Annotated in this window: 51 protein-coding genes and 1 riboswitch (1 of these 52 running past the window's edge); of the genes, 41 read left to right on the forward strand and 10 right to left on the reverse strand. The window is 54.5% G+C overall.

From position 1 onward, the window contains the following. Positions 1-26: 26 nt before the first annotated feature. Both M4I36_RS00660 and M4I36_RS00665 read right to left on the reverse strand, forming a co-directional pair. The gene (locus tag M4I36_RS00660; RefSeq protein WP_258109680.1) at positions 27-170 is read right to left on the reverse strand and encodes a helix-turn-helix domain-containing protein; all 144 of its coding nucleotides are present in this window, start codon (positions 168-170) and stop codon (positions 27-29) included. 155 nt (positions 171-325) lie between these two features. Next, positions 326-958 carry a GNAT family N-acetyltransferase gene (locus M4I36_RS00665; RefSeq protein WP_258109682.1) on the reverse strand — a complete coding sequence of 211 codons (633 nt, stop codon included), beginning with the start codon at positions 956-958 and terminating at the stop codon, positions 326-328. 211 nt (positions 959-1,169) lie between these two features. Between M4I36_RS00665 and M4I36_RS00670 the strand changes: the two genes are divergently transcribed. From M4I36_RS00670 to codY, 6 genes are all read left to right on the forward strand, one after another. After that, positions 1,170-1,376 (forward strand): helix-turn-helix domain-containing protein, encoded by a 207-nt coding sequence (locus M4I36_RS00670; protein WP_258109683.1) that lies wholly within the window; start codon positions 1,170-1,172, stop codon positions 1,374-1,376. Continuing rightward, positions 1,373-2,074, forward strand: a complete 702-nt coding sequence (locus M4I36_RS00675) for a helix-turn-helix transcriptional regulator (protein WP_258109685.1) — start codon at positions 1,373-1,375, stop codon at positions 2,072-2,074. The genes M4I36_RS00670 and M4I36_RS00675 overlap by 4 nt, the downstream gene beginning before the upstream one ends. Continuing rightward, entirely contained in the window at positions 2,046-2,228 is a 183-nt protein-coding gene (locus M4I36_RS00680; RefSeq protein WP_258109686.1) for a hypothetical protein, read from the forward strand. The genes M4I36_RS00675 and M4I36_RS00680 overlap by 29 nt, the downstream gene beginning before the upstream one ends. Positions 2,229-2,431: 203 nt before the next feature. Continuing rightward, positions 2,432-2,728 (forward strand): YerC/YecD family TrpR-related protein, encoded by a 297-nt coding sequence (locus tag M4I36_RS00685; RefSeq protein WP_258109687.1) that lies wholly within the window; start codon positions 2,432-2,434, stop codon positions 2,726-2,728. 58 nt (positions 2,729-2,786) lie between these two features. Continuing rightward, positions 2,787-3,467 carry a class I SAM-dependent methyltransferase gene (locus M4I36_RS00690; protein WP_258109688.1) on the forward strand — a complete coding sequence of 227 codons (681 nt, stop codon included), beginning with the start codon at positions 2,787-2,789 and terminating at the stop codon, positions 3,465-3,467. A gap of 247 nt (positions 3,468-3,714) precedes the next feature. Then, positions 3,715-4,497 carry a GTP-sensing pleiotropic transcriptional regulator CodY gene (gene codY, locus M4I36_RS00695; RefSeq protein ID WP_258109690.1) on the forward strand — a complete coding sequence of 261 codons (783 nt, stop codon included), beginning with the start codon at positions 3,715-3,717 and terminating at the stop codon, positions 4,495-4,497. Between the two features lie 241 nt (positions 4,498-4,738). Here the strand turns inward: codY and M4I36_RS00700 are convergent, their stop codons facing one another. After that, positions 4,739-6,112, reverse strand: a complete 1,374-nt coding sequence (locus M4I36_RS00700; RefSeq protein ID WP_258109691.1) for a dipeptidase — start codon at positions 6,110-6,112, stop codon at positions 4,739-4,741. A 155-nt stretch (positions 6,113-6,267) separates the two neighbouring features. On the opposite strand from M4I36_RS00700, the gene M4I36_RS00705 reads away from it, so the two are divergent. The 9 genes from M4I36_RS00705 (at position 6,268) to M4I36_RS00745 (ending at position 17,222) form a co-directional block, all read left to right on the forward strand. Then, positions 6,268-7,164, forward strand: a complete 897-nt coding sequence (locus tag M4I36_RS00705) for a serine O-acetyltransferase (RefSeq protein WP_258109692.1) — start codon at positions 6,268-6,270, stop codon at positions 7,162-7,164. A gap of 861 nt (positions 7,165-8,025) precedes the next feature. Continuing rightward, positions 8,026-9,201: a bifunctional diaminohydroxyphosphoribosylaminopyrimidine deaminase/5-amino-6-(5-phosphoribosylamino)uracil reductase RibD gene (gene ribD, locus M4I36_RS00710; protein ID WP_258109773.1), complete on the forward strand. Its 1,176-nt coding sequence runs from the start codon at positions 8,026-8,028 to the stop codon at positions 9,199-9,201. Then, a complete protein-coding gene (locus tag M4I36_RS00715; protein ID WP_258109693.1) occupies positions 9,202-9,864 on the forward strand; it encodes a riboflavin synthase in 663 nt (220 codons plus the stop codon). It abuts the gene before it with no gap. A gap of 15 nt (positions 9,865-9,879) precedes the next feature. Next, on the forward strand, positions 9,880-11,070 hold the full coding sequence (locus tag M4I36_RS00720) for a bifunctional 3,4-dihydroxy-2-butanone-4-phosphate synthase/GTP cyclohydrolase II (RefSeq protein ID WP_258109694.1): 1,191 nt from the start codon (positions 9,880-9,882) through the stop codon (positions 11,068-11,070). Positions 11,071-11,088: 18 nt separating this feature from the next. After that, entirely contained in the window at positions 11,089-11,565 is a 477-nt protein-coding gene (ribH, locus tag M4I36_RS00725) for a 6,7-dimethyl-8-ribityllumazine synthase (RefSeq protein ID WP_258109695.1), read from the forward strand. A 234-nt stretch (positions 11,566-11,799) separates the two neighbouring features. After that, positions 11,800-12,249 (forward strand): DUF2231 domain-containing protein, encoded by a 450-nt coding sequence (locus tag M4I36_RS00730; RefSeq protein WP_258109696.1) that lies wholly within the window; start codon positions 11,800-11,802, stop codon positions 12,247-12,249. An 89-nt stretch (positions 12,250-12,338) separates the two neighbouring features. Continuing rightward, complete coding sequence (locus M4I36_RS00735; RefSeq protein ID WP_258109697.1) at positions 12,339-14,537, forward strand: penicillin-binding transpeptidase domain-containing protein; 2,199 nt, start codon at positions 12,339-12,341, stop codon at positions 14,535-14,537. An 88-nt stretch (positions 14,538-14,625) separates the two neighbouring features. After that, on the forward strand, positions 14,626-15,831 hold the full coding sequence (locus tag M4I36_RS00740; protein ID WP_258109698.1) for an MFS transporter: 1,206 nt from the start codon (positions 14,626-14,628) through the stop codon (positions 15,829-15,831). Between the two features lie 131 nt (positions 15,832-15,962). Next, a complete protein-coding gene (locus tag M4I36_RS00745) occupies positions 15,963-17,222 on the forward strand; it encodes an aminopeptidase (protein WP_258109774.1) in 1,260 nt (419 codons plus the stop codon). A 132-nt stretch (positions 17,223-17,354) separates the two neighbouring features. Here the strand turns inward: M4I36_RS00745 and ileS are convergent, their stop codons facing one another. Next, on the reverse strand, positions 17,355-20,543 hold the full coding sequence (gene ileS / locus M4I36_RS00750) for an isoleucine--tRNA ligase (RefSeq protein WP_258109699.1): 3,189 nt from the start codon (positions 20,541-20,543) through the stop codon (positions 17,355-17,357). Between the two features lie 498 nt (positions 20,544-21,041). Between ileS and M4I36_RS00755 the strand changes: the two genes are divergently transcribed. From M4I36_RS00755 to queC, 3 genes are read left to right on the forward strand one after another with little or no spacing between them, the layout of a single operon-like run. Beyond that, on the forward strand, positions 21,042-22,343 hold the full coding sequence (locus M4I36_RS00755) for a nucleotide sugar dehydrogenase (protein ID WP_258109700.1): 1,302 nt from the start codon (positions 21,042-21,044) through the stop codon (positions 22,341-22,343). Between the two features lie 14 nt (positions 22,344-22,357). Next, the gene (locus M4I36_RS00760) at positions 22,358-23,806 is read left to right on the forward strand and encodes a glycosyltransferase family 4 protein (RefSeq protein ID WP_258109701.1); all 1,449 of its coding nucleotides are present in this window, start codon (positions 22,358-22,360) and stop codon (positions 23,804-23,806) included. After that, positions 23,803-24,507: a 7-cyano-7-deazaguanine synthase QueC gene (queC, locus tag M4I36_RS00765; protein WP_258109702.1), complete on the forward strand. Its 705-nt coding sequence runs from the start codon at positions 23,803-23,805 to the stop codon at positions 24,505-24,507. Before M4I36_RS00760 ends, queC begins: the two co-directional genes overlap by 4 nt. 89 nt (positions 24,508-24,596) lie before the next feature. On the opposite strand, the gene M4I36_RS00770 is transcribed toward queC, so the two are convergent. Continuing rightward, positions 24,597-25,235 carry a helix-turn-helix domain-containing protein gene (locus M4I36_RS00770; protein WP_258109703.1) on the reverse strand — a complete coding sequence of 213 codons (639 nt, stop codon included), beginning with the start codon at positions 25,233-25,235 and terminating at the stop codon, positions 24,597-24,599. Positions 25,236-25,436: 201 nt separating this feature from the next. On the opposite strand from M4I36_RS00770, the gene M4I36_RS00775 reads away from it, so the two are divergent. Further along, the gene (locus tag M4I36_RS00775; protein WP_258109704.1) at positions 25,437-26,120 is read left to right on the forward strand and encodes a metal-dependent hydrolase; all 684 of its coding nucleotides are present in this window, start codon (positions 25,437-25,439) and stop codon (positions 26,118-26,120) included. Between the two features lie 202 nt (positions 26,121-26,322). On the opposite strand, the gene M4I36_RS00780 is transcribed toward M4I36_RS00775, so the two are convergent. Then, entirely contained in the window at positions 26,323-26,577 is a 255-nt protein-coding gene (locus M4I36_RS00780) for a DUF3243 domain-containing protein (protein ID WP_258109705.1), read from the reverse strand. A gap of 185 nt (positions 26,578-26,762) precedes the next feature. Here M4I36_RS00780 and M4I36_RS00785 point away from each other — a divergent pair, with 185 nt between their 5' ends. Further along, entirely contained in the window at positions 26,763-27,065 is a 303-nt protein-coding gene (locus M4I36_RS00785; RefSeq protein ID WP_258109706.1) for a hypothetical protein, read from the forward strand. A gap of 286 nt (positions 27,066-27,351) precedes the next feature. Here M4I36_RS00785 and M4I36_RS00790 read toward each other — a convergent pair whose 3' ends face one another. Beyond that, entirely contained in the window at positions 27,352-28,641 is a 1,290-nt protein-coding gene (locus M4I36_RS00790; protein WP_258109707.1) for a DNA polymerase IV, read from the reverse strand. Between the two features lie 160 nt (positions 28,642-28,801). Between M4I36_RS00790 and lepB the strand changes: the two genes are divergently transcribed. The 6 genes from lepB to M4I36_RS00820 all read left to right on the forward strand — a co-directional run bounded on the left by lepB (position 28,802) and on the right by M4I36_RS00820 (position 34,205). After that, positions 28,802-29,338 (forward strand): signal peptidase I, encoded by a 537-nt coding sequence (gene lepB, locus M4I36_RS00795; RefSeq protein WP_258109709.1) that lies wholly within the window; start codon positions 28,802-28,804, stop codon positions 29,336-29,338. A gap of 66 nt (positions 29,339-29,404) precedes the next feature. Beyond that, entirely contained in the window at positions 29,405-29,860 is a 456-nt protein-coding gene (gene argR / locus M4I36_RS00800; RefSeq protein ID WP_258109711.1) for an arginine repressor, read from the forward strand. A 60-nt stretch (positions 29,861-29,920) separates the two neighbouring features. Beyond that, positions 29,921-31,111 carry a M20 metallopeptidase family protein gene (locus M4I36_RS00805; protein ID WP_258109712.1) on the forward strand — a complete coding sequence of 397 codons (1,191 nt, stop codon included), beginning with the start codon at positions 29,921-29,923 and terminating at the stop codon, positions 31,109-31,111. Positions 31,112-31,238: 127 nt separating this feature from the next. After that, entirely contained in the window at positions 31,239-32,135 is an 897-nt protein-coding gene (gene cysK, locus M4I36_RS00810) for a cysteine synthase A (RefSeq protein WP_374985083.1), read from the forward strand. Positions 32,136-32,199: 64 nt separating this feature from the next. Further along, on the forward strand, positions 32,200-33,729 hold the full coding sequence (locus M4I36_RS00815; RefSeq protein WP_258109713.1) for a serine hydrolase domain-containing protein: 1,530 nt from the start codon (positions 32,200-32,202) through the stop codon (positions 33,727-33,729). A 161-nt stretch (positions 33,730-33,890) separates the two neighbouring features. Continuing rightward, positions 33,891-34,205 carry a hypothetical protein gene (locus tag M4I36_RS00820; protein WP_258109714.1) on the forward strand — a complete coding sequence of 105 codons (315 nt, stop codon included), beginning with the start codon at positions 33,891-33,893 and terminating at the stop codon, positions 34,203-34,205. 104 nt (positions 34,206-34,309) lie between these two features. On the opposite strand, the gene M4I36_RS00825 is transcribed toward M4I36_RS00820, so the two are convergent. After that, entirely contained in the window at positions 34,310-35,203 is an 894-nt protein-coding gene (locus M4I36_RS00825; RefSeq protein WP_258109715.1) for a YitT family protein, read from the reverse strand. 123 nt (positions 35,204-35,326) lie between these two features. On the opposite strand from M4I36_RS00825, the gene M4I36_RS00830 reads away from it, so the two are divergent. The 7 genes from M4I36_RS00830 to pyk all read left to right on the forward strand — a co-directional run bounded on the left by M4I36_RS00830 (position 35,327) and on the right by pyk (position 44,281). Beyond that, positions 35,327-36,634, forward strand: a complete 1,308-nt coding sequence (locus M4I36_RS00830; protein ID WP_258109716.1) for a DRTGG domain-containing protein — start codon at positions 35,327-35,329, stop codon at positions 36,632-36,634. A 9-nt stretch (positions 36,635-36,643) separates the two neighbouring features. Next, positions 36,644-39,640 (forward strand): DNA polymerase III subunit alpha, encoded by a 2,997-nt coding sequence (gene dnaE / locus M4I36_RS00835; protein WP_258109717.1) that lies wholly within the window; start codon positions 36,644-36,646, stop codon positions 39,638-39,640. A 52-nt stretch (positions 39,641-39,692) separates the two neighbouring features. Further along, positions 39,693-40,175, forward strand: coding sequence for a phosphatidylglycerophosphatase A family protein (locus M4I36_RS00840; protein ID WP_258109718.1), 483 nt, complete (start codon positions 39,693-39,695; stop codon positions 40,173-40,175). Between the two features lie 144 nt (positions 40,176-40,319). Further along, positions 40,320-40,514 (forward strand): glutamate decarboxylase, encoded by a 195-nt coding sequence (locus M4I36_RS00845; protein ID WP_258109719.1) that lies wholly within the window; start codon positions 40,320-40,322, stop codon positions 40,512-40,514. 15 nt (positions 40,515-40,529) lie between these two features. Further along, the gene (gene accD / locus M4I36_RS00850) at positions 40,530-41,438 is read left to right on the forward strand and encodes an acetyl-CoA carboxylase, carboxyltransferase subunit beta (protein WP_258109720.1); all 909 of its coding nucleotides are present in this window, start codon (positions 40,530-40,532) and stop codon (positions 41,436-41,438) included. Further along, positions 41,416-42,402 carry an acetyl-CoA carboxylase carboxyltransferase subunit alpha gene (locus M4I36_RS00855; RefSeq protein WP_258109721.1) on the forward strand — a complete coding sequence of 329 codons (987 nt, stop codon included), beginning with the start codon at positions 41,416-41,418 and terminating at the stop codon, positions 42,400-42,402. The genes accD and M4I36_RS00855 overlap by 23 nt, the downstream gene beginning before the upstream one ends. A 124-nt stretch (positions 42,403-42,526) precedes the next feature. After that, entirely contained in the window at positions 42,527-44,281 is a 1,755-nt protein-coding gene (gene pyk, locus M4I36_RS00860; RefSeq protein WP_258109722.1) for a pyruvate kinase, read from the forward strand. A 133-nt stretch (positions 44,282-44,414) separates the two neighbouring features. Here pyk and M4I36_RS00865 read toward each other — a convergent pair whose 3' ends face one another. Next, positions 44,415-45,296 carry a bifunctional 5,10-methylenetetrahydrofolate dehydrogenase/5,10-methenyltetrahydrofolate cyclohydrolase gene (locus M4I36_RS00865; RefSeq protein ID WP_258109723.1) on the reverse strand — a complete coding sequence of 294 codons (882 nt, stop codon included), beginning with the start codon at positions 45,294-45,296 and terminating at the stop codon, positions 44,415-44,417. Positions 45,297-45,424: 128 nt separating this feature from the next. Next, positions 45,425-45,505: riboswitch (ZMP/ZTP riboswitch) on the reverse strand. A gap of 199 nt (positions 45,506-45,704) precedes the next feature. On the opposite strand from M4I36_RS00865, the gene M4I36_RS00870 reads away from it, so the two are divergent. Next, positions 45,705-46,958 carry an MFS transporter gene (locus M4I36_RS00870; RefSeq protein ID WP_258109724.1) on the forward strand — a complete coding sequence of 418 codons (1,254 nt, stop codon included), beginning with the start codon at positions 45,705-45,707 and terminating at the stop codon, positions 46,956-46,958. A 95-nt stretch (positions 46,959-47,053) separates the two neighbouring features. On the opposite strand, the gene M4I36_RS00875 is transcribed toward M4I36_RS00870, so the two are convergent. Next, the gene (locus M4I36_RS00875; RefSeq protein ID WP_258109725.1) at positions 47,054-48,709 is read right to left on the reverse strand and encodes a hypothetical protein; all 1,656 of its coding nucleotides are present in this window, start codon (positions 48,707-48,709) and stop codon (positions 47,054-47,056) included. 228 nt (positions 48,710-48,937) lie between these two features. Here M4I36_RS00875 and M4I36_RS00880 point away from each other — a divergent pair, with 228 nt between their 5' ends. From M4I36_RS00880 to M4I36_RS00910, 7 genes are all read left to right on the forward strand, one after another. Further along, on the forward strand, positions 48,938-49,756 hold the full coding sequence (locus M4I36_RS00880; RefSeq protein ID WP_258109727.1) for a GNAT family N-acetyltransferase: 819 nt from the start codon (positions 48,938-48,940) through the stop codon (positions 49,754-49,756). Continuing rightward, positions 49,753-50,895 (forward strand): o-succinylbenzoate synthase, encoded by a 1,143-nt coding sequence (gene menC, locus M4I36_RS00885; RefSeq protein WP_258109728.1) that lies wholly within the window; start codon positions 49,753-49,755, stop codon positions 50,893-50,895. Before M4I36_RS00880 ends, menC begins: the two co-directional genes overlap by 4 nt. Next, entirely contained in the window at positions 50,892-52,055 is a 1,164-nt protein-coding gene (locus M4I36_RS00890; protein ID WP_258109729.1) for a M20 peptidase aminoacylase family protein, read from the forward strand. The genes menC and M4I36_RS00890 overlap by 4 nt, the downstream gene beginning before the upstream one ends. 378 nt (positions 52,056-52,433) lie before the next feature. Next, on the forward strand, positions 52,434-54,509 hold the full coding sequence (locus tag M4I36_RS00895; RefSeq protein ID WP_258109730.1) for a peptidoglycan D,D-transpeptidase FtsI family protein: 2,076 nt from the start codon (positions 52,434-52,436) through the stop codon (positions 54,507-54,509). Between the two features lie 42 nt (positions 54,510-54,551). Then, complete coding sequence (locus tag M4I36_RS00900; protein WP_258109731.1) at positions 54,552-55,040, forward strand: SPFH domain-containing protein; 489 nt, start codon at positions 54,552-54,554, stop codon at positions 55,038-55,040. Continuing rightward, positions 55,037-57,274, forward strand: coding sequence for a glycosyltransferase family 2 protein (locus M4I36_RS00905; protein ID WP_258109732.1), 2,238 nt, complete (start codon positions 55,037-55,039; stop codon positions 57,272-57,274). The genes M4I36_RS00900 and M4I36_RS00905 overlap by 4 nt, the downstream gene beginning before the upstream one ends. Positions 57,275-57,297: 23 nt before the next feature. Next, positions 57,298-57,671 carry the beginning of a glycosyltransferase family 39 protein gene (locus tag M4I36_RS00910; RefSeq protein ID WP_258109776.1) on the forward strand. Its footprint extends 1,276 nt past the window's final position, so the window shows 374 of its 1,650 coding nt (coding positions 1-374); the start codon lies at positions 57,298-57,300; its stop codon lies beyond the right edge, outside the window.

Genomic DNA, 57,671 nt, shown 5'->3' on the forward strand with positions numbered 1-57,671 from the left:
ACAACCGAATCCCGCCTCCAATCGTATCATGTTTTTCGGGCTACGTCCAGCGGAAATTTACTGCGTTGTAGTGTTAAATGGCTCATCGAAATTCCGGTTTGTGCAGACAATTGAGAGAGCGTCCAATGATGCTCCTCACGCAAGCGTTTGGCCTTTTCTGCCAGACTCAATCCCATCATCTCCTGCAGACAACGTCCGTTTCATGCCGTATCATGAGTGTACACAAATGTGTACAGATGGAGCAAGCTCCAATTGTCGCGGCATGCGAAAGCAGAGGGTATTGCTGTAGATGGGGTCTTACGGTGCGTGATTGTCGCGAGAGACACTACCGCCATGCCTGTTGAAATTGATGACGGTTGACGGTATACAGTGCGAAGCTTTCGCCTGTCTCGAATTGCCGACGACGCAGATAGCGCAGGAATAAATCCTCGGGAAAGCGGGGTGGGGAGGTGTGGTCTCGACGTTGTGCTTCGAGCAGACAACCGTGCTCAGGCAGTTTGTCCCATGCCTTTCGAGCTTGTGTGTGATGGATTGGCACGAAGAACAGTGTTGCGTCAGCGGCCATGTCTTGAAATGCGATGCGGAGCAGACGGTGCTTGAGCATTGGGTTCCACCCGTTGCCACGGGCCTCTGGCAGAAGATATGTGCCGCCTTCTATGCAGGCCATTGACCCATCCCGTGTATTTGGGGCGGGTGGCATTAAGTGTATGTGGGCTAAACCGAGCAGTTTACCGCCCGTGAATATCGCAAAGGCATCGGCGGTAGCGGCAGTTCTGTCGAACTCGAGACCAAGAAACCACTCACTGATGTGTTCAAGTGTCACCCATTGTTTCGGCCAAGTGGGGTCTTCACAGTAGGTTGTGTGCATCTGCAAAAGGAGCGAAAACGAGAGCGGGTAAAACTCCAGTGGGTTGTCCCGTAGAGTGGTGCTCACGCTGAATTTGTCGTTATGGTGCATGGAATTCCCCACTTTCCCGTATGGTTCTCGTGAACGGACGTGACGAAGTTATTGTAGTGGATTTGCCACGGATGGTGCACATGAAGTCGCCGGAAACGGGTGCGGGCCAATGTACCGTCAAATATTTTTACAATTGAGCAAAAACAAGCGACATCGGGGCACCATGTCTGCTAATATTTATTCAATTGTAGAATTTGATGGAGTGGTTGAAATGTCCAATTTGGCAGAGAATGTGCGGAGGTACCGGCAGGAGAGAGCATGGAGCGTTCGTCAGTTAGCAGCGAAAGCAGGCGTCAGTGTGTCTTATATTTATGCCATTGAATCAGGAGTGCGTGGAAGTAACTTGGTGAAGTTAGCGAAAGTGGCGCAGGCCTTGGAAGTTTCGCTCAGCGCACTGTGGGACGAGGGTTCGTCATGAGAAGAAAAGAGTTTTTGTCTGAATTACAGCGCAGGCGCAAGGAGCGGGGGCTGACCCAGAGTGAGTTGGCAGACGGCATTGCCACGCAAAGTCTTGTATCTTTAATTGAAAAAGGGCGCATCATTCCCACCGAAGAGATGGCAAATGCTTTTGCCGCCCGTCTGCATTGTCATGTGGATGAATTGTTTCCGAAGTTGCAAATTCATCACGATGATCAAGGCGCAGAACGGAGAGCGTGGAAATTGTTTGTAAGGTGGGAGCTGGGAATTAAAGATAGAGCGCTAGCAAAGGAAGTTCAGTCCATGGAGCAGTCTCCAGCAGCGCGGGTCTATTCCGACTATCTTTTCCTCAGGCAGGAAAATGCAGTACCGCATGCGAAACTTTATGAAATCGAGGATTCGATGGATGCATCGCGACTCGAACGGCAGCCGCAATGTTTGGTGTCCCTCGATGCCAATATCATTGTTCCGGCTAGTTTGCGGTTGTGGATTGTTGATGCTGCCAGTCGTGTCTACCTCTATGAGAGGCTGGAGCGCAAGACTGCGGCCGCTTGCTGGCGTCAACAGGAGGTTCAGTACCTTACCGTCCTGGAGGGTCTCCACGCCCAAGTCGAACTTCTTGGTCTTCTCAAGGAGACGCTGATAAACTCTTTACAAGGAGGAGAAACCTTTGTCAACGGAAGCGGAGATGGGCTATGAAGATGCGATTCGCCAAGTGACCAAAAGTCTACAGAGGCGTCGCAATGCCTTGATGGAAACTGCAGAAAAAGACCCAACGCGCGCCGCTTTCATCGCCGAGCGTGTGGAAGAGATTGACCATCTTCTTCAAATTGTTGAGTCGTTGCACCGGTGACTCATTCGACCGCGAAAGGATGCAGTGGACCGGTGAGGAATTTTCTCACATTCCGCCACGGATTCCATACTCAATGTGCTGGGCTTGTGATACGATGACGGTAGAACTGGTGCAGACATTCACAGGATACTTTCGGACGATTGGTACATGGTTCGCTGGGATGAATTAGGACGTGCCATCTTTCCTTGAGGGATTGACGCAAAATGGCTTTTGAAAAGTTGCAAGATATTCATGTGGACCGTTTGTTTCAGGCGATTCTCAAATTGGAGTCCGTGGAGGAGTGCTATCGCTTTTTTGATGATCTCTGTACAATTGGAGAAATCAAGTCTTTGGCGCAGCGCTTGGAAGTGGCACGCATGCTAGACAAGGGTTTTACGTATCATCAGATTGAAGAAGAGACTGGCGCGAGTACAGCCACTATCAGTCGCGTCAAGCGATGCCTTCATTACGGTTCCGATGGCTATATGGACATGTTGAGAAAGTTAGCCGAAGAAGAGTGAGAAACAGTCAACGAAAATATGACGTCCGCAGAGAGGCGGATGGTATGGGGATAGAGCGATGATTGATAGATGGGGTCGTGAACGCATTGAATTCATTGCAGACCCAGTTGATTTTTTTGATGTTTTGGAACAGGCAGACTGGCACCGTGAATTACAGATGACATCGCTCCATATGGCGAGCCTGCGAGATGGAGATGAGGCACTCGATATTGGATGTGGCGCGGGATGGCTAGGGCTATATCTCGCTCATCGGTCAGACATCACCTATCTAGCAGACAAGTCCCCGCGCATGGTCGAACGGGCTCGTTACAACGCACAGACTTGCAAAATTGACAACGTGCGCTGTTTGGTCGCAGATGTGTTTGACCTTCCTTTTGTCGACAATAAATTTACAGCCATTTTTTGTGTGAATCTATTATTTACATTGCCGGAACCTGAAAAGGCGATCACCGAAATGATGCGCGTACTCAAACCAGGAGGTCGCCTTATTCTCATCAACCCGTCGCAAAAGATGAATGCATGGACGGCGATGCAATACTGTCATGACCAGGGTATCACGAGACTGCAAAGAGACACATTTGTCTCGTTAGGAGCTGCGGCAGCCCGTAGCAATCCCATGATGATTCGGGCCTTGGAGAATCCACAGGTGCAAGACGCGGAGATTCGTCAGCACTTTATGCTGAGTGGGTTGATTAACTTTGTTCGCATTGTCAAGTTTGATCCGGAGGCTGTGGAGTGATTCATGGACTCGGGTAAGCGGGCTGAGCGGTGTTATAAGGTCTGGCATTTTCAATGAGTCGAGCCTATTCGACAAATTTGAAGCGTTTCTTCATATTATGTGGTAAGCTATTCGGGTGGATTCAACATTTTCTGAGATTTTGAGGTATCCATGGACGGTTTACGGGGAGACGAGCTGTTGCAAGACATTTTTCTACAGTCGATTCCTTGTGGCGGTCAATCACTCACATTAAGGTAGGAGACGAAGAATGAGCCTTCTGGATAAGGTGCAGGAACTGGGCAAGCTGTTGCGGTCGTCCAACGACCAAGTGGATTTTCACGAAGTCGCAGAGTTTTTGAGCAAGGTTATGGTGAGCAATGTGTACATTGTTGGCCGCAAAGGGAAAATATTGGGATACGGCGTGGCAGAGCATGCTCTGACCGAAGAATGGCTGGACATCATGACACGGGAGCAAAGGTTTCCCGGAGACTTCAATAAACATCTTCTGAGAATTGAGCAGACGATTGCCAACTTAGAAGACAAAGAGCCGTTTTATGTCTTTTCCCCTGAAGAGAATGAAAGCTTTCGGTCGAAATATATCGCTGTTGCTCCAGTCAGTGGAGCGCGAGAGCGTCAAGGAACGCTCGTTTTCGCTCGAGCATCGCAACCGTTCAATGAAGATGATATGGTGCTTGCCGAATACAGCGCTTCCATTGTCGCTCTAGAAGTCGTGCATTCCCGTCAACAGCGAAAAGAGGAAGAAAGTCGTCAGAGAGCGCTCGCGCATTTGGCGGTGGAGTCTCTCTCGTTCTCGGAGTTGCAGGCTGCGAAATACTTGTTGGATGCGGTACGCGAGTCTTCGGATGGTATCGTCGTCAGCAGTCAGATTGCTGATGAGCATGGCGTGACCCGTTCGGTGATTGTCAACAGCATTCGCAAATTGGAAAGTGCAGGAACGATGGAAAGTCGTTCACTGGGAATGAAGGGGACTCATTTGCGGGTGCTGAATCCGTACGTGGAGGACGAGATTATCCGACAATTTGAGCGCTGACATCCAGTGCGCGCGAGAGAGCAAAAGGACGTGCTTTGAGGGCTTTGCAGGAGCGAGGAGCGCGTGTTCTGCTTTGTGCAGGGTGGGTAGTATAGGATTAAGAAAGCAAAGATAAAAGGCAGGTCACCGCAGATATTGGCTGCGAGACCTGTCTTATTCGGTGTTGCGGCGTGTGCGAAGACACCTTGAGGCGAGGCGCTTACGAAAGGACCTCGCCTACATCGGCAGGCTCTAGACAAGATTAGTCTGCCAATGCGTTAGGAAGACCGAGGTAATAGTGGCAGAGGGTTCGCATCCCCAAGCGGAAATTTTCGATTGAAAAGTGCTCATTCGGCGCATGAAAGTTTTCGTCGGGTAAGGCAAACCCCATCAGTACGACCGGAATGTGCAACAGGCGGTCAAAGACTTCCACGATTGGAATGGAGCCACCGCCTCGCGTGAAGCTTGCAGTCACGCCGTATGCTTGTTCATATGCTTTAGCCGCCAATTGAATGGCTGGATGAGTGAATGGCGTGACATATGGGTGCCCAGAGTCGTGACGTGTTATCGATATTTTCGCGCCAGTTGGTGCATGCTGCTTCACATGGTCCTCGAGGCGGCGGAGTATGTCTTCCGGATTTTGATTGGGTACCAGTCGGCAGGTGATTTTTGCGTGAGCTTCCCGAGGAATAACCGTCTTGGTCCCTTCACCTTGAAACCCACCATAGATACCGTTGATTTCTAATGTGGGGCGGACCCACAGTCGTTCCAAAGTACTGTATCCAGGTTCGCCGTGCAGTGCGGACAATCCGAGTGCGTTGCGATAGGTTTCATCATTGTGGTCTAGGGCGTGAAACTCCGCGCGTTCTTCCGGTGATACGTCAGCCACTTGGTCATAAAATCCATCCACAAGAACGCGCCCGTCGGTGTCATGCAGGGTACCGAGCAACTCGACAAGAGCATGTACCGCATTGGGCACAGCACCGCCAAACAGTCCACTGTGTAAATCGCTGTTCGCTGTGGTCACGTCGATTTGTACTGCTGCTAAGCCGCGCAGGCCATAACAGATGGTGGGCTGGTTTGGCCCGAGCATCCCGGTGTCCGAGATGAGCAAAACATCCGCCGCAAAGCGTTCGGCGTTTTGCTCAAGAAATTCAGGCAGATGCGCACTGCCTATTTCCTCTTCACCTTCGATGCAAAATTTGATGTTGACCGGTAGGCTACCGTCGGTCACGAGCAGCGCTTGTAGAGCTTTCAGGTGCATGAAGACTTGGCCTTTGTCGTCGCTTGCTCCGCGGGCATAGATTTTACCGTCGCGGATGGTCGGTTCGAACGGCGGAGTCGTCCAGAGCTCGAGCGGATCGACTGGCTGTACGTCATAATGGCCGTAGACTAAGACAGTCGGCTTGCCGACCGCGCCCATCCACTCTGCGTAAACGACTGGGTTGCCACGCGTTGGCAGCAATTCGGCGCGGGAAAATCCGAGTTGCTCGAGCTGAGTGCGCAGGTACTCAGCCGTCTGCAGGATATCGGCTTTGTGTCCGGACAGAGCTGAAATGCTCGGAAAGCGCAATAGTTCAAACAGTTCTGCGAGGTGTTCTGCCTCGTGAGTTTGTAGATACTCTTCATAGTTCATCGGATAATGCCTCCTTTTCAGTTCCCATCGGTCCATTCTTTTGTCAGGATGCGGGGCACTCTGTATACTGGAGTTGAGGCTTCTGCGATGGTCTGTGCGGACAAATCAAGGCGCCCCATTGGACTCTACACCTGCACGAAGAAGAGTGTCAAATTATGCTGGGAGTGAATTTTGTGCGCAACATGGACCGCATTGCACAAGAATTGACCAGTCACAGCATGCGCGTCTTTCAAGGATGCGCGTGCCATCCCGAGCCAGAGGCTATCAATCGCATGGTAAAAGCCCTGCGCAGTGCGCTCTTGCCAAATTATTTTCCACACCATGCCGGAACGGCGATGGGCGAGGTGAAGCCTGCGTTAGAGGAACTGTTTGTCTTACTGTCGGGCCAAATTCATCGCGCCTTGTACCGACAGTGTTATGACAAGGAAGGTTCAGAAGAGACGCGCCGCGCCGCAGAGGAGAAGGCGGCCACCGTCATCGAGCAGATGCCACTTCTTCAAGAGATGTTGTATGAAGATGTGGTGGAGACCCATCATGGAGATCCCGCTGCGTCCGGCTACGACGAGATCATCCTGACTTACCCTGGCTTACTTGCGTTGACTATTTACCGCACCGCGCATGTTATGGTCGGACTCGATATTCCACTTTTGCCGCGCATGATGACGGAGTACGGGCATCGACTGACAGGGGTCGACCTCCATCCAGGTGCCAAAATTGGCCGTAGCATCATGATTGACCACGGCACCGGTATTGTTGTAGGCGAGACGGCCGTGGTGGGGAGTCACGTTAAAATTTATCAAGGGGTCACTCTTGGCGCGCTCTATTTCCCGCGTGACGAAGTCGGTGCGATGGACCGCCAGACCAAGCGCCATCCGACTGTGGAGGATTACGCCGTGCTTTACGCCAATGCTACCGTGCTCGGCGGCGAGACAGTCATCGGGCATCACAGCGTCATTGGCAGCAACGCTTGGGTAACCGCGTCTGTCGAGCCGTATTCTAAAGTTCTCTACCAGGGAGAGCCTGTGGTCATACCGCGGAAAAGCCGAGTCTGACGCGTGTGGATGGCTCAAAGCACCGCATCGGAAACCTCATGAGAACAAGATTTCAGCGCGTGTTCCACACCGTCGACCGGAAAGGTTGACACATTGGACAAAGTTTTTTGTCCCAAGGCGGCTGTACCCTTTGATTTTTCTCTACTAAGTGTGGTACTTTACCAGTAACCCTTTACCTCTATTTTGGCCCACCCATCCGGTGAGCCACTTTTTTGTCAGCAAGTGTCGTTTTTTGCGAATCTTGTTTCTGTCTCATGAGACGAGGAAGGCGGACAGAGCGCATGGGTAGAAGGCGAAAGTAGCGCTCTCTTCTACTTGGGCAGCATGCATCTTGCAGAGCATGCGTTGGCCTCTTGTGATACAAGGAAATCGAGCGTATACTTGTCACTGTAAGGATGCTTACAATTGAATAGTTCCTTCGGGGCAGGGTGAGGTGCGTCAGCAGTCCGCGCATGGGCGGCAAGAACGCAGAGTGTGTGCTGGGTGTAGACAAACCAATTCCCGATCGGTGGTGACAGATGCAGACGCTGCAACTGGAGTCCACGAGTCGGAAGTTCGTGTCGGCGATGGCTGGACGGACTGAGACATGAACTGGTGAAATTCCAGTACCGACGGTATAGTCCGGATGAAAGAAGGAGTCAGGTGCAGCCATTCGCTGTGCCTAAGGTGTCATGTCTGACAAAAGCCCCCTAGGATTGCCTATGCGGGTTTTTTTGTGTGGATTTTCGATGGCCTCACAGACTCCCGGTTGTGTTGGTTATTTGCAACGAGCAGTAGTTCAATGGGTTTGCTCCGGAGTCTGGTGACATGCTGACACACGGAGTGAACCGGAAGGAACGAGGTGGCACCGCGGTGGAGACAATGACCCCATCCTCCTTTTGCGAAGATTCCTGGCGTCACAGACGAGCCTTGTCGACGACGGATGAAGCGTATATGGAGCAGGCAATTTTGCTGGCGCGCGCGGGGATTGGACAGACGTACCCAAATCCGGCGGTGGGCTGCGTACTCGTGCGGGATGGACGAGTGGTGGGACAGGGCGCTCATTTGAAAGCAGGCGGGCCACATGCCGAAATTCATGCCTTGGCCGAGGCTGGAGAGGCCGCAGCGGGATCGACCGCATATGTGACCTTAGAGCCATGTAGCCATCACGGACGCACGCCGCCCTGTGCAGACGCACTGATTGCAGCCGGAGTTGCGAGAGTCGTTATAGCTTTGGTCGATCCCGATGTGCGCGTGGCAGGTCGTGGGGTCGATCGGTTGCGGTCGGCAGGCATAGACGTTGTGGTCGGGGTCTTGGCAGCTGCCAGCGAGCGATTGAATGAGCCGTACCTGTTCTTCAAGCGAACTGGGTTACCGCACGTGTTGTGGAAGTCGGCAGTGACTCTGGATGGGCGCCTGGCCGCCGATTCGGGGCAAAGTCAGTGGGTTACAGGTTCAGCCGCTAGGGCGGAAGTGCAGGCTTTGCGCCGGCAAGTGGCTGCGATTGTGACGGGTGTTGGGACGCTGTTGGCGGACAACCCGGAGTTGACGATACGCGGGCCAGACCACGTGCCGGAGGCGAGTGAGCGGCAACCTGTGCGGGTGGTGCTCGACACGCATTTACGCACGCCAGCGACGGCCAAGTTGCTTGGTGCGCCGGGAAGAACGGTGATTTTCGCGAGCCCGGCCGCAGTGGCAGCGAAGAAGGAGCAGGTATTGGAGCTTGAGAAGGCCGGGCATGTAGAGGTTCGGCCCGTGCAGACCGCCGCTTCCGGGCTGGACCTGGATGCGGTCCTCTGCCAGCTGGCGCGTATGAATCTGTGGTCCGTGTTGCTTGAAACGGGACCCACGCTGGCTTCCTCGTTTTTGCAACTGGGCCGAGTGCAGAGAGTGGCGCTCTTTTACGCGCCGAAGTTGCTGCTGTCCGGTCTGCCCATGCTGCAGGGTGCGCCCGTCACGCAACACATGGATGAGGCGCTGCAACTCACAGACGTGGAGTGGCGCCGAGTCGGGGATGATTTTTTGGTGGAAGGGCGCGTTCTGGAAAGGGGCGAGTAGATGTTTACGGGACTCGTGGAAGAACTCGCGAGAGTAGAAGACATTCGGACGAGTGCAGCGGGATCGACCATCCAACTGGCGGCGGCGGTGGTTCTTGCGGATGTGCACGTGGGTGACTCCATCGCGGTCAATGGAGTGTGTTTGACGGTCGTCCGGCACGATGCGCACTCGTTCGTGGTGGAAGCGGTGCCGGAGACCATGCGCCGGACCACGCTTGGCAGCCTTCGTCGGGGCGACGCGGTTCATGTGGAGCGCGCGGTCGCTGTTGGCGGTAGGCTCGGTGGGCACATGGTGTCCGGGCACGTGGACGGACTTGGAACCGTGGTGTTTGCGCGCCAAGACGGCACGGCCGTGGTCCTGTCCATCGCCGCAGACGAGAGCCTGTTGCGCTATGTGGTCGAAAAAGGGTCGATTTGCGTGGACGGCGTGTCTTTGACGGTGATGGATGTGAAGGATGGTCAGTTTCAGGTGTCGGTTATTCCTCACACGGGCCAGGTCACGTTGCTGGGCAGTGCGACACCGGGCAGACAGGTGAATTTGGAGTGCGATGTGCTTGCGAAGTATGCGGAAAAATGGATGCGTGCGTTGGCGACCGAACGTCCTTCAGGTGCACGTTCTGGGGTGAGTCGCGAGTTGCTGGCTGAACACGGATATCTTGGATGATGCGGGGGATGCACGATGCTGTCTACGATTGAAGAGGCACTGGTTGACCTGCGCTCGGGCCGGCCAGTTATAGTGGTGGATGACGAAGACCGCGAAAATGAAGGCGATTTTGTGGTGCTCGGCGAGTTTGCCGATGCTTCGATGGTCAATTTGATGATTACGCGCGGGCGCGGACTTCTCTGCGTACCGATAACTCCGGACCGTGCAGAAGCTCTCGGTTTTTCGGCCATGGTGGCGAACAATACGGACGTTCACGGAACGGCGTTCACCATCTCCGTGGACGAGGCTCATACGCGTACCGGCATTTCCGCTCATGAGCGCGCGCAGACGATTGCTGCGATTGTCTCGGCTGACGCCAAGCCGGAGCACTTTCGGCGGCCAGGCCACATCTTTCCCTTGGTCGCAAAAGAAGGGGGTGTGTTGCGCCGGGCGGGTCACACAGAGGCTGCGGTCGATCTCGCTAAGCTCGCGGGTGCTCCTCCGGTTGGCGTCATCTGTGAAATTCTCAATGACGACGGGACCATGGCCCGTCTGCCGGAACTGCTCAAGTTGTCGGAAGAACTAGGGGTCAAAGTCCTTTCGATAGCCGATTTGATAGCCTATCGAAAGCGCGCTGAGAAGTTGGTGGAACGTCAGGCTGAGGCTATGTTGCCAACAGCCTACGGAGACTTTCGCGCGATTATCTACACCAACAAGTTAGATGACAAAGAACATGTGGCGCTGGTAATGGGTGATATTGATGATAGCCCTACATTGGTGCGCGTCCATTCTGAGTGCTTGACAGGAGACGCCTTCGGCTCGTTGCGCTGTGACTGCGGGCCGCAACTTCATGCGGCACTGCAGCAAATTGCAGAGGAGGGCCGTGGTGTGCTTCTCTACCTGCGCCAAGAAGGTCGCGGCATTGGTCTGCTGAATAAGATTCGGGCCTACGCCCTTCAGGATGTTGGTGTGGATACGGTTGAGGCCAATCACCGCCTCGGATTTGCTGATGACCTGCGGGATTATGGGATTGGTGCGCAGATACTGTACGATTTGGGTGTGCGCAACATGCGTCTGTTGACAAACAATCCGCGTAAGGTCAAAGGCATTGAAGGGCATGGCTTGGCAGTCGTGGAGCGTGTGCCTCTGCAGGTGGATGGGAACCCGCACAACTTGTCCTACTTGGAGACAAAGAGAGACAAATTGGGTCATTTGCTGCAATTGTGATGAGGGGGAGAGAGACGTATGGAAATCAAGACTCTGGAAGGACATCTGGTTGGCCACGGCCTGTCGTTCGCCATCGTCGTCGGGCGGTTTAACGAGTTCATTACGAGCAAATTGCTGAGTGGGGCACTCGACGCGTTCCAACGTCATGGGGTGGACGATAGTCGAATTCACGTGGCCTATGCGCCTGGGGCATTCGAAATCCCATTTGTGGCACGGCGGCTCGCGGAGACAGGTCGGTATGATGCTGTGGTGACATTGGGTGCGGTCATTCGCGGAGCCACGCCGCATTTTGATTACGTGTCTGCGGAGGTTGCTAAAGGCGTTGCCGCCATCAGTATGAAAGGGACAACCCCAGCGATTTTTGGGGTTTTGACAACCGACACGATTGAACAGGCCATCGAGCGCGCCGGGACCAAGGCTGGAAACAAGGGCTGGGAAGCAGCCGTTGCCGCAATTGAAATGGCGAATTTGAACAAGTCTCTCGGCGAATTGTAAGCTCGGAAAGCAACGAATTTTGTCAAACGCCGATGCGGACGTCTGTGGAGTCCGAGGACCGAAGAAGCAAGGCATCATCGTTTTCTTCACAAGTTCTTGACCTCAGCCGTACGTCTTTGTCCTATACTGCCGTTGGTAAAAGCGCATCCGGAATGCTACCGGGTGCGCTCAATCATCCAACATCGCGCATTCCGAGACTTTTCGTCGAAGTGCGGGACACACAGGGAGGACAACATGCTGACGTCCATTGAGCACCTTTTTCCGGCCACCATTCATCCTATGGTGGTTCATTTCACGATTGCCATCAATTATCTGAGTTTATTGGCGGGGGTCATTGGCGTGTTTCGGCGAGGCGACCGTTTTTTTGCTCGCTCTTATGTCTATCTCCTCATCCTCTCGATTTTAGCGACCATTGCAGCAGGGTTTGCTGGAGTGATTAGCGAATCTTACCTTACGCATATCTCGCACAGTGCCGCACAAATGCTGCCAGTTCACCGCCGCGATGGAGAACTGACAGGGGTATTGCTCGTCGTAGCACTTGGGCTACAGTGGGTATTGGCCCGCCGTCAGGACCGCATTTCCTGGCTGTCCCTTTTGTTCAGCATCGCTGCTGCGGTCATGGTCACCATCACGGGGCATCTCGGCGGTACGATGGTGTACCACTATGGACTTGGCGTTCATTAAGGCTGGTACGGTGCCATCATGCGAATCAGGGGATGTTTCACCAGGCATGCATGAGGACATGCCGGGGAACAGAGTAAGGATGGGATGGATTGAAGCGGAAGACACCAACGCGTTCGCAGTCGACGCAGGCAAAAAACCGCCCCAGTCGCCATAAAAAGAGAGTTCTTTTGATTCAGGCAGTGGGGATTGGCACACTCTGTCTGGTCGGTTGGCGCATTTTGGACATTCAGACGACGCTTGGGCCGAGCTTATTGAAAGCGGCGGCAAAGATTCAAGACGTTCACAAAACCATTCTGGCGCCGCGAGGTTCGATTTTGGATGACACGGGACATCCAGTCGCATACGATGTTCCGGCGTATGTGATGGACATAAAGGTCTCTAACTTTCGAAACCGTGAGGCACTGGCCCAAAATCTCTCGGCTGCGATGAAACTGCCGGTCTCGTCGATTGCTGGTCTTGTCGACGAGAATGACAAGTGGATTCAGTGGCCGCGCCCTGTGTTGGCGACGGTCAAGGAAGCATTGCAAAAAGACTATCAAAACACACCACACATCAACGACTTCACGTTTACAACGACGGAAGAGCGGGTCTATCCATTTGGACGGTTTGCGGCCGCGACCATTGGCTATGTCGGACCGAATGGACAGGGCGTCATGGGGGTGGAGTCGAGTTACAATAAAGTTCTGGAGGGCACTCCTGGAATTCTGACGTATAAGCAGGACGCTTCGGGGTTTCCATTGCCAGGGACCATGAAAACCATTCAAGCAGCGAAGCCCGGCGATTCTGTGGAGTTGACCATTAACCCCACCATTCAAGGATTCGTCGACGAAGAGATGAACAAGTTGGATAATCAGGTGCATCCGGCGCATGCCGCCCTGATTGTTATGGACCCATACAACGGAGCCATTTTGGCGATGTCCAGTCGGCCAAACTTCAATCCGAATCACTACTGGACGGCACCACCGGCAGCATTGGACCAGAATTGGGCAGTGTCTGCCTCGTTTGAACCGGGATCGACCTTCAAATTGGTCGTTTTGTCGGCGGCCCTGGCGGTGCATGCTATCAATCTCAACCAAAAGTATATGTCTGGGCAAATCACGATTGATGGTCGAACCATTCACGACTGGAATTATTGGGGATGGGGCCGCATTACCTATAGGAAGGCTCTAGAATACTCCAGTAACGTGGGTTTTGCGAGAATCGCAATGGCGACGGGTTGGCACAATCTCATGCACTATCTGCGCCTCTTCGGCATGACCAAACCAACGGGTATCGACCTCCCGGACGAGGCAACTTCAATTCTCTTTCCAAAGTCGGATGAACATGCCAAACAAGGGGAACTGGAGTTGGCCACGACCGGATTTGGCCAGGGTATTGCCGTCACTCCGCTTCAGTTGGTGGACTCCACGTCTGCCATCGCGAACGGGGGGACACTCTACCGACCATATGTGGTCAAAGCGATTCTCTCTCCAGACGGAAAGGTCATTCAGCGCATTCGTCCGCACATTCGGCGAGCTCATTTCATTTCGCCGTCCATTCTTAAAACCATTCGTCAAACGATGGTGCTTGACGTGTCCCAAGGAATTGACAATGCTGCCTATATCAAAGGGTACGATGTCGCTGGCAAGACGGGTACTGCTCAGGTGGTCAACCCTAAAACGGGTAAATTCTACAGCTCTCGCTTCTTGACGTCCTTCATTGGATTCGCTCCCGAGTGGGACCCGAAAGTTGTCGTCTATTGCTACGTCGATTGGCCTAAACTCCCAGTTAACGATACGTGGGGTAGTACGACGGCCACCCCGATTGCACGTGCCGTATTGAAAGACATCATGGAGTACTATCACATTGCGCCGCACGGTTCGGTAGCGCAGAAAGAAGAAGCGGCCCTGATGAAGCCGCCAACGCCGACCTCGTATGTGGAGAGCCTGCCGAGCTTAGTCGGGGATTCCCTGTCCACACTCGACTACTGGGCGAAGAGTACAGGTGCAAATGTCATTCAAAATGGGACGGGTCAAACCGTTGTTCGTCAGTGGCCTGCACCGGGAGACAGTCTGTCCACCAACATGCCAGTGTATGTTTGGATGTCGCAACCAGCGAAAACGGTCAAAATGCCCAATTTGAAAGGTTTGACCATGGGGCAGGTGTTGTCTTTGCTCGAAGCGTACCAACTCACACCGGCCCTGCACGGTAGTGGGTTTGTGGCAACACAGTCGGTGCCAGCAGGGTCCGTCGTTCATTCGGGAGAGACGGTGTCTGTCACTTTGAAACCACCTCTTCAGGAGCCTTGAACGAAGCGGTCAACGCTGTAGGGAACGTGCTGCCGCTCATGTTGTAGTCGTCCGCGAAAAACGTTAGACCCTAGAGGAGGCGTCTTGGTTGGCTGTTCGTGCAGTGGTGCCGGAGAGCCATCCGCTCACACGGCGCCTTTTACTCGTGTTGGCGGTGGCTTGCGGGCTTTCCGTGGCCAATATTTACTATGCGCAGCCTCTGCTCGCAGACATAGGCCGCACATTTTCTGTCTCGGCCCGGCAACTCGGCGTTCTTTCGATGATGACGCAAATTGGCTACGCAGTCGGGTTGTTTCTGTTCGTTCCGCTCGGAGACCGCTTTGAACAGCGTCGGTTGATTGTTGTCATGCTCGGAGTGGTGGCATGCATGCTCGCCGCGGTTGCCTTGGCGCCAACGCTACTCTGGTTGTATATCGCCTCACTCTTGATGGGTGTCACGACCGTCGTACCGCAGCTGATTGTTCCACTTGCCGCAAATTTGGCTCGCGAGGAAGAGCGGGGGAAAGTCGTCGGCACCGTCATGAGTGGCTTGCTCATCGGAGTGCTCTTGGCCCGTACATTTGCTGGTTTTGTGGGGGCGTGGTTCGGCTGGCGCACCATGTTTGGGGTGGCTGCCGTGTTGATGATTGCGCTCGGCATGGTCCTTTACATGTTGCTGCCAGTTCGCCATCCGGACAGTAAAACGGCGTATGGCGAGATTCTCGCCTCACTGTTTCGTCTGACGCGGGAACTCGGTCCTTTGCGTGAAGCCGCCGCTATGGGAGGGCTGCTCTTTGGGGCGTTCAGTGTCTTTTGGACGACGCTCGTGTTTCGCCTAGGGTCCCCGCCCTACCATTACGGCTCTGAAGTAGCTGGTTTGTTTGGCTTGGTCGGCGTGGCCGGCGCGTCCATCGCGCCAGTCGCCGGTCGCCTCGCAGACCGCCAGTCGCCACGGCGGGTTGCGGCTATGGGCGCGCTTTTCACGCTCCTGTCCTTCGCGCTCTTTGCGGTCCTGGATGATTGGCTGTGGGGTCTCGTGTTTTGTGTCATTTTGCTCGATCTCGGTGTTCAAGGAGCGCAAATTTCGAATCAGGCTCGCATTTACAGTCTGCGGCCAGACGCCCGCAATCGACTGAACACGGTGTACATGGTCACGTACTTTGTGGGTGGGGCACTCGGGTCGGCACTCGGGGCGGATGCGTGGAGCGCCTACGGTTGGCCTGGGGTATGTGTGGTAGGCGGTGTGTTTGCGCTGTTGGCTGTCTATCTCGGCTGGAGGCGCGTTCGCCCGCTGGCGGTGAATGCTGAGAAATGACGCCTGTCTGTACTATACTGAACTGTGTATCGCGTAGTTTTCTGTGCGAAGCAGACGGTCAAGGGTGCTATCGTTTTCGGACCGTCGCTTGAGGCTGAAGAGAAACCATTCGGTAGGGGGGTCGCTAGGTGATGTTGTCGAACACAAAGCTTTCGTCGCAGCGAAAAAAGTATGCAGAACTGGTGATCAAGGTTGGCGTCAATCTACAGCCTGGCCAACACTTGGTCATTGGATTCGCTAGTAGACAAGTCTATCCAGAGCATGTCGAGTTTGCACGAGATCTCACTTCCGCAGCGTATGACGCTGGTGCGAAATTCGTCCATGTGGATTATGGAGACGAGTGGTGGCTCCGTGAGACCGTTCAACGCGGCGCACTGTCTACGCTTGCCGAACGCGCCGCGTGGCAGGCGCAGTGGGTGCAGAAATTGGCGGACGAAGGTGCAGCCTTCGTCGCTATTCCGGCGTCCAATCCACACCTCTTTGACGGCGTTCCACGAGGGAGTGTGGATGAGGCGAACAAAGCAATCGCAGGAGCATTTCGGTCATTCAATGATCGCCGCACGAACAACGAGTACAGTTGGACGTTGGCGTCTGCACCGACCGAGGCATGGGCGGATGTCGTCCATGCGGACCTACCCAAAGAAGAGCGGGTCGCCGCACTGTGGCAAGGGATTTTGCAGGCTTCGAGAGCTACTGGGGAACAGCCGGTGGAAGACTGGCGGGCGCATTTAGAGCGTCTCAAACGGCGCAGTGACTGGCTCAATCGTCTCGGCATTCGCCAACTTCACTACCGCGCGCCGGGAACGGATTTGACCATCGACATGCACGAGCGCCACTATTGGACCGCCGCCGGACAGCCGACACAAGGTGGCATACCGTTTGTCGCCAACATTCCCACGGAAGAAGTCTTCTCTGCCCCACTGCGGACTGGAGTCCATGGAAAAGTGCGCAGCACGATGCCGCTGGTTCACAATGGGTCGCTCATTGAGGGCATTGAATTGACTTTTTCGGAAGGGCGTATTGTGGATTATCGTGCCTCGCGCGGCCAGGATGCGTTGCAGCATATCGTCGAGGCGGATGAAGGCAGTCACTACCTCGGGGAAGTGGCGCTTGTGCCAGTCGACTCACCCATCTCACAAATGGGCACGCTCTTTTACAACACGCTGTTTGATGAAAATGCCTCGTGTCATCTAGCGATTGGCAAAGCCTACCCACTGATTGAAGGTGGGCATGGATTGACTCGCGAGCAGTGGTCCGAAAACGGCCTGAATGAGAGTTTAATGCATGTGGATTTCATGATTGGATCGACGCACATGGACATCGACGCCAAGACATCGGATGGACGTGTGGTGCCACTCTTTTCGAAAGGAAAGTGGACAGAGCAAGTCTGAGCAGTTGAATCGTCCTCTCGCAGAGCGAGGCGCCTTTTGGGGCCTTGCAGTGCGGAAACAAAAAGCCGCCGGTAGCCGAGAGGCTAACGGCGGCTTTTCAATGGGCATCCGGAGCGATTGCTGTCGGTGTCCTCAGGCGGTGACGGTCAATGTCAACTGCTTCCCATTGACATTCCACTCTTTTGTTAAATCGCCAGTCAGTGCCTCGTCGACTAATTCGGCGATGAGCACCGTTTCCCGGATGGTCGAAAAATTGCGCCGGAGGATGTCGAGCACCTCCTGATCTCCTTCCGCGTGGAAGCGGACGCGCTGTGTGACCTCGTAGTTTACCTCTTTGCGCATCATCTGCATCTTCGAGACGATTTCGCGAACAAATCCTTCCTCAATGAGTTCCGGCGTCAGTTCCGTATGCAACCCAACAAAGCCGAACGCGTTCGTCGCCATCTTGCCCGGGAAGTTGGGTTCGTAGGCGACGGTCGCGTGTTCACGCGTTATCGTCTCGCCCATCAACGAGACTTCCCCATGGTGTTGAAAAGCCTCGACCGTGGCCTTGTCTACGGTCTTGGAGGCAGCAAGCAGAGATGGCAGTTTGCTGCCGAACGATTTTCCTGCAGCTTTCAGGTCTAAGTGCAAATACGCTCTGGCGAATTCGGATTCTGTTCCGTACACCAGCTCTTTGACGTTTAATTCATCCTTCAACACCGCCTCATACGGCGCGAGCAGCGTCTCTATGGTCTTGGGTAGATAGAGTTTGGCAAGCGGCTGGCGTGTTTTCAGCTTACTTTCGTTGCGAAGGAGTCGGCCAGTCTCGACCACCCGCAGAACCGCCTCCATCTCTGCGATGAGCGCGGTGTCAAGCAGCGCTTCGTCGGCAGATGGAAAGTTACACAGGTGTACGCTGTCCGGCGCGTCCTCGGCGTCAGTTCCTCGAACTACATTCTGGTAGAGTTCTTCTGCGGCAAACGGCGTAAATGGAGCCATCAACTTGGCCACGGTGGCAAGGACATGAGAGAGCGTCAGATATGCGGACACTTTGTCGGTCTCCATACCAGAGGCCCAGAAACGTTCGCGATTGCGGCGGATGTACCACGTTGACAATTCGTCGACAAACTCCTGCAGTGCCCGTGCTCCAGCTGTCGCATCGTATTGTTCCAGTCCGCGTTCGACACGAAGAATGGTCTGTTGCAGGCGGGCTAGTATCCAGCGGTCAAAGACCGGTCGATCCGCCACGGGTACTTGATGCTCCTCAGGCGAGAAGTGGTCGAGTAGCGCGTAGAGTGCGTAAAAAGCGTGCACATTCTGCAGCAAGTCGAGAAACTTCGCCTTGCTCTCTGCCACGGCGCGATGGTAAAACAGCTGCGAGTTCCACGGTTGGGTGTTGGACAGAAAGTAAAAGCGCAGTGCGTCTGCCCCGTGGGCGTCAAATGCTTCGAATGGGTCAATCACGTTGCCCTTAGACTTAGACATCTTTTTCCCATGCTCATCGAGCACGTGGCCCATGACCAATACGTTTTTGTATGGAGCCTGACCTGTGACGAGGGTCGCGATGGCGAGCAAAGAGTAAAACCAGCCGCGTGTCTGGTCGACCGCTTCCGAGATGAAATCAGCGGGGAAGCGCACGGCGAACTCCGCTTCGTTCTCGAACGGATAGTGCAGTTGTGCGAACGGCATGCTGCCAGAGTCAAACCAGACGTCGATGACTTCGGGCACGCGCTGGTAGACGCCGCCGCAGGCACAGTCGAAGGTGATGTCGTCGATGTACGGTTTATGCAGTTCCTGAGGTAGTCGACCGGCACGCTCGAGTAAGTCGGCGCGCGAAGAGATGCAAACTTCGTCCCCGCACGATTTGCAGCGCCAAATGGGCAGCGGTGTCCCCCAGTAGCGATTGCGCGAGAGGTTCCAGTCCACCACATTTTGAAGAAAGTTGCCCATGCGCCCAGATTTGATGTTGTCCGGCATCCAATGTACGCCATTCGAGTTGGCCAGCAATTGGTCACGTACGTCGGTCATGCGGATGAACCAACTGTCGACCGCGTAGTAGAGCAGCGGTGTGCCACATCGCCAACAGTGCGGATACGCATGTTCAAACTTGTGCTTTTCATAGACGAGACCGCGAGCCGAAAGGTCTTTGACGAGATCGACATTTAAATCTTCATCTTTGACAAACCGACCTGCATACTCTCTCACGTGTTTCGTAAAGCGACCGGTATCGTCGACAAAGTTGCAAAATGCCATGCCGTGTTCGCGACAGACGCGATAGTCGTCTTCGCCAAAAGCAGGCGCCATATGGACAATGCCAGTGCCGGACTCGTCGGTTACGTGGCCCGAGAGCAAGACTTCAAATTTGCGCCCCGCCTCGTCATCGAGATATGGAAACACTGGTTGATAGTGAAGGCCCGCCAAATCCTTGCCGAGGTACTCCGAGACCACTTGGTCACCCTCCATGAGAAAGTGCTCTTTTCTTCCCGCCGCCACGTAGTAGCGCTCGCCTCGCACAGGAGAGTCGATGAGCACGTAGGTCAGGTCCGGATGGACCGCTAAGCCCACATTGGATGGCAAAGTCCAGGGAGTCGTCGTCCAAGCCAAGAAAAAGGTGGGTCGGTCATGCGCATCCTCCGACACGTCGGAGGCGGTCGGAGGTTCGGTCGACATCGAACGTTGCTGTGCCATGCCGCCGTCTGCTCGGAGGCGGAACTTGGCCGTCACCGACAAATCCTTGACGTCCTCGTATCCTTGCGCCACCTCGTGGCTGGACAGCGTCGTCTCGCAGTGTGGACAGTAGGGTGAGACCCGGTGCCCCTGATAGAGGTAGCCTTTGTTGTATATGCGATAGAGCAGGTTCCACACGGACTCAATGTAGTCGTCCGTCATGGTGAGGTAGGCGTTGTCGAGATCGACCCAATAGCCAAGGCGCTCCGTCAATTCCCGCCAGGTCGTCTCGTACTGAAATACGCTGGCCCGGCACGCTTCGATGAAACGTTCCACACCAAACGCTTCGATTTGCTTTTTGCCGCTGATGCCGTATTTTTTTTCAATCTCGATTTCGACCGGCAGACCATGCGTATCCCAACCCGCTTTGCGCACCACGTGGTAGCCTTTCATCGTTCGGTAGCGGGGGTAGACGTCTTTGATGACGCGCGTCAAGACGTGTCCAGGGTGCGGCTTGCCGTTGGCTGTTGGCGGACCTTCGTAAAAGACGAATTCCGGACCGCCTCGCCGTTCTCGTTCACTTCGTGCGAACACATCTTGCTCCTTCCAGAATTGGAGAATGCGCTCTTCTCGCTGCACAGCTGGCTCTTTGGCGTCGACTTTTCGCAACATGTTGCTGGCCTCCTCGAAGTTTCACTATGAGAAATCAAAAAAGCTCGCCCCTCTATAGGGACGAGCTGTTCACCCGCTGTACCACCCTCATTAGCCACCCGATTCGTCGCACGACGAACGCCTGCTCCATCGGTCGCCTCGGCGAATGTCTTCGCAATGAGGCGTCTCTCGCTATCGGGAGAGGAGCCGGATGCCTTACGCGGCAGTCTGAAACCAGTTTTCGCCGGTCTTTGCGACCCTGGTTGGACTGCGTTCGGGCGTCATCTTGAAGGGGATATTCACGCACTCCGTGTATGGGCTTGCACCGCCGCCCATTCTCTGAGACACTGACAAGAACGCTACTTGTCCTTCGCATCGACACATGTTAGGTTTCATGTAGAAGGATATATTGAAGGAATTGATAACGAATTGTAACACGCTGCCTGTCAGTTCTCAAGCCTACTTTCGGCGCAAGGCTCGTGCTCTAGACTCGTATCCAAGACAATGAGGTGACATCGTTTGGATAAGAAATGTATCAGCGTGGTCGGGCTTGGATTCATTGGCTTGCCGCTCGCGCTCAGCTTTTGTGAAAAAGGGTTTCAGGTCTATGGTGTGGATGTCGATCCCGGTAAAATCGACCTTCTCCAGCGGGGAATGGCGTATGTGACGGAAGACGATGACGGTGTTCCGCTCGACGCTCATTTGAAAAAGCATCTTGCTGCCGGCACCTTTATTCCCACGACCGAGATGGAGCATACGCGTGCGAAAGTGTCGGCCTACGTGGTCACGGTAGGCATTCCCGTGCACCCTTCGGGTGGCCAATTAATTTACGAGCCCCTCGACGCAGCCATCGATGCGCTGGGCAGCGTCATTATGCGCGGCCAACTCATTCTCTTGCGCCCGACGCTGGTGCCGGGCACGGTCGAGCAGCGGCTGCTACCGCGACTGACTGCCGTGAGCAAACTCGCTGCGGGGTCTGACTTTCATGTGGCCTATGCGGCAGAGCGAGTGGCAGAAGGCCGTGCGATGAAAGAGTTCCGCACGCTCGATGTCGTCGTCGGCGGACTCACGCCCGCCTGTACGCAGAGGGCGTCTGAATTGCTCGCAGAACTGACGGACGGTGCCATTCATCAGACCGATTTGCGCACATCGCAACTCGCCAAAGTCGTGGAAAATGTGCAGCGTGACGTCAACCTCGCTATCGTCAATGAATTGGCGAAAGTGGCACAGGCGCACGAAGTAGATTTGTATCATCTCATTGAAATGACGAATACTCATCCGCGCGTACAACTGCTCATGCCGAGCGTAGGAGTGGGTGGGTTTTGCATCCCCAATGCGTATCTCTATCTGCGCGACTCGGTCGAAGACAAGGACATGATGCCACTCTTTGAAACGGCGCGCGCCGTCAATGCGGGGGTGCCGCATCGGTTGGTTGAAGCAGCGGCCCTTCGCCTGCAGGACAGAGGTCGCCGCCTTACAGGGACTCGCGTCGCAGTGCTCGGGCTTGGGATGAAAGACGGATCGAACGATACCCGCCAAAGCCCGGCAGTCGACTGTGCGCTCGCTTTTGCTGCAGCTGGGGCGGATGTGCGTGCGTTCGATCCGACCGTGCCGCGTGCCACGTTCGATTTTCAAGTTGAAACCATGGCAGAGTGTCTCGAGAGCGCTGCCGTGGTTGTGGTCGGTGCCTGGCAACCGGAGTTTGAATCGGTGCCCTGGAAAGATGTCTGGCCGCTGACGGACACGCCCGTGATTATTGATCCGCGTCACCGTCTGGACACTTTTTTGCCCTCACCGCAGCCGTCTGGGCAACTTTCCTAGGAGGTATTTTTGGAATGTCACGCGTTTTGTTGGTCGCGCACCTGTTTCCGCCAGTCGGCGGCATTGGCGTGCAGCGGTCGCTCAAGTTTGCGCAGTATCTGGGGGAGTATGGGATACATCCGGTCGTACTCACGGCCAACCACCACCATACGTCCACGCTTGATGAGAAGTTGCTCGAGGCCATTCCCAGCGACGTACCTGTGTTTCGCGTCGATGACGACATGGCGCGGCTCATGAGTCGGATTTCCCCGGTTCAGGTTGCGCCCGCCGCACCTCGGTCGCCCATCGAGGCAGGCGGTTCTGCTGCGCCATCCGGTTCTCCCCGAAGTCAGGTGAGGGAGCAAAAGGCGCGCGTGAGCTTTATCAAGCGCGGGCTCGTCCGCCGGCTCAAACAGGCTCGTGGGCTCGTCGCTATTCCTGATGAAGCCCTGCTTTGGGCGCTTCGTGCGGCGTGGCAGGCGCGCATTCTCGTCCAGGAGCAGAAGATTGACTGCGTGCTGACCACCTCGGGTCCGAACAGTGCGCACATCGTGGGTCTTCTGGTCAAGCGCTGGACTGGTGTGCCGTGGGTGGCAGATTTTCGGGACCCATGGACGGACAACATGCACTTTTCCGCGCGGGCACTGCGCGCCGCTGTTGAGCGTCGCCTGGAGCGCCGGGTTCTCCGCGAGGCAGACGCTGTTGTCACCGTCACGGATTCGTTCGCGGAGTTGTTTCGCCGCAAAGAGGCTTCCGTGCGGGGGAAGGTGAGCGTCATTCGAAATGGGGTCGATCCGCTCGATTTTCCTCCCCACGACACGCTCCCTCGGTCTGGGCCGTTGACGCTGCTCTATGCAGGCATTCTCTATCCAAAGCGTTCTCCGAAGACGTTTTTGCAGGCGCTTCGTCGCGCTCTGGATGCGGGGCGCATTGCGGAAGACGGCTTGCAAGTCGAGTTTGCGGGGGTCTTCGACTCGCCTGGTTCTGCAGAGAATGCCGAGTTGGTGGAGCGGCTGGATTTGCAACGGATCGTCCGTCGACTAGGTTATCTTAGCCACGCGGAGGTTGCTAAACGCATGATGCAAGCTCATGCACTGCTGTTGATTGGCGACGACGACGAGCGGGCTGGCATGTACATTCCGGGCAAATTGTACGAATATCTATACGCGCGTCGGCCGATTCTCGCGCTTCTAAAAGAGGGTGAGGCGTCCCGCTGGATTTTGCGCTGCAATGCAGGCGTGGTTGCTTCGAATCAGTCGGTCGCTGACGTGGAAGATGCACTGGTTGAACTGGTTCAGCGGATTCAACAAGAGGGATGCTGTCTACCGGACCATCCGTTGTTACAGTCGTTGACGCGTCAGGCGCAAGCGGCGGACTTGGCCCGATTGCTGAACGAGGTCACGGCGGTGGAGACAGGACAGAGGATATCTGCAGATTCACTGGCGGAACTTGCGGCAGGCAGTGAGGAGGAGTCACGTCGATGAACGATGAGACGAAGGGTCGGGCAGTCGTCATTCTCAGTGGCGGGTTGGACAGCGCGACTTGCTTGGGAATTGCTGACAGTCTCGGTTACGGGGTAGACGCGTTGACGTTTGACTATGGTCAACGGCACCGCCGTGAGATTGATTCGGCAAACGCCTTGGCAGAGCATTATAACGTTCGAAATCATCGGGTGGTTCCACTTGACTTTCTGCACGTCATTGGCGGAAGCGCCCTCACGGAAGCGGATTGGTCCGTGCCGAGGGAAGGCGTCAACGCGCAGGCCATCCCGTCCACGTATGTTCCCGGACGCAACCTTCTGTTTCTGGCCCTCGCTGCATCCTATGCGGAAGTGATTGGGGCACATGCCATCTTTATTGGGGTCAATGCGCTCGACTACAGTGGATATCCAGATTGTCGCCCGGAATTCATAGACGCTGTGTCTCGCGTATTTCAGGTAGGGACTAAAATGGGGGTAGAAGGGGTTGCGCCACGTTTGGAGACGCCACTCCTGTCGTTGACCAAGGCTCAAATCATTCAGTGGGGGACATCGCTCGGCGTACCCTACGAGTTGACCACCTCTTGCTATGAAGGTGGCGCAGTAGCTTGTGGCGTCTGTGACAGTTGCCGACTGCGCCTCTATGGCTTTGCCGAAGCGGGGCTCACCGACCCCATTCCCTATCAGTTGAGCCACTCTGACCTGTAAATCGGTCAAAAAGGATTGACCCTCTTATCCAGGGCGAGGAGCGCTTGGATGGGAGAGTTCGGTCCTGAGATGTCTTGTGGGCGCCGCACTCAGCGCTGAAATTCGTGAATCAGTTTCCAAGCCTTCTCCAGACTTTCGCGCTTTTGACCGTCCGACCGAATATAATCCTGCAAAAATGGCATGGTTCGGGGATTCATCCTTGTAAACAGGATGATGCGAGCCTCTTCTTGAGTCAGAGTCAGTGTCGTGAGGCTTGCGCTTGATTCTTCGCTGGCAGCGGTATATGCAATTTCTCTGTGAGCGGTCGCCTCCACGTGCGAAGTCGCCTCATGGCGGTCGGTTGTTTCAGTATGAGAACGCACCAGCTCGTCCACGGCGCCCGCTGTGGTCTTTTTGTTGGAGTGCGTCTCTGCGGACCGCGAGACTTCTTTTTTTGATTTGGCCGCTAGGTCTGATGTCGCCGACTTACTCTTCTCTTGCTGGGAATCCATTTTCTCTGTGCGGTCGGTCGGGTATCGACTTGCAGTCAGATCCGTGCCTGATGTCAACTCGCTAGGAGAGACATGAAGTGCGGTGGCAATCTGTGTCAGTACTTGGTCATCTGGTTGGCGTCGGTTCGTCTCGTACATGGCGACGGCGCTCGTACTGATGTGCGCCAACTGGGCGAGTTTGGCTTGCGTAAGCCCTAATTCGCGGCGCAGCGTCGCAATTTTTGTCCCAATCTCCATTGAAACTGTTCACCTCGCGGACATGTCCCACATTGAGTATAAAGTCACTCGGCAAATCCTGCAAAGTATCTTGCTTTTTAGGGTGTTGACCGTTGCACCTAACATTTTGACCTGCATCTGCTGTGCACGATATACTCATGGGGGACAGTGGAAATGATAGCTTCTAACATCGAATGAAATCCAGGTGAAGGGGAGATATGAGTGAAAATTACGTACCATGGTCAATCGACGTTTTTGGTAGAGGCGAATGGACACGCGGTCATTATCGATCCGTTCCTGAGCGGCAACCCGAAAGCGGTTTTGAAGCCGGAAGATGTTAAGGTCGACGCTGTTTTGTTAAGCCATGGGCACGGCGACCATATTCTCGATGCCGAGCAGATTGCCAAGCAAAACGATGCCGTCCTCATTGCGCCGAATGAGCTGGCTGTTTACTTTGGCAGTAAAGGGGTCAAGGTGCACCCAATGCACATTGGTGGAGCACATCAGTTTCCGTTTGGCAGAGTCAAGCTGACGCTTGCCTTTCACGGGTCGGGCATCGACTCTCCGGATGGTTTTTTGTACGCTGGGATGCCTTCGGGGATTTTGCTGACGATGGGAGAAAAGACTCTCTACCATGCTGGAGACACCGCTTTGTTCGGGGATATGAAGTTGATTGGCGACCGCAATGCGATTGACGTCGCTTTGTTGCCGATTGGAGACAATTTTACCATGGGTCCAGAAGATGCGGTTTATGCCGCCGAATTGATTCATGCCAAGCATACGGTACCCATGCATTACAACACTTTTGATTTGATTGCTCAAGACCCTCATGCATTCGTCCGTGAGTTGGAGATAAAAGGGCTGGCAGGACACGTGTTGGAGTATGGACAGAGTCTCGAGGTCTAAAGCACTCTGAAGTTTGCTTGCTCGACAACCATCTTTGTCTCAGATGACCACAGAAAGCGGAGACTGCTAAAGCACAGTCTCCGCTTTCTGTGGGTACGCCTCGCCTCAACCGTTTTGGAGAGCTTCGTGGATTATGGTTGTCTTCGATAGAAATTGGCCAAAAATGGACTAACAGTCCTTTTTTGGCCCGCCGACGGGTTCCTCAGTGTGCTTTATCGGCCATTTTGACCATTAGCCTCGCTAGGGTTTTTCTTTCCTCCGTATCGCCGCTGTCCCACAACTCTTTCAGTAAGCGCTGCTCGGGGTTTTTCGGGTCGACCCGGTTGGCGAGGAACTCGCCCATTTTTGCTGCCACGTTGCCGATTTGTTCATCTGAAAAGCCCATGGCCTGGGCTTTGTCGACATGCTCGCCGAGGAACTCTTTCCAGTGTCCGAAGTTGTCAAGAACTGTCGTCATCTGCTCAGCCTCCCTTGATAATTGAACGCAGTGTTCTCTCAAAGAATGCCGCACATCCTCGCAACTTATGCATGTCCTTGGACGTAGGCGAATATCTTTGTCATGCGGGAGTGACGGATATCGATGCGCGTCACGATGTATGATTGGCGGTTGAACATGGGATATCTAGAGGGGATGGACGGTTCATGCGCAGAAAGACTGCTTATGTGCGGAACGGGCAATTGAAATCCGTGTTGTACGGAGCGGCGACGGTCGCTTTGTTGGCTTATGCAGTGCCCAAAATTCCTCGGCTGGAACACGGGCTAGGAGGAACTTTTTCATTTTTGTGGATAGCTTTTGCAGGGCTTGCTGTCTCGGCCAATGTTTATTTTGCTGTGGCCGCAGACAAAGAGCGAAGTTACATGCTGGAGATGCAGACGGCGCGGCGCGAGCACGCGATAAGCTCTGTGCCAGCAGAGACAGTGGAGCAGACGCGGGCGCGTGGATAGCAGGATTGGCCTCAAGTGGCAGAAATGTGAGCAGAGGAAAGAGCGAGACTATGGCTCGGAAATGTGCCTGCGGGACGCTCTTTGCGCCCCGCGGCGATGTCTTGAAATATCACTTGTGTTTTCGTGAGTAGAAAGCCACATAGGCTGCCCCAGCGATGATACAGAGGACCATGGTGACAATCGGATCGAGCGCGCCATCTAAAAATTCCACGACATGTTCTCCCCCTTCGTCTCGTCATCTCGAGATGGTTCATGGGACTGCTCACGGTGCAGAGCGGCCATAGGTTCAATCTGGTTCGTCCGTGCGTTCGAGGGAAGTCCCTCGATGCTTTTTGTCGCGTAGGCGATTGGACTCACTCGGCAAAGCCATCCGGCCACGCATGACAATATTTTCGCCGTACTTGTCCCGCAGTGCATCGGTCACTTGCGAGAGTCGGTGGCGCTTCTCTTTCCGCTTCAGTGCATCTAAGCTCGAGCCTGTAGCGCCTTCTCCCACGTCAAATAGAGTCAGTTGAACGTCTTCTTCCTCGTCCTCATAAGGACTCAGTTGGCCTAGTGCCACTCCGAGTAGGCGCACCGGACGCTTGCCGTTCCAGGCCGCGCGGAGCAGTTGCTGTGCGGCATGATATATGTCTTCGGTCAAATCGGTTTTCTGCTTCAGTGTGGTGACGCGCGTGATGGTCTCCATCGACGTGTAGCGCACAGTCAACTGCACGGTCCGGCCGACCAAGTTTCGCTTCCGTGTTCGCCTTCCCACGCCGTCTGCCAAGTTTAGCAGCGTGCGGCGCATCTCCTCGAGGTCGCGACAGTCGGATGCAAGCGTGGTGGAGTGACCGATACTTTTCGGTGGACCTGGATGAGGTTGTACCTCTCGCAGGTCTTCACCAGAAGCCCACTGCTGCAGTTCCACGCCTCTTGCCCCAAACCAACGCTTCGCCTCGGCTGGATGGAGTCGCGCCAAGTCTCCGATGGTGCACACACCGCGCTCTACAAAGCGACTTGCGGAGCGCTCTCCCACTCCGTACATCTGACGGATGGCGAGTGGCCACAGGTCTTGTTCGAGACGGTCTCGCCGCAGTTCGAAACAGCCACGTGGCTTTCGAAAATCACTGGCCATTTTCGCTAAAAACTTATTGTCTCCAATCCCGACCGACGCAGGCAGATGCAATTCGTCCCATAAGGCGGTTTGGAGCGTTTTCGCTAGCTGTTGCGGTTCTCCAAAGAGATGGCTCTGTGTGACGTCCGCGAAACACTCATCAATGCTCACGACCTCAACAAGTGGCGTGAAGCGGCGCACGATGTCAAAAAAAAGTCGAGAATAATGGCGATAGAGCACAAAGTTTGGCTCAATCAGCAGGAGGTGCGGGCAAATTCTCAAGGCTTCGCGGACCGTCATCGTCGCCCGAACGCCGAGAGCGCGAGCTTCGTAGCTGGCGGTGACGAGAATGCCATGGCGAGTCTTTGGGTTGCCTGCGACAGCCGTCGGTCGATGTTCGTATTTGTCCGGTTCCTCGGCTGCATGGCATGAGCAGTAAAAGGCATTCATGTCGACATGAAGGATATCCCTTGCGCTCACCTCGTCTGGTTCGCCTCCCGGGAAAGGTCCACACCTGTTCGCCCGAAAATCGACGAGTGCCTGACCTTCTGTGCGCTTTGTCTATTGTATCATGATGACGGAATTGTGGACGGGGTGGCGAAACGGACTGAAGTTCGGCATACTGAAGAGGACTAGATTCTTGAGTAGAGGTGAACGCATGCGTAAAGTGTGGGATTGGGTATGGCCGATTGCGTTGGGATGTGCCGTAGCTTGGGGCATCATTCAATGGGTGGTGTCGTTTGCGGTAGTACCGACGGGTTCAATGTACCCAACCATTCCAAACCCTTGCTACATCCTCGTCAATCACCTAGTGACGGAGTTTTCTCCGATTCACGAAGGTGAAGTCGTGGTGTTTCATTATCCTGATGACACGAAAGAGATATTTGTCAAGCGTGTCATAGGTACGCCTGGAGATACGGTGTACATTCATGGTGGCAAAGTCTACGTCAACGGAAAAGTGCTACCCGAACCTTATTTGCACGGAGAACCGACACTCGGCACGTTTGGACCGTATCATGTGCCGAAAGGAAAGTATTTTATGATGGGCGATAATCGACAAAATTCATTCGATAGTCGCTTTTGGAAGCCGCATAAGTACGTGCCGCGTTCGTATATTATCGGATCGGCAGATTTCGTGATTTGGCCGCTGAGCAAAGTAGAGCCAATTCCGCAATAAGGAATGAAGGGCGCCGTTGCGACCAGACCATCAAATCTGTTCCCACCGACCTGGGGAGGTTCGCTGGTGAAAGAGAAGCGCCATATGCGCATTAAGGAATTGGTCAGTCAGCAAGAAATTGAAACACAGGAAGAGTTGGTAAAAGCCCTAGAGGAGTCCGGCTTTCCTGTGACTCAGGCGACCATCTCCCGGGACATCAAAGAGTTGCAGTTGATTAAAGTGGTTGGTTCCAGTGGCCGCTATAAGTATGCCATTCCTGTGGCAACTTCCGTCGTCACCGTCGAAGCCCTGAGGCGCAAGTTGACAGACGTCTTTATCACGCAGTCGCGAGCGCAAAACTTGATTGTCATCAAAGTCATGCCGGGGAACGCTCATTCGATTGCGGCCATGTTGGACGGCCTCACTCAGCATGGATTACTCGGCACGATTGCAGGCGATGACACGATTCTCATGGTGTGTCAAGATGAGCCATCGGCGATGGATTTGGTCGATTTGTTGCTACACCAATCGGGTTCGGTCTAAAGTCTAAGAAATCGCGACGCTGTGTCTGAGCAAATGGCTGAATATGGGGAGGCGCGCTTCATGGCGATAGCTTCGGTGGAAGAGTCGGCTTTGGCAGAAAGACTGCGAAACTTTCGACGGCATTTGCATCAACACCCGGAACTCAGTCTCGAAGAAGTGCAGACGACTGCCTCAATCGTGGAGTTTCTTAAAGACAGCGGCATTGAGGTACTGTCTTCCAACTTGCCTACGGGCACATTTGCTTTGGTCCGTGGGAAACGGCCGGGTCCGTGCGTCGCCATTCGCACCGACATCGATGCACTTCCGATTGTCGAACAGACTGGGTTGCCGTACGCCAGTACCATCGAAGGCAAAATGCATGCCTGCGGTCACGACTTTCATACTGCCTCTGTTCTCGGAGCGGCATGGTTGGCGCAACAGTGGGCAGACTCGGAGGAGTCGTTCGCGGGGAGTATTTTGTTTGTGTTTCAGCCTGCGGAAGAGGTGGGTGCAGGGGCAAAACAGGTGGTTGCCAGCGGTGTCCTTCAAGAGCAGGGAGTCCGTTGCATTTTTGGCGAGCACAACAATCCCTTGCTCGAACGCGGCTACATTGGCGTTAAGTCGGGACCACTCATGGGGAGTGTCGACGACTTTCGGATTGTCGTTCGCGGAACGGGTGGACACGCGGCCATTCCGCAGACTTCGGTCGATCCGATATTGGTCGCGGCTCATCTTGTCACGGGATTGCAGTCGCTTGTGAGCCGCAACGTGTCTCCGCTGCACTCGGCGGTCGTTACGGTCGGGCAGTTGCATGCGGGGACTGCGCGCAACATCATCCCCGAAGAGGCGGTGTTGGAGGGCACGGTTCGCACGCTACAGCCAGAGAATCGAGATTTACTCGAAGAGCGCTTGAAGACACTCGCCTTCTCGACGGCGGCAGCGTTCGGAGCGAGTGCGGAGGTCGACTATGAGCGGCAGTTGCCGGTGACAGAGAGTGACGAAGCGATGGCAGCCATTGTTCGGGAGGCGGCTCAGCACGTGGTCGGCGTTGATGCTGTGGTTGAGGCCATGCCGACGCTCGGGGGAGAAGACTTTTCCATCTACGCTGAACATCTGCCGAGTTGCTTTTTCTGGGTTGGAACGGGCAAGCCTGATGGTTCCTCAAGGGGTTGGCATCATCCACAATTTGATGTCGATGAAGCACAGATGTTGGTGGCAAGCAAAATTTTTGTGGAAGCGGCGCGCAGAGCCTTGGTGCATTTTTCGAAGTGATGCGTGTGGCGGGCGATTCTCGGCCGAGAGCAACGGATGTTTCCGCACTCGATAGTACAGCGGTTCGATGTTGGTCGTGGAGAAAGAAAGGGTGCTGCTTGTGACGATTTATCAGTCAGTGCTCGATATGATAGGCAATACGCCGATTGTCAAGTTGCGGCGTCTTCCGAATCCAGACGGGGCGGATGTGTTTGTCAAACTGGAAGGGCACAATCCCGCCGGGAGCGTTAAAGACAGGCCAGCGCACAACATGATTGTCCGTGCCGAGGCGGAGGGAAAGCTCATTCCCGGAAAAACGACGGTCATTGAACCGACGTCGGGGAATACCGGAATCGGCATTGCTATGGTCTGTGCCGCGAAGGGCTACCGTTGCATCATCACGATGCCGGACAATGCTACGGAAGAGCGCGTGAAAATTCTTAAAGCGTACGGTGCTGAAGTGCATTTGACTCCGGCTGGCTTGCGGATGCAGGGGGCGATTGACGAAGCTGTCAAAATCGCCAAGACGTTGCCGCACACGTTCATTCCGATGCAGTTTGAAAATCCGGCCAATCCGGATGCGCACCGAAACACTACGGCAAAAGAGATATTTCGGGACTTCGAAGGTCGGTTGGACGCCATGGTCCTGACGGCAGGTACTGGAGGCACGGTCACGGGCACCGGAGAAGAATTAAAGAAGCTGATTCCCGGCATCAAAATCTATGTCGTTGAACCTGCGGGCAGTCCAGTGCTCTCTGGGGGACAGCCTGGATCTCACAAGATTCCTGGAACGGGCCCTGGTTTCGTCCCCAAGGTCCTGAATCGACAGGCTTTCGACGAAATTTTGCTGATTGAGGACAGCGATGCTCAGTCGATGGCGAGGCGCTTGGCAGCGGAAGAGGGATTGTTGCTTGGCGCTTCGGGTGCGGCTGCCGCATTTTTTGCTCTTCGCATCGCGGCGGATTTGCCAAGGGATGCGCGCGTGTTGTCCATTGCACCGGACACGGGCGAACGTTACTTGTCGTCCGACCTCTTCAAGTCCTGAGTTCTGTAGCAGTCGTTCGCCGACTTTTTACGTTTCCCTGCGGTTGCTTTAAGGGGGTCGTGGCGTGGCCCACTTATGGGCAGATGTCGTTTCACTTGTCATCTGGTTGGCGTACCTGACGGCACTGCTGGATTTAGGACGTCAGTCGGAGAGCCGTGCGTCGCGTCGCGAACTGGGTCGTTGGCCGATGGGGTGGAGACTTCTCGTCTTCTCGATGCGGGTCGTGCTGTTCGCATTTGGAGTGATTGAAGCGATTGCAATCATCCCGGCGGTCAGCCGCTTGAGGTGGTTTCATGCAGTCTCCATCTGGATAGCCGTTCTCTGGATAGCGGCCATTTGTATCCGCCCAATAGTCGTGCCAGCTTTGCGTCGCATCACCTTACGAAAAGCTGCGGCACCTGTCCTGAAAGTGCGGCGGATAAGGTGCTCGCGTCACTTTGCCAGTGTACCTGCGGGGCGTCTGGGTGCGTCGCATCCAAGGTGCATCGCTGCGCCCCGGCGCTGGCACCTATCAAGACAAACCGTTCTTGTGCCGCGCGATGTCAGACTACTTCAGCGCCTTATGGCAGACTGCGTGGAGCAAGCACGCCCATATTTGCACATGCGGCCACGCACTCGGCTCGCTTTCGGTCTGTTTCACGGCGACTACGAGATGCACCTCTCGGTAGCGAATGTTGAGATGCTGCCTGGCGTGGCTCCGCATCGAGCGATTTATGAGGTGGGTTCTATTACCAAGTTATGGGCCGCGTCGTTGCTCGCAGACTGCATAGAGCGCGGACAATTGGAGCTTTTAACCCCTTTGTCGGACATCTTCCCGACTCGTCTGCCGCCCGGCTCTAGCGCCGGGGACATCTGTCTTGCGGACCTCGCGACTCACCACTCCGGACTGCCTCGTCTTCCGTCCAATCTGTTGTTGGGTGGGCGCTTTCTGTCGCGATTTTCTCCCTATCGGAGTAATCCATACCGTTTTTTTGATGAACGTCGACTCTTTCGCTTTTTGCGACGCTTTCATGCCAAATCAAACCCTGCTCGGCAGAAGGACTATGGAACCTACTCTAATTTAGGGTTTGATATACTTGGCCATGCCCTCGCCAAAAAGTGTGGGATGTCTCTCGATGCCGCGCTGGACGAGCATCTTTCGCGCCCTCTCGGACTCCGCAGCACGTCCCTGAAGGTGCGCAAAGAGATGGCCCGTCGCCTCCTCCCCGGACACGCCTTTGGCGGGCGACTGGAATCCAACTGGAAGACGCACTTTGGTGGTGCGCTCGGGTTGCACTCGAGTACCGAAGATGTGGTACGGTTTTTGCGCGCGAGTTTTGCCTCCCTGGAAAGACAGTTGCAACATCCTGCCCTGCGATATGCCTTACAGCGTCGGGCCAGTTTTGCACCTGGTCTTGGCATCGGTCTCGCTTGGATGCTCCCCGAACGAGTTCCCGTTGCGTGGCACAATGGTGCGACGGGTGGGTATAGTAGCTTTGTCGGCTTAGACCTACTCGAGCCGAGAGGGCTCGTTGTGCTGTCGAATGACGCTGCTTCGGTCGATCCGCTAGCACTCCACCTGTTCCGCTCTCTTCGCGAGCGCACCCTTCCGTGATGCCAGTTTGTGGCGCCGTGATGGTTCTTGGCACCGACGACTTAGTGAGCTGGCCCATGTTGCCTGTTACTCGAAGGGGCCGAGTGGCACATCATCTATGGGTTGTGGTAGGCTAAAGTTGCAACGCGAACTTTCCGAAAACAAAAGGAGGCGCGTCCTAAGTGAGTTTTTTTAAGGCGTTGAAACGAGTACCCGAGTCTTTGAGTGGTTCTGGGCATGATATGTCTGGAGCTGCGAAGGAGCCATTGCCGGAGCATGAGTGTGACCATTGTCATGTGGCCATGGAGTACAAAGGCCCACACGCGATTCGTACGGGCGGACTAAGCAGGAAATTTGGTTTGGTCGGAGATGTCGTGTTGGGTGTTGGGGAGACCATCATCAGCAATGTTTTGGAGCGAAACGTCGCCGTTCACGTATTCGTCTGCCAAGAGTGTGGTCGCATTGAGATGATTAACGACCCGAAACACGGCTTTTAATTCGACTCTTTAACAAAATTCATCGCATCCATGCACTTCCAGAACATACGGTAGCCTGGCCACTTCGCCAGGCTTTTCCTATAAAACGTGGACAAAACGTCCGGTCAGTCTATGATATGGCGAAATTGACCGAGTACTTCGGTCGTGTCGAGGACCGTCATAAAGGCTGATTCATCCATCTGTTGGACGAGAATTTTTAAGTCGGCAATTTCGATGACCGTCAATACGCACATCAAGACACCGAGTTCGGCGTTGCTGTATGTCCCTTCGGCACGCATCAGCGTGCTACCACGCGTCAAACGGCTGTTGATGGCCGCAGCCATCTCGTTTGCCTTGGATGTGACGATGAGCGCCGTCTTTCGCTGTTGATGATGCATCAGTGCAGCAATCACGCGCGCCGTGGCAAACATGGATACCAGGGTGTACATACCAGCTTCTGTGCCAAATACCGTTACCGATAAAAGCAGCACGATAACGTTCATAACGAGACCGGTGGACGAGACGTTGCGTCCAGTCAATCGGTAGAAGACCACAGACAGAATGTCGGTGCCGCCCATCGATCCACCGACGCGTATGGCCAATGCAGAGGAGATGCCGCCGAGCACGCCACCATAAAGAGACATCAAGAGGAGGTCGTGATGCGGGGTGCGAAAATGCAGATGAATGAGGTCGGTTGCCAGAGAGAATCCAACAATGCCTATGGCAGTTAAGACCACAAAGCGTCTTCCGAGGAACCGATAACCGAGTAAAAAGAGCGGTATATTGAAAAGAAAATAGAGTGTGCCGATGGGCAAAAATATGAAGTAGTGGTGTAAAATTTGGGCGATACCCGTTAGGCCACCAGACAGAATGTGTGCTGGAACGAGGAAGTTGTTGACCGAGATAGAACCCGCCAAGTCGCCAATCAAAACAATGACGACTCTCCATATAAAATCAAAGGTGGGGTATGACCGCAATTTCTTTACATGGACTGTTGGCGATGAGAAACGTGTGGGCATGGAGGTCGACCTTCCTTTCGAGCGTTATGCTCTCCATCCAACGTTCATCATACAGGATGCTGTCCGATTGGGTAAGGAGAATTTCGCAAGAAGTTGCAACAAGCAGACCGGGGAGGAAGTTCCGTGTCCACCAAACATGAACAGATTTTAGAATACATTGAAAGCCTGACTGTGGGAGCCCGTATCAGTGTTCGCGGCATTGCTCGCGAGATGCAGGTCAGTGAAGGGACTGCCTACCGGGCTATCAAAGATGCAGAAGTTCACGGTCTCGTCAGTGCGATGGACCGCGTTGGAACCGTGCGTATTGAGCGCAAAGAACCGCGTGAAATTGAGAGTTTGACCTATGCAGAGGTTGTCAGTATCGTCGAGGGAACGGTGCTCGGTGGACACGCTGGTCTTCAGAAAACGCTTCATAAGTTCGTCATTGGCGCCATGCGCCAAGAAAACATTGCCCGCTATTTGGACCCAGGTAGTCTCATGTTGGTCGGGAATCGAGAAAATGTTCAAAAACTATCGCTCGATTCCGGCGCGGCCGTTCTTATAACGGGAGGATTTGACGCATCGGAGGAAGTTCGGAAGTTGGCAAATTCTCGCGAGTTGCCGATTATCTCCTGTTCCTACGACACGTTCACGACGGCTGCGATGATCAACCGCGCCATTTACGACCGACTTATCAAAAAAGACATTCTCTTTGTAGGAGATGTGGCGCAGACGGAGAGTCTTGCCATGCTGCCGCGCGAAGCCACGGTGCGAGATTACTTTCACGCGGTCGAAACGACGGGCCACGCTCGACTCCCGGTGGTTGACTCTTCGGGACGGCTGGTTGGCGTGGTGACTGCTCGCGATGTCGCGGACTGCCCTGCGGAAGACTCTGTGGAGTTGCACATGTCGCGCAGTCCGGTGACGGTGACACCGCAGACGACGGTCGCGTCGGCGGCGCATCGCATGGTATGGGAAGGCATTGAGATGCTGCCGGTCATTCACAACCGAAAGTTGGTTGGCATTCTCACGCGCCAGGATGTCATTAAGTCTCTGCAAGTGATGAATCGGCAACCACAAATCGGGGAGACGTTAGAAGACATGGCGGTGCGCGGATTTGTGACCGAAGAGACGGATTCGGGTGGCATTCGCGTGGTGGGGCGAGTGACTCCGCAATTGACGAGTGGACTCGGTACCCTGTCCAGTGGCATGTTGACCACGCTCATGGAGCATGCCGCCCGAGAGTGTCTGCGCAGACGGCGCAATGTCGACATGGCAGTTGAGAACATGTCTATCTACTTTTTAAAACCCGTGTCGATTGAAGCAAATCTCCACATTACGGCGTCTGTGCTCGACTTTGGTCGACGTTTTGCGAAAGTCGAAGTTGATGTGGAAAGTGCGGAAGAGCATAGTGCGCGAGCACTCATCACCACACAGTTGATGGAGAGGTGAGCGAAGCCGTTGACTGCATTTGTCCATCTGCACGTGCACACAGGGTACTCCTTGAAGGAAAGTTGTCTGCGCATTCCGGATGCTATCGCCAAGGCGAAGAGCGCTGGTATGACTGCGCTCGCCATCACAGACACGAACGCACTCTATGGTGTTGTTCCATTTTACAAAGCAGCCCGTGAAGCTGGTATTCACCCGATTCTCGGGGCCCAATTGCAGGTGGACATGGGGTCAGTGCTGGACACGGTCGTGTTACTTGCGCGTAATTTGGACGGCTACCGAGACCTGTGTCAATTGGTGACGGCTGCCCATCAGAAGCCGCGCCAGCCGCATGTGACGCTGTCTGAACTTGCCGAACGGTCTCTGCATCTTTTCGTCCTCGTAGCTGGAGGCGAGTCTCAGTTGTTGCGGCAGTATGCCGCTGGGCAAGATGAGACTGCCACCGATTCGTTGGTGAGCCTGGTCGATGTCGTACCGACTGGGCAAGTCTATGTGGATATTCAAGACCACGGTGTGGAACACGAACGCCGGGGTCTGCCTGGTCTGCTAGCTGCGTCTCGCAAATTGGCAATACCGCTCGCCGCCACGAACGATGTCCACTATCAGGAAGAGGAAGACGCCACAGTGCAGCGCGTATTGGCAGCCATCGATACGGCTTCGCCCGCTTCACCCCTGGCCTCCACGCGCTATCATCTCGCCACTGAGGAAGAGATGTTGGCGCGCTTCGTGCACTTTCCGGAGGCGCTCGCAAACACGGTCGAGATTGCTCAAGCTTGCCAAGTGGAGCTACCTTTGGGGCAGGTCCGATTGCCAGTATATCCAGTTGCCGCTGGTGAATCGTCAGCCGAAGTGCTCCGCAAAGCGGCGACGGCAGGCGCTGTTTCACGTTACGGTACGTTGACGACAAACGTCATCGAGAGGCTCCATCACGAACTGGAGATCATCACTCGTCTCGGTTTTGCGGATTACTTCTTGGTCGTTGCGGATTTCATCCGCTTTGCCCATCGTCAGGGCATCTCGACTGGACCTGGTCGAGGCTCTGCGGCGGGGAGCCTTGTCGCCTACGCGCTTCGTATCACGGATGTCGATCCGCTGGCAAACCACCTTCTCTTTGAGCGCTTTCTCAACCCGGAGCGGGTCAGTTGGCCTGACATCGATACAGATTTTGAGTTCGAGCGCCGTGGCGAAGTCATCCAGTACGTTCAAAATCGTTACGGAGCCCATCACGTTGCGCAGATTGGCACCTTTGGAACGCTTGCAGCTCGCGCCGCTTTGCGCGATGGTGGGCGGGCACTCGGGGAGGATAATGGGCGGATCGACCGACTGGCCAAGCTCATTCCGCAGCAACCCGGCGTGACGCTTTGCGGGGCGCGGGAGCAGGTACCTGCATTGCGGCAGATGCTGGAGAGTGACCCGCGTGCTCATCGGCTTTATGAAACTGCTATTCAACTGGAAGGCTTGCCGCGCCACCCATCGATCCATGCGGCGGGCGTCATCATTTCGCCGCTTCCCATTGCCGACTTGGTGCCAGTCGTTCCTGGGCCGGATGGTATTGCCGTGACGCAGTTTCCGATGGAAGATGTGGAGTCGCTCGGATTTGTGAAAATGGACTTTCTGGGGCTGAAGACGCTGACTTTGATTGACGGCACGATTGCCAGCGTTCAGCGACGCAGCGACCAGCGGGTGGACTTTCGCAAACTCCCGACGGACGATGCGGCAACTTTCGCCATGCTCAGTCGCGGCCAGACGAGCGGGTGCTTTCAATTGGAGTCTTCGAGTGGGGTGCGCCGGGTGCTGAGGGACTTGAAGCCGACTTCAATGGAGGATTTGATTGCCGTCATTTCCCTGTACCGACCTGGTCCAATGGACAACATTCCAACATTCATTGCCGCCAAGCACGGGAGACAGCCGATTCACTACCCCCATCCGGACTTGCAGCCTATTCTCGCCGATACCTACGGAGTTATTGTCTACCAAGAACAAATCATGCAAATTGCGTCGAAGATGGCTGGGTTCTCTCTTGGACAGGCAGATTTGCTTCGGCGTGCGGTCTCGAAGAAGAAGCGCGATGTGCTGGATGCAGAGCGTGAACGATTTGTTTCTGGATGCAGGGAGCGGGGATACGGGGATGACGTGGCGAACGGTGTCTACGATTTGATTGTTCGGTTTGCAGACTATGGATTCAATCGCTCGCACGCGGCGGCTTACGCTGTGCTCAGTTATCGTACGGCCTACTTGCGGGCGCACCACCCGGCTGATTTCTTTGCGACGCTCATGACCCTAGCGAGTGCTCATCCGGATAAGGTGCGCGATTATGCAAAAGATGCGGCGGCGCTTGGAATTCGCGTCCTGCCGCCGTCGGTGCAGTATAGCGATGGTGATTTTTGTGCAGAGTCTGACACGTCCATTCGTTCGGGACTGCTTTCTCTGCGCGGCGTTGGCCGTGCGGCTGTGGCAGAACTGGTGCGCATGCGCAAAGACGGAGGCTCGTTCTCGTCGCTTGTGGATTTGGTCCAACGCGTGTCGCCGCGCGTGTGCAACCGAAAGGCGATGGAGAGCCTACTGCTGGGCGGGGCGCTGGCCGACCTTTTGCCAACATCCGAGGCATCCTCGGATGTTAAGATGAAGCTGCTTTCGAGCGCCTACGAAGCAGTTCAGGGCAGTCCGAGTAGCAGTAGTTCAGTGCCACTCTTTGGTCTGGCTGACGCCGAGTCGGGGAAGAGGGCGCTGCGCAGCGAGATAGCTCCTATGGAACAAAGCGGCGAAGGATTGGAGACCTTGTTCATCCGCTATCGCAGTTCCGCAGAGTCTAGAGCGATGCTGTCAAAAGTACGACAAATTTTGGCCGATTCACGGGGCACGACGCCTGTCGTCCTGTACGATGAAGAGTCTCGGCGCGCGCGACGCCTGGAAGAAAAGTGGAACGTTACTCCGAGCGTGGACGTGATTGCCGAATTGGAGTCGGTCGTTGGGATTGGAAATGTGAAGCTACGGCCTTCCGCCGTATAATCTGGAGAGATGCAGAGTACTGTGAGAGAGACAGGCCGTAGGGGGTGAGTGGATGAAGGATGAGGTGATTGCCCTGCTGTCCAAGCGGGGCGTTGAATTGACGGATATTGCAGCGATTGTTCACCAATTGCAGGCGCCCTATTACGCAGATTTGACCATCGATGTCTGCCGCGAGAGCGTGCTTCGTGTTTTGGACAAGCGCGAAGTTCAGCACGCACTCTTCACCGGCATTGCGCTCGACCAGTTGGCAGAGCAGAAACTTCTGCCGGAGCCACTCCAGAGCATCATGGAGAAAGATGAGCCGCTCTACGGAGTAGACGAGATTGTCGCCTTAGCCGTGACCAATGTGTACGGCTCCATCGGTCTTACAAACTTTGGATACTTGGATAAGACGAAAGTGGGTATTCTCGGGTATCTCAACAACCACGATACTGAGATACACGTTTTTTTGGACGATCTCGTTGCGAGCATTGCAGCTGCTGCCGCGGCTCGGATTGCTCATCAGCATCACGCAGCGTCTTATCCGGACGACTAGTTGGCGCAGGCACGAAGGTCATGCCGTTTTTTACTATGCTCTCTAGTGTTCGGACATGATATACTATCGTTATGTATTCCTGCTCGGACCACGGGAAGTGGTTTTGGCGTTCGGTTGGATGGGAATGGATTGGGGCGAGGGTGGATGTGGACTGTGATTTACATCGCTCAGTCCGCCAAACAGGCTGAGCGGGTGAAAGACCAACTGACCAACGAAGGCTTTTTAGCAAAAATTCGCCCGGCTCATGTGGCGAAACAGCAGTACGAGATTTTGATTCCGGAAACGGAACTGGATGAGGTGCGGGAAGTCTTAAATGACATTTTGCACTCGTCTTTTTGATGTCGAGGTGACCTAGTGCTTAGAGACCTGTTTACAAAAAAACGTCATTATGCCACGTTGCCACCGACCGAACAGCGGCCACAAACTGCTGTACCAGCGGTGGGAGAGAAAGACATCCCGCGCGGTTTAGTTGAAAAGTGTGACGGTTGCGGGGCGTTGCTGATGGCGAAAGAGCTGCAAAAAAATCTCTATACGTGCCCGCACTGTCACCACCACTTCAATGTGGACGCTTGGACGCGGCTGTCGATTACCCTGGATAACGGATCGTTCGAAGAAATGGATGCTGGAGTGCATTCCCAAAATCCGCTGAACTTTCCTGACTATCAGAGTAAGCTGGACAAGGCGCAGACGGCTACTGGATTGGTCGAAGGGGTGGTGACAGGCACCGGAAGCATTTCTGGATTTCCGGTAGTCGTGGGCGTGATGGATGCGCGTTTCATTATGGGCAGTATGGGCTCTGCAGTTGGCGAGAAATTGACGCGAGCGATGGAGAGGGCCTATGATACGCGCACGCCGATGGTACTCTTCACGGCCTCTGGTGGGGCGCGTATGCAAGAGGGTGTCCTCTCACTCATGCAAATGGCGAAGACGAGCGTGGCTTTAGAGCGCATGAATGAGGCGGGCGTCTTGTTCGTGACGGTCATCACGCATCCGACGACAGGCGGGGTCAGTGCGTCGTTTGCGTCTCTGGGGGATATTGTTCTAGCCGAGCCGGGAGCGTTGTTTGGCTTTGCTGGACGGCGGGTTATTGAACAGACCATTCGTCAAAAATTACCGGAGGATTTTCAGACCGCAGAATTTGTGTTGAAGCATGGCATGATTGACGAGGTCGTCCATCGCGCAGAGATTCCAGCTACGCTCACGACCATTCTGAGAATTCATCGACAAGGGGGGCGACCGAATGGCGACGGAGTTGGAGTTTGAGCGTCCCATTCGCGACCTTCAGGCGAAAATTGTTGAGTTGCGCGGCCTGACGGAGACGAACGGCGTTAATTTGGCCGGGGAACTGTCCAATCTCGAACACAAGCTCGAGGAGATAACGCAATCGGTTTACGGCGGATTGACAGCTTGGCAGCGCGTGCAGTTGGCGCGGCAGCCCGGTCGGCCTACCACGCTCGACTATATTCGCGGCATGTGTGAAGAATTTATCGAGTTGCATGGCGACCGTGCGTTTCGGGATGACCCGGCCATCGTCGGCGGCATCGGGTTGATGGATGGTCAAGCGCTGACCATCATTGGACATCAGCGGGGACGGGACACGAAAGAGAACCTTGAGCGCAATTTTGGAATGGCTCACCCGGAAGGCTATCGCAAAGCGCTGCGTCTCATGCGCCAAGCAGAGAAATTTGGGCGCCCGGTGGTGCTTTTCATTGATACGAAAGGCGCATATCCAGGGAGTTCCGCTGAGGAGCGCGGCCAAAGTGAGGCGATTGCTACGAATCTGCGGGCGATGGCGGGCCTGCGCACGCCGACCATCTGTATTGTCACCGGCGAAGGCGGCAGTGGCGGTGCGCTCGGGCTGGGCCTAACGGATCGAATTTTCGCCCTGGAGTATGCTTGGTATTCGGTGATTGCGCCTGAATCTGCGGCGGCCATTCTCTGGCGTGACTCTGCTTTTGCGGAACGCGCCGCTGAGTCAATGCACATCACGGCCCCCGACCTGTTGGTGTATGGGATTGCTGATGGATTGATTCCAGAGCCTGTTGGCGGTGCCCAAAAAAATCCACAAGAGGTCATTCAGAGGGTCCGCGAGAAAATTCTTGTGACTTTGCAAGAACTGAAGCAAATTCCTATTGCCGAACTCGTAGAAGCGAGGTACCATAAGTACAGGGATATGGGATCTTACTCGGAAGACGAATTGAACGGAAGCGGCGATGTCCACCCATGATGGTGGACATTCCGTTTTCCCGGGGGAAATTGCCGAGACCACTTGCAGAGTAGCTCTCCCAGGCAGGCATTTTGCCGAACGTCAGCGTTCCCAAATCTGGTTTGTTGAAAAGGAAAGGTGAGGTATGAGAAAAACAAAAATTGTGTGTACGATTGGACCAGCCAGTGAGTCTCTTGACATGCTGCGTCAACTCATGCGGGCCGGCATGGATGTCGCTCGCTTGAACTTTTCTCACGGTACATACGAAGAACATGCGGAACGTATTCGCCGCATTCGCCAGGCAGCGGACGAAGTGAACAAACACGTGGCCATCTTGTTGGATGTCAAAGGGCCAAAAATTCGTACCGGAAAAATTGAAGGCGGTCAAGTGGAGTTGGTGGATGGTGCGGAGGTCACGTTGACCATAACTCCAGTCGAGCGCGGCACTGCGAGTCGCGTTTGGATTTCGTACGAAGGTCTGGTGGAAGATGTATACCCAGGTGCCCCCATTCGCATTGACGATGGTCTCATTGGTCTCGAAGTCATTGAGGTTTCTGGAGCAGACATACGCTGCCGAGTGACGAATGGCGGCACGCTCAAGGACAACAAAGGCATCAACGTTCCAGGTGTCACGCTGCGCATCCCAGGGGTTACCGATAAAGATAAGGCGGACATTCGCTTCGGGATTGAGCAGGGTGTGGATATGTTTGCGGCTTCGTTTGTCCGCAAAGCAGGCGACATCTTAGAGGTTCGGAAGATTCTCGAAGAACACGAGTACACGGCCGACATCATTGCCAAGATTGAGACTGTCGAAGGAATGGACAGGCTCGAAGAAATTCTTGAAGTGACTGACGGCATGATGGTCGCTCGCGGAGACCTTGGTGTGGAGATTGCAACGGAAGATGTACCGTTGGCGCAAAAGCGGATTATTAGTCTCTGCAATCGTGCTGGCAAACCGGTTATCACGGCTACCCAAATGCTTGATTCCATGCAGCGTAATCCGCGACCGACGCGGGCAGAAGCGGGCGATGTCGCAAATGCCATTTTCGATGGTACTGATGCGGTCATGCTTTCCGGCGAGACGGCAGCTGGCCGCTATCCACTCGAGGCAGTGCAGACCATGGCGCAAATTGCGCTCCGCGCTGAGGATGCCATTCTCAAAAATGAGGTTGCTTATCGGCATCATGTTAAGGTCGAGCGGATGGTCACGGATGCGGTCAGCCACGCTGCCAAAGAGATGGCGGAAGACCTGGATGTGGCAGCCATTGTGACGGCCACCACATCCGGCTATACAGCTCGCAAAATTGCTAAACACCGCCCACTTCGCGACGTGATTGCCGCCACCCCGAGCAGTCAAGTAGCGCGGCGTCTCATGGTCACGTGGGGAATTCATCCAGTCGTGGTGTCGATGACGACCACGACCGATGAAGTGTTGGAGACCGCGGTTCAAGGAGCTCTCGATGCTGGCTATGTGCGCCATGGCGACATGGTGGTCATCGTTGCGGGGGTTCCGGTAGGAATGAGTGGAACCACGAATTTGCTCAAAGTGCATACGCTCGGCGATGTTTTGGTGCGAGGCACGGGAATCGGAAAAGCAGCCGCCAGTGGTCGGGCGATTGTGGCGACGTCTGCCGCCGAGATACTACAGCGCACGGAAGTCGGAGATATTCTCGTCACAGATGTGACGGATGCTGACGTGATGCCCGCCATTGAGCGTGCATCTGCCTTGGTTGTGGAAGAAGGTGGATTGACGTCTCATGCAGCCGTGGTTGCCATCTCTCTCGGCAAGCCAGTGGTGGTAGGCGCGCGCGGTGCCACCAAGTTGGTTCCTGATGGAGCCACCATCACGGTCGATCCGTTGCGGGGCCTCATCTATCGCGGCCGCGCACAGGTGCTCTGAGCACACCATCGGGTGGCCAACGTGGACACTTACTGGCACACGTCACACGTGCCTGCGGGGCACCTGCGAATGTACCGACAGAGTCCTCATCTGCTTAAGTCTGGCCCGCTTGAGCGGCGAAGTCGCTTAGTCTTTAGGTGCTGTGCGTGCCGTGGTACGGCACGCGAAGTTGAGGCAATTGGATTTCGGCAGCTTCCAAGAGATTGGAAAAGAGTTGCATAGTCGTGACTACCCCTACGCCGCCAGGCGTGGGGGTCATTGCTTTGACCACGTTGGCGACATCCGGATGTGCGTCGCCCACAATGTCACCCTGAGGAGTCTCGTTGATACCCGCGTCAATCAGCGTCAGATTTGAGTGGCACATCTCGGGTTGGATGAGTGCAGGTTTACCAACCGCGACGAATGCAATTTCCGCTTGCTGAAGGTGCTTGCCGATGTCGCGAGTGGACGCATGGCATACGGTCACCGTGGCCCCTTTGCGGAGCAGCAGGTGAAGGAGTGGCATGCCGACCGTCTTACCGCATCCGATGAGTGCCACATCGCGTCCTCGTAGGGGGATGCCGTAAAACTCTAAAAGTCTCAGGCAAGCGAGTGGGGTTGCCGGTCGCAAACCGGGATCGCCCACCATATTTGCTAATTGATTTCCTGCAGTCAGGCCGTCGATGTCCTTCTCCGGTCGAATGGCCGCCAAGATGCGATGGGTATCGAGATGATGAGGTAAGGGCAGCTCGAGCATGATTCCGTGTACATGCGAATCCTCGTTCCAATGGTGAATGGTGGAGAGTACCTGCTGTTCCGTTACGCGCACCGGAAAGGTGTGCAATTCGTATTCAATGCCCAGTTGCTTCGCCAGACGGGCTTTGGACTTGGCGTAACACAGTGAAGCTGCGTCGCCTTCGACCAAAGCGGCAACTAATTTGATGGTCACGCCGAGGCGCTGGTACGCAGAAACCGTTTCGTGGATGTGTGCTTTCATGGTTTGTGCAACGGGTTTACCGAGCAGTTGATGAGCCACAGTAATATCTCTCCTCTTCTGGGGTGGCAGGGCAAGGGTCACTACTTGGCCAACGTGAGCACGTGCAGAACTCCGCTCAGAAGCACACAAAAAGACCGCCCTCGGCAATGAGGAACAACGCAGGTTGTCCAGTTTGCCCAGGCGGTCGGCATATTTTCACTCACAGTCCCTCGTGGTGCTCCACGTTTCCGCCAGTTCTGTGAGGTGCACTCAAATCGATTGCATTCGTAACCAAGTCTATTTTAGCAAGAGCAAACTTGCTCCGCAAGCGTGTGATTGGAAATTTAGGAATTGCACCATTTTGGTTTTTATGGCACTCTAGGGTAAGCATGTTTTACGGGCAGGCCCTGCATATTTTAGACTTTTTGAATTCGGCGATGTCATTTGGTGGACTAAAGGATGAAGTGAATGAGGACATCTTATCGGCAAGTCATGAAAAACACTCTATTTGTTCGCGTTGCCTTCACGAAGCTGTCCAGTCAAGCGGGTTATGCGCTGTTCTGGTTCGCCATTCGATTGTTTGTTTTTGATAAGACGCACAGCCCGCTTCTGTATTCGTTGGTTGTACTATTGCCGACGGTTGCGCAGGTGACCTTTGCCCCGATAGCCGGATGGTTCGTCGATACATGGGGGTCCAAAGCCAGTATTATTCTCTCTGATTCGGTACGCATATTGGGAGCGCTGGCCATACCTTTTTTACCTATTTGGGGTATTTTAATCGTTGGTTTATGCGTTGTCATAGCAGACAATTTAATCTCACCTGCGGAAAGCGTGTTGGTTTCTACGGTAGTGGTCACGGGCGATTTTCTGGAAGCCAACACCATCTTGAGTTTTAGCGCCCGCATTGTCGGTCTATTAGGCCCCATCGCAGCAGGAATATTGATGAATGGAAGCAATGGTAAAATTGTCTTCTTTTCGTCTGCGGCACTCTGTGTCTTATCCGTGTTTTTCACGGCCATTCTGCCTATCCAGAGAACGAGTCACGACCGCAAAAGTCACGCAGAGGGTAGCACGAGTCGATTAAGTTGGAAATCAGCATGGTCGACTATCTTTCGAGATAAAGTGTTGACCTTTGTTGTGGTCTTTATCGGGATGGCACAAACCGTGTCCATGATGTCGGACGCGGTCGTTTTGACGAAGTTCCGAGGGGGACTGCATTTCAGTTCTAGTCTCATCGGTGTTGTCCTCAGTCTGGGCATTTTGTCTTCAGCCATTGGTTTGCCGATAGGAACTTCCCTCGGAAAGCCACTTCTAAGGAGGCTCGTTCTGATTGTGAGCGGGATTGGCTTGAGCGGCATGGGGTTCTTCTTAATCGGAGTCTTTCATTCCCACATATACACCATCCTGTCTTACGTGTTTCTTGATTTTTTTGCTGCATTCGGTGGCCCTTTGATCATCAGCACCATTCAAGAACGAGTGGAGATTTCCATACTAGGTCGCGTGATTGGAGTCATTACAAGTCTTGTGAGTGTACTGTCCATATTGGCCATTCCAATGGCGGGTCTATGGGCAACATGGGTGTCGCCCAGTGACGTATTGGTTATTTGCGGAGGAACACTCTTTCTGTTGTGTATGGCGTTCCTCCCGATTGCAGTGGTTGTTGGTAACCATGAAGTAAAACATAGAGCCCAGCACCGGATAGAAAACGAGAAATTTTTATGAATCATGAAGTCCATGAGCTAAATATGAGATCAGCACGCGCGATAAAAGAGATCATTGTAGACACGTCAAACATGCTATCCACGAATCGATATGAGTTACCTTACGTCGAGTCCGGTAGCAGAGCGCGGTGACCACACGCGAAATTCGTCAGCCAGTTTCAGCCAATCGTAAATAGGCAGCGGACTGGACAACGAAGTCATTTCCACGTCTGTGATGGGTGTATCCACTCTCATTTGGAGTATGCCCGAGGGTAAGATGTGGAAATTCACGTGTCGTTGATGGCCGATATCTACTCGAAATGACGCGACTGGGAGCTCGGTAAATAACACAGGTGGATGATTGCGGCTCATTTCAATGAACCACAGATTCGTCGCAATCACGCCAAATGTGTCACCTCCGTCGGGTTTCGAAAAATTGAACGGATCCGCCTTGGGAAGCTGTGTTGGCAACATGGGGGTGATGTCCTTTTCATGCTGAAGTTGCAACAACCGCTGTTGTCCGTTGGAGGGGATGACGACATTCCGCCACGCCGTGTGCTGGGATGTTTGGTACGAAGTCCATGCCGAGGGAGGCAGAAAAACATGCTCTAAGGTAAAATCCTGTCCGCCATCCTTCGATTGAAACAGGAAAAACGCATGGGCATTGTCTACAGAACTGAGCATCGGGGATTCGTCCACGAGCACTTCAACCAACCCGGGACTTGGCACCGCTGACTGCAGCAATTGACCAGGAAGCGAGTTTGCCATTCGAGTCCAATCGGATGCTTGGTTCGTGGATGAAAACAGGGAGACGACGTCCGTCCCGTAAAGATAGGATTCACTCACCTTGAGTCGCGTGTCTCCAGACTCGAGGATTTGATATCCTCTTTGGCTCGCGGTAGCATCGGCAGCATCGGCGGAGGCAGGTAGTTTCACTTTCTGCCATGCGGTCGCGGATGATGGGAGAAGATAGCTGGTGGTCGATGGGGTCGCGTTGGCAGACGCAGTAGACGGAGTCGGAGTTGTCGTTAATTCAATCGCCCCGTGAGTGAGACCTATCAAATGCCACCGCAGCGAGGCCCTCAGATTTGTCAACGAGATTGGCAAGGTGGGTAGAGACTGAGTCCTGACGTGATGTTTCTCCCATGTCACGCGCAGCACGGTCATGGTTTGGGAGGCTGACGAGCCATACGGGTTGACGAGAATGTCACAGGAAGACGTACTGATGGGCAGTATACTCAAAATGCCGGAAGCAAAGACGCTTGGTACGGTGTTCCAAGACTGTCCGCCGTCCATGCTGACGTATAGGTGGTGTTCTCCGGCCATCCAGGCGGTTTCAGGGTTAAGCCACTTCAGAGACACGACGTGTGCCGGACCGGCGGAAAAGAGCTGGTTGACGGCAGATAGGTTTACTTCTGGGTAAGCGGAGCGAACCGAGCGAATGGTTACTCCCGATGTTTGAGCCTTCTTTGCGGGCTTTTGCGAAACCACCGCCACGCGAACGGAGACTGCCTGTTGGGATGTAGAATTTGCACTGGCTTGACTGGCGGTTTGTCCAGAAGCAGTAGATTTGGTGCTGCTTTGACCGAGAGTGGTTGTCGTGGCGTCCGCGCCAGATTGGGTCGAAGTGGAAGTGGCAAAACGGGCTGAGGTCGTTGAAGCAGACGCTCCAGCGGATGATGCTGATGAGGTATCACAGCCTGTCACAGCGAATAGCAGTGCGGTTGTCGCCAACGGAAATAGCAAAATTCTTATCGGTTTTTTCAGATTCATCGGTTGATTAGCCTCTTTTCGCTCTCTATTTTACAATAACCTCGACCGCTTTGCTGACCGTATTCTCGGATAAGCGTTCATCAAGTAGACGAAGGAAATGCTGAGATTGTGACAAAATGCACCCGAATGACTGCGAGAAAATATTGCATAGTGACACCAGTCGCTGTTCGAGAGGAATCGGAAGGCTGTTGCAGAAGTACAGTAGTTGTGACAGATGGAGGTTCGTAAATGACGGTTCACATCAAGCGATTGACAGAGCCTGCTGAGTGTGCGCAATGTCATCGATTGGCGGCAGCAGTGTGGGGGGAAGAGTCGGCATGTTCGGTGCCGCAGATGGTCATTCACGCGAACTTCGGCGGTCTGGTGTTACTGGCTCAGGACGGCGGGGTACCGGTCGGCTTTCTCTTCAGTTTTCCGGCACGCTACAACACCGAGTGGGTCTTATGGTCGCATGAGACGGCCGTGTTGCCGGCGTATCAACATCAGGGTATTGGAACTTTGTTGAAGCGCACTCAATTTCAAGTTGCGGGCGAGATGGGTTATGAAGCCGTAGCTTGGACGTTCGATCCGCTGGTGGCTCGCAACGCCGACTTCAATCTCAACAAACTGGGGGCACTGGTCGAAGACTATCGGATTGATGTTTATGGTCCCATGCAAGGCGACCCTATTAACCGCGATTTGCCGACGGATCGCTGGATTGTTCGCCGGCCTACCACGGTAGAACGAAGCGTTCCCGAAAACGCGGCAGTTGCCTGCGCGGGCGGGGGGGAGACAGTACTTCTGTCGGTTGGCAACGAGGTTACGCCCATCCCCCACGCGTCCATAGAGAGAGCCATGGCAGGTGCTGAAGGTCGGCCGATGACTGTACAAATCCCCCTCCGACTCGACTGCCTGCTGGCCAATCAACCACGACTGGCGCACGACTGGCGCACCAATTTTCGCACTGTCGCAACCAATCTTTTAGAAGCGGGCTATGGAGTGTCTTGTTATCGGACAGAAGCGGAGCACGGTACCTACGTCTGGAAAAAGCGGAGGGCTCCAAAATGAGCGGAATGAGTGTGCGGGAAGTGGTGGTGCGGCGGCTGAACCTGCCGATGCGCGAGCCATTTGAAACGTCCTTTGGACGCGAGACAGACAAAGATGTATTGGTGGTTGAGGTGCACACAGACGCTGGCCATATTGGTTACAGCGAGTGCGTGGCGATGGCCAGTCCCGTGTACAACGAAGAGACCACCAGTACCGCTTGGCAGATGCTCAGCGACTTCTTTGTGAACCAGCTCTGGGACCAGTCCTTCCATGAGCGGGAGGATTTATTTCTCGTTCGAGACCGGCTACAACCGTTTCGGAAGAATCAGATGGCGAAAGCAGCACTCGAGATGGCTGTGTGGGATGCGTATGCCGCAGAATACAGTGTTCCGCTCTTCGAACTGCTGGGCGGTGTTCGCCGCGAGGTGCCAGTCGGAATCAGTGTGGGCATCCAGGCCTCCACAAGACGTCTGATAGAAAAAGTCGAAGGCTATCTCGAGCAAGGCTTTCAGCGCGTCAAGGTCAAAGTGCGCCCTGGATATGATGAGGAACCTCTGTCCGCCCTGCGCCGTGAATTTCCAGGTCTTTTGCTGATGGCGGATGCTAACAGTGCATACACTTTGTCGGACGTGCCGCTGTTAAAGGCGTGGGACCGCTTTCATTTGATGATGGTCGAGCAGCCGCTCGGATACGATGATTTAGTCGATCACGCCACGCTTCAAGCGGCCATTGATACGCCCGTCTGTCTGGACGAGAGCATTCACTCGGCTGCTGATGTTCGCAAGACCGCAAAAATCAAGGCGGGTAAAGTTATTAACTTGAAACTCGGGCGAGTTGGCGGCTTTGCAGAAGCGATTGCAATTCACGATGCTTGTGCGGAGTATGGACTGGACCTGTGGTGTGGAGGCATGCTCGAGACGGGAATCGGGCGCTTGCACAATATCGCCATCACGTCGCTGCCCGGATTCAATCTTCCGGGGGACACCGCGCCGAGTGCTCGCTATTTTACAGAAGATATCATTGAACCGGCGGTGGAATTCTCGACGCCGGGCAATTTAGCGGTCGAACCGCTCTGTGGGGTCCACAGTCGCGTCGATAGAGACCGCTTGGAACATTGGACCGTCGACAAGCGCACACTGCGCCAGGGGGAATCGTCATGAGCGCGGTGCACTGGACGGAACGCGCGAATGCCTGGCAAGACGAAGCTCGAATTCTCTTTGACCATTTGCACAGCCATCCGGAAGTCAGTTGGAAAGAAGTCGAGACGACCAATTTTCTGGCTACTCAGTTGCAGAACCTAGGTCTTCGCGTGACCACATTTCCAGACATCCCCGGAGTCCTTGGTGAGTGGGGGCCAACGTCCGGCGCGACGGTCGCATTGCGCGCCGACATCGACGCTCTGTGGCAACAGGTAACGGGTGAGTGGAGAGCAAACCATTCCTGCGGTCATGATGGCCATATGACGATGGTCCTCTTGGCCACGCGCTTGCTGCGCGAACGTCTGCCGAATCCAGCCGTGCGGATTCGCGTGTTGTTTCAACCTGCGGAAGAGAAAGGCGAAGGAGCCATTCGGTTTACCGAGCGAGGAGCGGTCGAGGACGTGGTCTATCTCTTTGGGGTCCACGTCCGTCCTTTGGAGGAGTTGGATGTTGGGCGCATGTCGGCGGCCATTCTCAACGGAGCCGCCATTCAACTGGAAGGGCAGGTGCGCGGTACTGCTGCCCATGGGGCTCGTCCACATTTAGGCGTCAATGCCATCGAAGTAGCGTCTGCCATCTTGCAATCGGTACAGGGCATCCACCTCGCACCGATGGTACCTCATACGGCTAAGATGACGAGACTGGTCGCTGGTGGCGATAGCGTCAACATCATTCCCGATACTGCCTCATTCGCTTTTGACTTGCGCGCCCAGACCAATGAGTGTATGGATGCGTTGGCCAACGCCGTGGAGTCTCGCATTGAGTGCATTGCATCGATGTACGGGGCAGAAGTGGAGATATGGCGAGGTCCTCGAATCATGGCCGCAGAAGTTAACCCTGAGGCGCGGGAGCTGATGGCCGCCTCAATTCAAGCGGTGCTTGGGGCCGAAGCACTGGCTCCAGACATTGTTACGCCAGGAGCCGAGGATTTTCACTATTACACCAGTTTACGGCCTGGAGTCAAAGCGACTATGCTGGGTCTGGGGTGTGGAGTTACCCCGGGACTTCATCACCCTCAGATGACATTTCAACGCGAGCTTTTGCTCGACGGAGCGAAGATCCTCGCCGAGGTGGTGTCTAGGGCCGTTGATGAGGTTAGTAGAATTTCTGCCGATGTTTGAAATCCATCAACCGCCACCTGCTGTCCGTCTTGTGTTTTGCTGTGATGTTCCCACTCCGCGCGTTGTTCAAAAACGCTCACAGCGTCAAAAAACATCGCGGGAACTCGGTCCAGTGTGGTAGAGTAGTTCTGTCGACTACTTTTGTCGAATGTTGCACTATCGATTCGGGGAGAGAAGCTGGTCTCCTACTCGCAGTAGGACATTAGCTTGTAGCGCCGACCGATGAGGCGACTTAAGATACCCTCTATTCTCCCCCAACTACTTTCACGAGAGAGACGGACTCCTTGAAAGGGAGTCACGTCACCTGAATGGAAGAGAGAAAAACTTCCATATGAAAACATCCATCCTGAAAAGCGGACAGAGAGTAGGAGGAGAAGCATGCTGCGCGGAAAGTCGCGAAAGTCGGCACGCAGGCGAAATCCGGCATCCCGGCTGTGGATTATCACCGGATTTTCCACCGCTGCTTTGGTTAGCCTGCTGCTGCGTCTCGGTTATGTCCAGGTGGTTCAAGGAGCGGTCTATCGGTCCGAAGCGACGAATGTGGAAGTATCATCCTACCCAGTACTGCCCCCACGAGGGTATATCTATAGCAGCAATGGCACCATTTTGGCGCAGAACCACCCGATATACGATGCATATTTAGCCCGCGTTCCGCATGTGAGCCACGATTATGCGGAGATAGCCAAAAAATTGGCGCCCTGGGTGCACATGACGCCGACTGCCTTATTGGCCGCGATGAAAACCAGTCCGTTATCGCCGCAGGTTCGAATTGCACAGGGGTTGTCCGATGCCGCCATTTCTTATATCTACGAGCATCATAATGAGTTGCCAGGCGTCGAAGTTCAGGTTGATCCGGTTCGCAATTACCCGGAAGGTGACCTGGCTGGACACATCCTTGGATATGTGGGCCCCATCACGAGCCAGACTGAGAACTATTATGTTGGTAAATTACACTACTTAGACAATCAAATTGTGGGAGAGACCGGGATTGAGGCGGAATACAACTCATACTTGGAAGGACACGTGGGCGAAGAGCAGTATTTAATTCGCAGCAATGGAACGGTGAAGTCCATTGGCATGCAGCCACCGCCGCAGTCCGGGGACAACTTGCAACTGACCATCAATTCTGCATATCAGGCACAGGCGCAGAGAATTGTGGCCGACTTTATTCAACGCGACGATGTGATGCGTTATGAAATTCACTCCGCCGCGGCCGTCGTGCTGAATGTGAAGAATGGCGCTGTCGAAGCGTTAGTCAGTTATCCCTACTACAATCCAGAATGGTTCATCAACGGCAGTATTGTCAAACATGAAAATTATCTGAACAAGTCGCAAGCTTTGATTGACAACGTCATCCAAAGTAGAGAGTACCCAGGGTCTGCTGTCAAACCGGCGAATGCCTTGGCAGGACTTGAGTCGGGCACCATTACGCCACAAACTGTGGTGGACGACCGAGGGTATTTGAAGATTGGAGACCGCATCTTTCACAACTGGTATCGACCTGGCTTTGGCGATGTGACGGTGGTCACGGCTCTGGAACATTCAGATGATACGTTCTTTTACCAGCTCGGCATGTGGCTTGGGGGCTGGGTCAATCAGCATTATCCGCATCACGAATCTTATACGCAGTGGGTAAGAACTCGCTTTGTGAAAGCGATTGACACGATTTTTGGCTGGGAGTATAAATTTGGACTTGGACAACTGACGGGGATTGACCTTCCTGGCGAAGTACGTGGACGTTTCTACGAAGAAGACACGCGTAAAAACTATGAAGAAGTTCGCTATCCGCTTTTGAAAGCAGAAGCGAGCATGAAGAAAAAAGGCTATTTTAACAACTGGGGTGCCTTACCTGACTTGGCGTTTGCGGATATTGGACAGTCGCAGGAATTTACACCGATTGAAATGGGACAATTTGTCATGACCATTGCAGACAAAGGCGTCAAATATCGACCGTATGTGTTAAAAGCCATATATCCGGCCGATGAGGTGCCGGGGTCACCGGGAAGTAAGCCAATCTTTGTCGAGAAGCCCAAGGTCCAAGCGCGAATCTCCTTGAATCCTACGGATTTGAAAGCGGTCTACAAAGGGATGTATCTGATGGCCAATGCGCCTGGAGGGCTGCTTTACCAGGGGGGGTTTGCCGGAACGCCGTACCATGCGGCGGGAAAGACAGGTACGGCGCAAATTGTTCTTGACGGCAAGCGCGTGGATGACTCCGTGACCATCGCGTTCGCACCGTTTCATCACCCGCAGGTTGCTATTGCGGTCATGGTCCCAGGTGGCGGAGCGAGTACGACCACTGCGTCGCATATTGCCAAACGCCTGTTTAATGCGTACTTTGAGATGCATCACGAGTATTTTCCAAAGTCCGATTGGTTGCCTGACACATTCCAACCCCATGTATGGAAGCACACATTTGCTTACTGGCAACCAGCAGATGGGTATTTACCGTAAGTCTAGATTCTGGTCGATATCTAGGGAGCGAGGGAACCGGTCGTGGGTGCACAGACATTTGGGCGACAGTGGTTGGGCTTTCGGCGCGAAGTCGTGCTGCGTGAGTTGGCTGCTTATGAGCAAGAGATAGCTGACCTGAGAGCAAAATTGGCGAAAGCAGAACAGCGGTGGCAGCGAGCCGAGGCGGAGCGAGAAGAACTGTCGTTGACTTTGGCAGCCATGCGGCGGCAACAACTCCAACCGCTGTCGTCCGGTTCTGCATCACTGCAGCCAGCCATTGTGCTTGTGGGACCGACAGATGTGCTTGGACCCATTACTCTAGTGGTCGATGCCCTCGAGAGTAGTCCGCACTTCACACCTCGGTTTCGCGTGTTTCGCGACGGTTTTTATCGCGTGGACGGAGAAACAGCGGATCGGACAAAGCTTGTCGACTGGCTCCGCGCGTTGCCGGAAGTCCGCGAGACGCGTCAGGACCAAGAGACCATTCACGTGGTTCCAGGAACTCGTGGAACCGGGGAGCGAAGCGGATGAAGGGTACTCTAAAGCAGCGGGTGGCCGACACTCGCGAGTCAGAGACGTTTGTCTCTCTGCGACCCTATCGCTTGGACGGGTCAGACTCGCTGGTCGATCCGGTCGATCCTACGACGGCCCGAATCATCCCCGCAGATGCAGCTCGCCGTCATCAGTTGCTCGCGTTTGCTCGGGTTGGCACCTGTGTCTGGTTGGCGGCGGTGCATCCGCACGACATCATGGGGACCTTCATGGAACTCGGATTGCCAAGTTCCTATACGTATCGGTGGTGTTACGCGGAGCGCGAAGATCTTCTCTTTGCGCAAGACCGAGTCTATGGGATGGTGGACCGAGAAGGCGGAGAACGGCTCGGGTCTTACCTTCTGCGTACGGGGCGTATTACGACACAAGACTTGGTCGCTGCGTTAGCGGATCAAAATGTGGATGAAGCTGGGCAAAAGCTCGGAGCGATTCTCCTGCAAAGAGGTGTCATCACCAACTGGAATATTGCGGAGGCTGTTGCCAGTCAACGCGGTTATCCGCTGATTGACCTGCTCGGTCAGACAGCTTTGACCAATAATCTCGTTTCCTCGCGTCTTGATGGTGCGTGGGCGTTGGCAGAAGAACGGTTCTGGCACCGTCATTTGATGGTGCCACTCGACGAAGATGAGCAGACGTTGACCGTGGCGATGGTCGATGTGGACGACCGGGAAGCTCTGGAGTATTTGGAGAAGACGGCAAAGAAGCGTTTGCGCGTTTTTGTGACGGGGTCTCGCGATGTCGTGCATGTGCTCAACCAGCGGTTTGGTGCCACACAATCCTTGGAGAGTCAGCTGTCCCTCTTTCGCTTGCGGCCAGAAGACAGTGCCGCAACGCCTGTGTCTCGGGCTCAGTGGTTGTGGATGCTGGCGCTCTTGATGGTCGCGATGGTTGGTTTTATCCTTCGCCCCGTGTGGACAGGGACATTTTTGGCTGCTACGGTCGAAGTGGTCTATGCTTCGGTGAGCCTCTTCCGCCTCATGACAATGTCCGCCGCCATTCGCAGCAACACAGAGTATGTGGTCACGGAAGCAGACATGCAGTCTGTGCCACCGACCTCTTTGCCGGAATACACGGTACTCGTCCCGCTGTATAAGGAAGCGGATGTATTACCCATGTTGACAAAAGCACTCCAACAACTGCGCTATCCGAAGGATCGGCTGGATGTCAAGCTGCTATTAGAGGAAGATGACCGAGAGACTCTAGAAGTTGCTTTGAATGCTCGGCTACCCAGTTACATGGAGATTGTCGTCGTGCCCCATTCCGAGCCACAAACGAAGCCCAAGGCGTGCAATTATGGCCTAGCCAAAGCGCGCGGGGAGTACGTGGTTATCTTTGACGCGGAAGATGTTCCAGAGCCAGACCAACTCTTGAAAGCCGTTACCATTTTTCGTGAGGAACAGAACGAGAATCTTGCTTGCATTCAAGCAAAACTGTCTTATTATAATGAGAATCAGAATATCTTAACGCGCTGGTTTACGGCGGAATATTCGAATTGGTTTGAGTTGCTTCTGCCGTCGCTGTTTCGCTTGGACATGCCCATTCCTCTGGGAGGAACGTCCAATCACTTCCGGACGGACGTGTTGCGTGCCTTGGGCGCGTGGGATCCTTTCAATGTCACGGAAGACGCAGATCTGGGCATTCGCCTTCACAAGTCCGGTTATCGGACGGGGGTGATGAACTCCACCACGTTTGAAGAAGCAAACTCGGACTTTGTGAACTGGGTGCGCCAACGTTCCCGTTGGGTAAAAGGGTATATTCAAACGTGGTTCGTTCACATGAGACATCCTGTGCGCCTATTTGAAGAGCTTGGGAATGTCGGTTTTTGGGGCTTTCAGTCGACGATTGGTGGCATGCCGCTGCAATTTCTTCTAAACCCGATTTTATGGGGCTTGACAGTTGCTTGGTATGTGTTTGGTTCCAGCTACTTGCAGCATGTATTTTCAGGGTGGATTTATTACTTGGGGAATGTCTCGCTGTTTTTTGGGAACGTCGCGTTTATCTACGCCAATCTGATGGGTGTGGTGAAGGCGCAGCGGTGGTCGCTGGCCAAGTGGTGTTTGCTCACGCCCGTTTATTGGGTTTTTATGTCGATTGCTGCGTATAAAGCGCTGTATCAATTCTTTCTGCGTCCCTCCTACTGGGAAAAAACGATTCATGGTATGGCGAGTGAGCACTTTGCGAGCACTGTGGATCAGATGGGTGCAGGGATGTGACGTAGGGAGGGTTGTTATTGGGGATGGTCGCGAGTTCGCAAGAGTTGTTGAACCAGGAGCCCAATCCGTCTCAGTTCTTTCCCCAAGGAGTACCTCGCGCGGTGCGAAGAATTGGACTGACGATGGCACTGCTGTCCGGTGTCGTGTCTTTGACGACGGGGTATCTCTTGGTCTTTCGGTATCATCAACTTTTTGGTGATGCGATTTCGAGAGCTATCGTCGGCATGTACATGACATGGGATGGACACTTTCATCTCGCCGCCATGGGGTTTTACTGGAGTCCACTGCTCAGTTTGTTCTCCGTCCCGTTCGCTCTCGCACGACATTGGTGGCCACCTTTAATGACGTATGGGTTTTCCGCCAATATTTTGTCAGCTTTATTTGCGGCCGTCGGCGT

Origin of the sequence: Alicyclobacillus sp. SP_1, assembly GCF_024706985.1 — a bacterium.
GTDB lineage: Bacteria > Bacillota > Bacilli > Alicyclobacillales > Alicyclobacillaceae > Alicyclobacillus_I.

What these genes read in the sequence shown, in the direction of transcription:
- cysK (WP_374985083.1), top strand. Translation starts at nt 31,239, where the DNA reads ATGATAGGCAATACGCCGATTGTCAAGTTGCGGCGTCTTCCGAATCCA.
- M4I36_RS00870 (WP_258109724.1), top strand. Translation starts at nt 45,705, where the DNA reads ATGAGGACATCTTATCGGCAAGTCATGAAAAACACTCTATTTGTTCGC.
- ileS (WP_258109699.1), bottom strand. Translation starts at nt 20,543, where the DNA reads ATGTTGCGAAAAGTCGACGCCAAAGAGCCAGCTGTGCAGCGAGAAGAG.
- M4I36_RS00685 (WP_258109687.1), top strand. Translation starts at nt 2,432, where the DNA reads ATGGCTTTTGAAAAGTTGCAAGATATTCATGTGGACCGTTTGTTTCAG.
- codY (WP_258109690.1), top strand. Translation starts at nt 3,715, where the DNA reads ATGAGCCTTCTGGATAAGGTGCAGGAACTGGGCAAGCTGTTGCGGTCG.
- M4I36_RS00720 (WP_258109694.1), top strand. Translation starts at nt 9,880, where the DNA reads ATGCTGTCTACGATTGAAGAGGCACTGGTTGACCTGCGCTCGGGCCGG.
- M4I36_RS00665 (WP_258109682.1), bottom strand. Translation starts at nt 958, where the DNA reads ATGCACCATAACGACAAATTCAGCGTGAGCACCACTCTACGGGACAAC.
- ribD (WP_258109773.1), top strand. Translation starts at nt 8,026, where the DNA reads ATGACCCCATCCTCCTTTTGCGAAGATTCCTGGCGTCACAGACGAGCC.
- M4I36_RS00670 (WP_258109683.1), top strand. Translation starts at nt 1,170, where the DNA reads ATGTCCAATTTGGCAGAGAATGTGCGGAGGTACCGGCAGGAGAGAGCA.
- M4I36_RS00805 (WP_258109712.1), top strand. Translation starts at nt 29,921, where the DNA reads ATGGCGATAGCTTCGGTGGAAGAGTCGGCTTTGGCAGAAAGACTGCGA.
- M4I36_RS00690 (WP_258109688.1), top strand. Translation starts at nt 2,787, where the DNA reads ATGATTGATAGATGGGGTCGTGAACGCATTGAATTCATTGCAGACCCA.
- M4I36_RS00855 (WP_258109721.1), top strand. Translation starts at nt 41,416, where the DNA reads ATGGCGACGGAGTTGGAGTTTGAGCGTCCCATTCGCGACCTTCAGGCG.
- M4I36_RS00715 (WP_258109693.1), top strand. Translation starts at nt 9,202, where the DNA reads ATGTTTACGGGACTCGTGGAAGAACTCGCGAGAGTAGAAGACATTCGG.
- pyk (WP_258109722.1), top strand. Translation starts at nt 42,527, where the DNA reads ATGAGAAAAACAAAAATTGTGTGTACGATTGGACCAGCCAGTGAGTCT.
- M4I36_RS00845 (WP_258109719.1), top strand. Translation starts at nt 40,320, where the DNA reads ATGTGGACTGTGATTTACATCGCTCAGTCCGCCAAACAGGCTGAGCGG.
- M4I36_RS00890 (WP_258109729.1), top strand. Translation starts at nt 50,892, where the DNA reads ATGAGCGCGGTGCACTGGACGGAACGCGCGAATGCCTGGCAAGACGAA.
- M4I36_RS00675 (WP_258109685.1), top strand. Translation starts at nt 1,373, where the DNA reads ATGAGAAGAAAAGAGTTTTTGTCTGAATTACAGCGCAGGCGCAAGGAG.
- M4I36_RS00825 (WP_258109715.1), bottom strand. Translation starts at nt 35,203, where the DNA reads ATGCCCACACGTTTCTCATCGCCAACAGTCCATGTAAAGAAATTGCGG.
- M4I36_RS00785 (WP_258109706.1), top strand. Translation starts at nt 26,763, where the DNA reads ATGCGCAGAAAGACTGCTTATGTGCGGAACGGGCAATTGAAATCCGTG.
- M4I36_RS00700 (WP_258109691.1), bottom strand. Translation starts at nt 6,112, where the DNA reads ATGAACTATGAAGAGTATCTACAAACTCACGAGGCAGAACACCTCGCA.
- M4I36_RS00730 (WP_258109696.1), top strand. Translation starts at nt 11,800, where the DNA reads ATGCTGACGTCCATTGAGCACCTTTTTCCGGCCACCATTCATCCTATG.
- M4I36_RS00840 (WP_258109718.1), top strand. Translation starts at nt 39,693, where the DNA reads ATGAAGGATGAGGTGATTGCCCTGCTGTCCAAGCGGGGCGTTGAATTG.
- M4I36_RS00880 (WP_258109727.1), top strand. Translation starts at nt 48,938, where the DNA reads ATGACGGTTCACATCAAGCGATTGACAGAGCCTGCTGAGTGTGCGCAA.
- ribH (WP_258109695.1), top strand. Translation starts at nt 11,089, where the DNA reads ATGGAAATCAAGACTCTGGAAGGACATCTGGTTGGCCACGGCCTGTCG.
- M4I36_RS00760 (WP_258109701.1), top strand. Translation starts at nt 22,358, where the DNA reads ATGTCACGCGTTTTGTTGGTCGCGCACCTGTTTCCGCCAGTCGGCGGC.
- M4I36_RS00770 (WP_258109703.1), bottom strand. Translation starts at nt 25,235, where the DNA reads ATGGAGATTGGGACAAAAATTGCGACGCTGCGCCGCGAATTAGGGCTT.
- queC (WP_258109702.1), top strand. Translation starts at nt 23,803, where the DNA reads ATGAACGATGAGACGAAGGGTCGGGCAGTCGTCATTCTCAGTGGCGGG.
- M4I36_RS00745 (WP_258109774.1), top strand. Translation starts at nt 15,963, where the DNA reads ATGTTGTCGAACACAAAGCTTTCGTCGCAGCGAAAAAAGTATGCAGAA.
- M4I36_RS00780 (WP_258109705.1), bottom strand. Translation starts at nt 26,577, where the DNA reads ATGACGACAGTTCTTGACAACTTCGGACACTGGAAAGAGTTCCTCGGC.
- M4I36_RS00905 (WP_258109732.1), top strand. Translation starts at nt 55,037, where the DNA reads ATGAAGGGTACTCTAAAGCAGCGGGTGGCCGACACTCGCGAGTCAGAG.
- M4I36_RS00875 (WP_258109725.1), bottom strand. Translation starts at nt 48,709, where the DNA reads ATGAATCTGAAAAAACCGATAAGAATTTTGCTATTTCCGTTGGCGACA.
- M4I36_RS00705 (WP_258109692.1), top strand. Translation starts at nt 6,268, where the DNA reads ATGCTGGGAGTGAATTTTGTGCGCAACATGGACCGCATTGCACAAGAA.
- M4I36_RS00895 (WP_258109730.1), top strand. Translation starts at nt 52,434, where the DNA reads ATGCTGCGCGGAAAGTCGCGAAAGTCGGCACGCAGGCGAAATCCGGCA.
- menC (WP_258109728.1), top strand. Translation starts at nt 49,753, where the DNA reads ATGAGCGGAATGAGTGTGCGGGAAGTGGTGGTGCGGCGGCTGAACCTG.